The organism is Bacillus sp. FSL E2-8900 (assembly GCF_037966225.1).
Lineage (GTDB): Bacteria > Bacillota > Bacilli > Bacillales > Bacillaceae_G > Bacillus_A > Bacillus_A cereus.
In genome coordinates this window covers 3838341-3895148 of record NZ_CP150193.1, presented here as the reverse complement: position 1 = coordinate 3895148, position 56808 = coordinate 3838341, and the positions used below count along the sequence as shown (strand labels likewise).

The following is a 56808-nucleotide window of genomic DNA, read 5'->3' as shown; positions in this document are numbered from 1 at the left end:
AAAGTGTTGTCAAAATGTGTGAGAATAACGTAGAAAGTTTTCAAAGGTGGAGTTTGATGACAAAGCGAATATGAAGAGCATATCAACGCTTCGTTCGTTAAGAGAGCGGTATGAAAGGGCGGAAACAAATTGAAAAAAAGAATCATTTGTTTCGTGTTTTCTAGTTTTGTACTTAGTTCGTGTTCGTTTCAGCAAACGATGCAAGAAGAAAAACACTTTGTGGGAACAACAGGAGGAGCTATGGATCGTGTTACGGATCCTATTCCGCTAAAGGAACTTCCAAAATATTTTCCGGTGAAGTTTAAAGTTCCAACGTTTTTACCGTACGACATTCCAAGTGATGTGAAGGGTGAAGTAAGAACGCTTGGGAAAAAGAACGCTGTCTTAACGATTAAATATAAACAGAAGGAGCCAGGTAGAAATGAGTATATTGAGTTAAATGTCGCGAACTTTCCTTATAGTTTTCCGGATCTTATGGAAGAGAAGCGATTTCAAGAACAAATGAAACTGAATAATGGAACGTCTGCTTATTTTAAAAATAAAGATGATTATGAACGTGGTGACGAATTTGCTACGCTTATATGGAAAGAGAAAGGAATTGAATATCAGCTGCTGTATCGGAATGTAGAAGAGAACGATGAAAAGGTAATCAAGCAGAATTTATTATACATTGCGAATAAGATGAAATGAAAAAACTAGCTGATTTATTCAGCTAGTTTTTTGTATGTTATTATTTTTTTTTAATTTTGCCTGTCCAAGATTTAAATCCACCTTGTAATTGGTAGAAATCTTTGTAGCCTTGTTTTTTTAAGTATTGCGCTGCACGACCTGTACGGAATCCGCTTTGGCAATATAAGTAAACAGGTTGATCTTGACGAAGTTCTTTATGGCGAAGGCGAATTTGTGATAACGGAATGTTACGTGCACCTAAAATATGCCCTGCGTTATATTCGTCTGCTTCACGAATATCGATAAGCTGTGCTTTACGGTAGCCAGCGCGAAATTCTTCTTCTGTAAGAGTTTTAATTAATTTTTTCTGATAGAAGTACATCCATACAGTGTAGCCGATAAATGCTACGATTACGGCTAATAAAATAATCCAAGTTGTTGACACGATTCTATCGCTCCCTTTTTTCTTATCCTACTTTCAATATTATAATGCCCTTATGTATTTATGCAACAGATTCATTTGCATATAAGAAGAAATTTCGTATTCTTTCACAAATTTTGTCGAATTTGGTAGACTAGAGAATGTGAAAAATAATTGGTTATATGAGGTGCAGGATGGGAAAAGAAAAATGGTGTTATATTAACTCTGGTCAATGTTCACCGGCATTTAATATGGCGTTAGATGAATGTTTATTAAATTGGCAAAGTGAAAAGAAAATGCCACCAACAATTCGTTTTTATGAATGGGAAGTACCAACATTAACAGTTGGGTATTTTCAACGTGTTGAAAAAGATATTAATATGGATGTAGTTAACGAAAAGAAATATGGATTCGTTCGTCGTCAAACAGGCGGCAGGGGTGTACTACATGACAAAGAGTTAACGTATAGTGTTATTGTGTCTGAAGATCATCCGAATATGCCGAAAACAGTTACAGAAGCGTATCGTGTTATTTCGCAAGGTTTATTAGATGGTTTTAAGGCATTAGGGTTAGAAGCCTATTATGCAGTTCCAAAAACAGAAGCAGATCGTGAAAATTTAAAAAATCCACGTTCCGGCGTATGTTTTGATGCACCATCTTGGTATGAAATTGTAGTGGAAGGACGAAAAATTGCTGGTAGTGCTCAAACACGTCAAAAAGGTGTTATTTTACAGCATGGATCGATTCCATTAGAAATTGATTTAGATGAACTATATGATCTATTTTTATTCCCAAATGAACGTGTGAAGGAACGCATGAAGAGTATGTTCTCTTCTAAAGCAGTAGCAATTAATGAATTAACAGACCGTACATTTACGATAGAACAGTTAATTAAAGCGTTTGAAGTTGGCTTTGAAAAAGGATTGGATGTAGAACTTGTTCCATATGAATTAACAGAAGAACAGTTACATGAAGTTCAAACGTTAGCGAAAGAAAAGTATGAAAGTAATGAGTGGAATTATAAAAAATAAGAGATGGCAATTGCCACCTCTTATTTTTTATAGTAAATTAAGTACTTTTTCTACTTTGATTCCTTTATCTTGTAAAGAACGAAGGCGACTTACAACGTCCATAATTTCTTTGTCAAATGTAACGCTAATACCTTGGCTTTGTAGTTCTTCTTTTAAGCTTTCAATAGAATCATCTATGTCGATGCCAAGCTCGTAATCTTGACAAACTTCAATTGTCTTTTTCACGAGTTTAACATAATTTTCTTGTAGTTTTGAATTTGTTTCAGTCAAAGCAGGTTGCTTCGGTTTTGCAGGAGCAACCGGTGCTGTCTCTTGCTTTGTAACTGGAGTAGGGACTGCTTTTTTCACAGGCGCTGGAGTAACTAGTTCTACAGCTGCTTCTACGCTTACTGGCTTCGGTGTCGGTACCGGAGTAGGCTTAGGTGCCATAGCAGGTGTTTCCACACGCGTAACAGGCTTAGGAGCAGGTGTAATTGCTTTTGGAGCTTCTACAACTACTTCTTTTTTCGGTGCTGCTTCTACCTGTGTTTCTTCTTGCTCGGCAGCTTCTTTATTTTCTTTACTCCACATAACGCGTTCAATTTCTAGAGACACATTGTTTTTGTTCATCGCTGTTAATGTAACTTTACCAACTTCAGCGTTTCCAGTGAAATCAACAATTTTATAAATAACACTCTTGTTCCAATCCACGTTTCCGCTCAAAAATAATTCTTCGTTACATTTCGGCGTTAAGCCCTCGATTTTAATTTCTGCGTTTACACCGTTTTCACTATATACCATAATTAGCGAAGCATTTACATCTTCGTCTGCTAACATTAGTTCACGTACCATTTTGCCGGTGCGTACTTGCGTTTTCTTCTTAACTGACATCTAATTTCTCCTCTCAAAAATTCAGTAATAATAAAAAAATCGTATAACGAAAAATAATTGCTCACGAAGATTTATGATACCGATAATAAAAGCATCACGTCAACAATTAACTTTAATTATTTTGCATTTTTCTTATTTTCTTTATGAAATTTTTCAATTTGTAAAATTAGACAGAAGAAAAAACAGCCTTTTGAAGGGCTGTTAAAAATTTGATTTTTTATATAGTAATTTATATAAAATAAAAAATAAGATAGCAATTAAAGCATTTTGCCAAAAGTTTAGATGATAAATGAGGTAAGGTTGCTTTTGGAAATAAATATTTAAGAATACAGCGGAACAAAATGGAGTAGCAAATGCGAATCCAAATAGAATTCTTCTTTTCCAATTCATTTTCTGATTAAAGGAGTAACGCTTTAATAAATATAAAATAAATAGTATACCTAGTATAATTATTGAAACAGACAAAGTAGTTCCAAGGATGCTAAAAGGCGGACTTGATAATGTATTGTTTTTTTCAAAGAAAAACATAAAAAATGAAATAATTGCATTTATGCCAAACTGTATAGCAAGAAGTAAGCTAATAGAAAATCCAATTAAAGAGGCTTTTTCTAACTTTGTTTGAGTTGGTAAAGCTGATATAAGTTCATCGCAATAAGATTGTAAATTATCTCCGAAGATGTCATAAGCGTTTTTATTTTCTGCTTGTGCTTCGATGAGGTGATCTAATATTTCTAGTAACAGTTCTTCCATTTGTTGCTCGGGTACGTTTGATATTCGAAGATATACTAACATATCACCATAAGCAGCCTCGTTTTCGGAAGTTAGAAGCTCACGTTTTTTATTATTCAATTCAATCATGTCTTGTGCATTCATCCCTATCACTCCCTCTGTAATAAGTTATTTACCGTAGTAGAAACCATTCCCCAGCTTTGTTTAAATTCTTTAAGTTGTTCTAATCCTTTATCGGTTATGTGATAATATTTTCGCTTTGGACCGAGTGAGGAAGCTTTTAATGTGCCTTCGATCAATTTTTCTTTTTGCATACGTAATAATAACGGATAGATGCTTCCTTCGCTTACGAATGTAAAGCCATGTTTATTTAATTTTGTGCTCAGTTCATATCCGTACACTTCTTCTTGTGAAATGATGTATAGGATGCAACCTTCTAGTACACCTTTTAACATTTGGCTGTGCATGATTTCACCACCTTTTACTCAGGTAACTTGCGTTGCAAGGTAGCTGTTATCTGGATTATAACATTCAGTAACTTGCAACGCAAGTTACTGAAGTGGAAAACTTTAATGAGTGTTAATTTTTCAATGTTTCCCATACTAACGAGAGGAGGGAAGCGTATGAAACCATTTATGCCAAAACTCGTTTACTTTGAACCGAAGGCACTTGAATATCCACTTGGAAAAGAGCTTTATGAGAAGTTTACGAAGATGGGATTAGAAATTCGTGAAACAACATCCCATAATCAAATTCGGAATTTGCCGGGTGAAAATGATTTGCAAAAGTATCGTAATGCAAAAGCAACGCTTGTCGTTGGGGTGAGGAAGACATTAAAGTTTGATACTTCAAAACCGTCAGCTGAATATGCAATTCCGCTTGCAACAGGATGTATGGGACATTGTCATTATTGTTATTTGCAAACGACACTTGGGAGTAAGCCTTACGTTCGCGTGTATGTGAATCTTGATGAAATATTTGAGAAGGCACAGCAATATATGGATGAAAGAGCACCTGAAATCACAAGGTTTGAAGCTGCTTGTACATCAGATATCGTTGGGATTGATCATTTAACACATGCATTAAAGAGGGCGATTGAATTTATTGGAGAAAGTGAGCATGGGCGTTTGCGTTTCGTTACGAAATATTCGCACGTTGATCATTTGTTAGATGCAAAACATAATGGGAAAACGCGTTTCAGGTTTAGTATTAATTCACGGTATGTAATTAAAAATTTTGAACCAGGGACATCACCGTTTGAAGAAAGAATTGAAGCTGCTCGTAAAGTAGCAGGCGCGGGTTATCCACTTGGTTTTATAGTTGCGCCACTTTATATGCATGAAGGATGGGAAGAAGGATACCGTGAACTATTTGAGCGACTGTACAATGCGCTGAAGGATATGACGATACCAAATTTAACGTTTGAATTAATTCAGCATCGTTTTACAAAACCAGCGAAAAAGGTTATTCAAGAGCGTTATCCAAATACGAAGCTTGAAATGGATGAAGAGAAGCGGAAGTATAAATGGGGACGATATGGCATCGGAAAATATGTATATAAAAAGGATGATGCAGCAGTATTGGAAGAAACGATAAGAGGTTATATAAATGAGTTTTTTCCTAATGCAGAAATACAATATTTTACTTAAGGGGGGTCTGTATGCAAATACAGATTCTTTTTTGTTTTATATATTTAGGCTCGTTTTCAACTTGTCACGTTATTCTTTCTGGTGTATCATTTTATTGATTGCTTCGTACGGAATAAGCAAAATGAACTTGGATGGAGGAAACCGATGCCTACCCCTAGTATGGAAGATTATATTGAACAAATTTATTTGTTGATTGATGAAAAGGGTTACGCCCGCGTATCTGATATTGCTGAAGCGCTTAGTGTACATCCATCCTCTGTAACAAAAATGGTGCAAAAATTAGACAAAGATGAATATCTAATTTATGAAAAATATAGAGGGCTTGTATTAACAACAAAAGGTAAAAAAATCGGAGAACGTCTCGTATATCGTCATGACTTGCTAGAGCAATTTATGCGTATTATCGGTGTGGATGAAAGTAAAATTTACAATGATGTAGAAGGAATTGAACATCATTTAAGTTGGGAAGCGATTGATCGCATTGGTGATTTAGTGCAATACTTTGAACAAGATGTAGTCCGAGTGGAAACGCTTCGCGGTGTTCAAAGAGCAAATGAAGAGAAAAGTAATTAAGGGGAACGTATGGCGTTTCCTTTTTTATTTCAATTCGAAAAGGATGGGAGAATTATGAAAGCAATTATTTTTGATTTTGATGGATTAATTGTGGACACAGAAACGATATGGTTTCACTCTTTCAGAGATGCTGTTCGTGAATACGGCGGGGAACTACCTTTAGAGGAATTTGCGAAATGCATTGGAACAACAGATGAGATACTTTATACATATTTAAATGATCAATTAAAAGAGAAGTTTAACAAAAGTGTATTAAAAGAAAAAGTGGCAACTTTACATAAAGAGAAAATGAGAATACCAGAAGCTCGTGACGGGGTAAAAGAATATTTAGAAGAAGCGAAAGAAATGGGATTAAAAATCGCACTAGCTTCTAGTTCTTCTAGAGAATGGGTTATTCATTTTTTAGAAGAGCTACAAATTCGAGAATATTTTGAAGTAATTAAAACGAGAGAAGATGTTGAGAAGGTAAAACCAGATCCAGCTCTTTATCGAGTTGCAATAGAAGAATTAGGAATTAAGCCATCTGAAGCTGTTGTATTTGAAGACTCATTAAATGGATTGAGAGCAGCAGTTGCAGCGGGATTAACGTGCGTTGTGGTACCTAATGATGTGACACGGAATTTACCGTTTGAAAATCATCATCTTCGAATTGAAAGTATGAGAGAGAAAAGTTTAAAAGAAGTGCTTCAAAGTATAAAAAAAGACCGTATTTCCTAAAAGGAAGCACGGTCTTTCTTTTTGCTTTTTTTGCCTTCAATGACAGTTAAATGAGACTGTTTTCTTTTTCGTTTCAAAGTGGAAGAATTCCCTTTTTTACTTTTGTCATTAGAAGTATTTGACTTAAAGAAAGAATTGCCTAGGGGTGCTACATTTTGTTTCCCATGTTTGCGGTTCGATTGTTTTGCCGCACGCTTATATGAGCTTTGCGAATTTGCGGAACCACTGGAATTTGTAAACATCTTGTATAGCAAGTAAAAGATACCGACAACAAGTAACATGTACCCGATATTTCTTAATACACCCATGGGATTTGTAATAACAGATGAAACAAGGCCGAATATTGCCAATCCGATAATAAGCACAAATATAGCGAAAGTAAACGAACGACCGTTCATAAGGGACACCTCCTAAAAACATATATTGAAATTAGTATATTAACGATGAGGAAAGGAGTTGAACACCATTTTTAAATAATTATTGTTTGTTCTCTAAACGTAATAATTCTTCAAACGATGCAATTGCTACTTCCACTTGATCATCTGTTGGTTCTTTCGTTGTTAATAGTTGTAGCCATAATCCAGGATATCCAAGTACGCGTAATACGGGAATATCTCGTAATCGATTTGTAAATTGCAATACTTCAAAAGAAATACCAAGTACAACTGGAATTAATAAAATTCTGTTTATAACTCGTGCCCAAAGAGGATCTGTAGGGACTAGGAAATAAACGAACATTCCAATAATGACTGTAAATATAATAAAGCTACTGCCGCATCTATAATGGAGACGAGTTTGCTTTTGAACGTTTTCTACAGTCAGAGGAAGGTTATTCTCGTAAGCATTGATTACCTTATGCTCTGCACCGTGATACTGAAATACCCGCTTAATAAGTGGGGTTAAAGAAATAAAGTATATATAGCTCAATAATAGCATGAGCTTAATGACACTTTCGACAATGATTTGCCCAGTATGAGATGGGAAAATCGGTCTCGTTAATTCAGCTAATAGTGCAGGAACTGCTGTGAAAATGACTTTACCGAATATAAAAGATAAAACGCCAACAGCTGCAACTCCTAATACCATCGTTAATTTTGATTGTTCTTCTTTTTTATTTGCAATTTGTTCATCATCTTCTGGGTGGACGTCAAATCGTTCTGAAGCGAAGTTTAAATGCTTTGCTCCATTCGCACTTGCATCCACAATAGCGGCAATCCCTCGTAAAAATGGAATTTTTTTTAGGGTAGATAGTACTTTATTACGAACGCGTGGTAATCGATAAAATTCAATCGATTTATCTTTACGACGAACCGCTGTAACAGTATATTCTCTACCGCCAAACATAACTCCTTCTATGACCGCTTGCCCGCCATATATTTGTTTTGACTCTTCTGCCATGTTAACACCAACCTGTATTTGTTTCTCTCTTATGTAGAAAAAGAGGCAATTGTCATACTGGGTTCTGTCGTTTTGAAATAAGACAATCACCGAGTTTCCTTTATTTTATCGGCAAATACAAGTAGATGACAAGGGAAAATGTTATGAGAGTCGGACATTTCTTATTCTTTTTATAGACAAATTTCGCAGGATTTAAACATGCTTCAAAATAGTTTCGGGCATACTATTGAGCGGAGGTGTCGATGTGAGTCAAGAACAATTAGGAACAAGGAATTTTGTGCAGATTGGTTTGTTTGGTGGAATCTTTTGGGGCGGGATCTGGTATTTCCTTCATATATTTTCATTCACGGAGGCGGGACCGAATTATTTCCTTTTACCATTTGCGTTTGGAAGTTGGAAAGAGGGTGTATGGGGCAATGTGTTCGGAATAGTGTGTATGGGACTTCTTTCAATTTTGATCGCCTTTTTGTATAAAGCATTTTTTGCGAAGTTTGAAGGGATTATAGCGGGAATTATTTATGGGCTATTTTGGTGGGCACTACTGTTTTTGGGGATGGGTTTAATGGCTCCTGTTATTAAAAGTGCGCTCCATTTACCAAAAGAGACAATTGTGACGACAATATGTATTTTTATATTGTATGGTGTGTTTATAGCATATTCTGTTTCTTACGCAGTAAATAGCAATAAAGCAGAACAAGAAGGGCAAGAGAAGACGAACTATTCAAATAAGTAACTCCTATGTTAAAATATTGTATAGATATTTAATATTAAGGAGTTTTAAGAATATGAAAAAGTTACTCCTCGTAAACGGTCCTAACCTAAATCGCCTCGGTGTTCGTGAGGTAAATGTATATGGAAAGGGCACGCTAGCGACACTTGAAGCAGATATGAAGCAAGAAGCAGAAACAATGGGAGTGGAGTTAGAATGTTTCCAATCGAATCATGAAGGTGCCATTATCGACATTATTCATGAAGCGGAAGATATATATGAAGGGATCATTTTAAATCCGGGAGCATTTACGCATTATAGCTATGCGATTCGTGATGCCATTGCGAGCATTTCGATTCCTGTTATTGAAGTACATATTTCTAACATTCATCAGCGTGAATCGTTCCGTCATGAATCTGTGACGGCAGCTGTTTGTGCAGGTCAAATTGTAGGATTTGGTTTTTATGGCTATAAGTTAGCGTTATTTGCATTAATGGAGAAATTGAGGGAGGCATAAAGTAATGGAGAAAATTGAAAGATTACGAAGTGCATTTGATGAGGCTGGCATTGACGGTATTTTGTTAACAAATGAACATAGTCGTAGATATATGGCTAACTTCACAGGAACAGCAGGCGTTGTTCTTATTTCAAAAGATCGTGCTCAATTTATTACAGATTTCCGTTACGTCGAGCAGGCAAGTAAACAAGCGGTTGGATATGAGGTTGTACAGCACGCAGGATTGATCATTGATGAAGTGGCAAAGCAAGTGAAAGAGCTTGGAATTCAAAAACTTGGTTTTGAGCAAGATACTCTTACATATAGTTCTTATTCAGTGCATAAGGAAGCGATTGATGCTGAATTTATCCCGACTTCTGGACTTGTAGAAAAGTTACGCTTGATAAAGACTGATTCAGAGATTAAGATATTAAAGGAAGCTGCACAGATTGCAGATGCTGCCTTTGAGCATATTCTATCATTCATTCGCCCGGGAGTATCTGAAATTGAAGTGTCAAATGAACTTGAATTTTTCATGAGAAAACAAGGAGCAACATCTTCTTCGTTTGATATTATCGTTGCTTCAGGTCTTCGTTCGGCATTACCGCACGGCGTGGCATCTGAAAAAGTGATAGAAACAGGAGATTTCGTTACATTAGACTTCGGCGCTTATTACAAAGGATATTGTTCTGATATTACTCGTACGATTGCAGTCGGTGAACCATCTGATAAATTAAAAGAAATTTATAATATCGTTTTAGAAGCACAATTACGTGGTGTGAACGGTATTAAAGCTGGTTTAACAGGTCGCGAGGCTGATGCGCTAACGCGTGACTACATAACGGAAAAAGGATATGGTGAATACTTTGGACACTCTACTGGTCATGGAATAGGTCTTGAAATCCATGAAGCACCAGGTTTAGCGTTCCGTTCTGATACAGTACTTGAACCAGGTATGGCTGTAACAGTAGAGCCAGGTATTTATATTCCAGGTATTGGCGGCGTACGTATTGAAGATGATATCATTGTGACAAGTGAAGGTAATGAAGTAATTACGAAATCACCAAAAGAACTTATTATTTTGTAATACACAGGAGGATTTTTTTACATGATTTCAGTAAACGATTTTCGTACAGGTTTAACAATTTCAGTGGACAATGCCCTTTGGCAAGTACTTGATTTCCAACACGTAAAGCCAGGTAAAGGTGCTGCATTCGTTCGTTCTAAACTACGTAATCTTCGCACAGGTTCTGTTCAAGAGAAAACATTCCGTGCAGGTGAGAAAGTAGAAAAAGCACACATCGAAAACCGTCGTATGCAATACTTATACGCAAGCGGTGAGGCTCATGTATTTATGGATAACGGAACTTATGAGCAAATCGAACTTGGTGAAAAACAAATCGAGCGCGAGCTTAAATTCCTAAAAGAAAACATGGAAGTAGCAATTATGACTTACCAAGGCGAAGTACTTGGTGTTGAACTTCCAAACACAGTTGAATTACAAGTTACAGAAACAGAGCCTGGTATTAAAGGTGATACTGCTTCTAACGTAACAAAACCAGCTACATTAGAAACTGGTCTTGTTGTACAAGTACCAATCTTCATTAACGAAGGCGAAATGCTTATCATCAACACTGGTGAAGGTAAATACGTTTCTCGTGCATAGTAAAAAAGCACTCGTGATAATTCACGAGTGCTTTTTTTATAGGAAATAGGGTAGATAGTAAATAGCTGTTATTATAAAACTGATTAAAACAAGTGAAAGAGTACCCATAATAGATGGAGTCAAAACAATTTGAAATGGTTTTATTTCGCCAGTCTCAACGCCAGTTAATGTTTTACTTATTGCGTGATCTGTAATGTTATTTCTATGGTTACTCATAATAATTAACCACATAATTGCAAATATTGCTAAACTACCAAGGAAAAAGGTCTCTATAAATGACCAACCGACTAATAATGAAAAAAGATAAATAAGAGCTAATTCTACTACAACGGTTAAACTAATTTTCAATGCCTTCATATTTTTCCTCCTCATTTTGTAATTTCAACCAGTTTAAAAAATTTTTACGTGACACGACATGCAGAGAGCAAGGTGACTTTACTTCTTTCTCTAGTGCAGCGTGTTCGTCTGGAAACTTGTTTTCCACATGCAATGAAATATAAGGTAGTTTTTCTTGTGCTTTTAGTGAGCGGATATTATTCGTTTTAGCACCAGCAAATACGTAGGAAAGTTGTAAGTCTAAAAAGGCGATTTTAAAGATTTCTTTTTTAGCAGCCTCGTTATAGCCTTTTCCCCAGTACGGATAGCCGAGCCAACTACCAATGTGAGATTTCTTTTTTTCATTATTAATATGTTTAAGTGTGGTGAGGCCAATTATTTCATTTTCTTCATTCACAATCATTCTCGATAAGGATTTCTTTTGACGCTCTTCTTCTATTGCGAAAAGAAGAAATGTTTTCGTGTCTTCGATGTTTTCTACCGTTATTCCCAATGCATTTTTTATATGTGGATCACTTGATAGCTCGAAAATCACATTTGTATGGCATAAATCTAGTGGTAATAAAGTGACGTGTTGCATGGTTTAAACCTCTTTTAAACTAAATATACCATAATATACCATTAAATGATATGAATATTCAGATTGTAATTCGGAATTTAGAGAAAAATTATGTTTTTACTTCTGAAATAGACAACCTCTGCATATGGTTGTACAAATATATTCTTTTTTAGAATACGAAGTTAGTAACTGTTACGGGAGAAGGTGGAAGAATGAAACAGTGGCTAGCGGCAATGGAAACATCCGTGCTTGTTATGGGGGCACTTCGATTATTTTCAGGTAGTGCGGAGATATTTGCTGCTTTGCTTATGCTTTATGTGAATGATGCGAAGAAAGCGTTGTTTATAAATGGTATGTTGGCGTTTGTTGGACCTACCGTATTAATTTTAACAATGACAATTGGGATAGCGAGTGTAGCAAGTGAAATTTCTTTCTTGAAGCTCTTTTTTCTAGCGCTTGGAATTTGCTGTATTTTTATCGCATTACTGAAATAGTAAGTCGAGTATAGTGGGGAGAAGCCGATGAAAGAGGTATTAGAAGTTTTACCAAAAACGATGAAGTACTTAATTGAAGAATGTAAGCAATACGATGCTTTAGAGGAAATTCGTGTTCGAATTGGAAGGCCGCTAGAGTGTATTGCACACGGAAAGGTGTTTTTTTATGACTATATCACTACTGCAGAGGATGCTATTTACTTATTGAATAAGTTAAGTCAATTCTCAATTTATACGATGGAAGAGGAATTAAAACGTGGGTATGTGACGCTTCGCGGAGGGCATAGAATCGGGTTAGCAGGAAAAGTCATTACAGAAAAAAGCGCAGTGAAAATGATTCGTGATGTCTCTTCCTTTAATATTCGTATTGCTCGTCAAAAAATAGGGATTGCTGAACCGCTTTTGCCATATTTGTATGAAAAAAGGTGGTTAAACACGATGGTAATTGGCCCTCCTCAAACGGGAAAAACGACACTCTTAAGAGATGTAGCACGTTGCATGAGTCAAGGGGTAAGTGCTTCGGAAATTCCTTCCTGTAAAGTGGGGATCGTTGATGAACGGTCAGAAATTGCTGGTTGTGTGAAAGGGATCCCGCAATATGATTTTGGTACCCGAGTCGATGTGTTAGACGCATGTCCAAAGGCAGAAGGAATGATGATGATGATTCGTTCTATGAGTCCTGATATTTTGATCGTAGATGAAATTGGCCGTAAAGAAGATAGTGAAGCAATTATGGAGGCAGTGCATGCAGGTGTCCAGCTTTTTATAAGCGCACACGGATTTTCCTATGAGGATGTTGTGAGACGTCCATCGCTCAAGGCAGTGCTAGAGCTTGGTATATTTGATAGGTTTGTGGAGTTGTCAAAAGCGAGGGGTCCAGGAACGGTTATGCAGGTGAAAGATAAATATGGAAAACCAGTGTTATCAAATAGAAAGGCTGAGGGCGTATGGTGAAAATATTTGGTGCAGTGTTAATCGTTGCGGTCAGCACCTTTTTCGGGTTTTCGTACGCTAAAAGATACAGTGAGAGACCGAGGCAACTTAGGTTATTAAAATCAGCACTTCAATCATTAGAGGCAGAAATTATGTATGGACACACACCTTTATCTGAGGCTGCCGAGCGATTAGTTAAACAAATGCCAAAGCCATTAAATTGGATATTTCAAAGTTTCGCTAAAAAACTAGAAAGTGGAGAACAAACAGTAAGGGAAGCTTGGATAGATAGTTTGAAAGAGAATTGGAAGTTGACGGCTTTTCAACAAACCGAGTATGAAATACTGCAGCAATTTGGTGAAACGCTAGGGCAACATGATCGTGAATCACAACAAAAACATATTCGCTTATGTATTACACATTTGGAGAGAGAAGAAGAGGAAGCGAAAGCTTTACAACTGCAATACGAAAAAATGATTAAGAGCTTAGGGGTACTAGCAGGGCTACTTATTGTAATTTTACTGCTATAGGGGGGAGAAAGGCGATGTCCATTGATGTTGGATTAATATTTCAAATCGCCGGAATCGGCATTGTTTTAGCTTTCATTCATACTGTACTAAAAGAATTGAAGCGTGAGGATATTGCAAATTGGGTTATCCTTGTCGGTTTTGTCGTCATTTTATTTCATGTTGCATTTTTAATTAATACGCTATTCGACAAGATTAAAAGTGTCTTTCTCTTCCAGTAAAGGAGGCGGTTCGAATCGAAATTATACAAATTGTCGGATTAGGCCTCGTTGCTACGTTTTTAGCTGCTGTTTTGAACCAGCATAAATCTAGTATTACATCTTTATTTATTGTGTTCGTAGGTAGCGTGATGTTTCTTATTTTAATCGATCAAATTCATTCTATTTTACAAATGATTGAGAGAGTTGCGAGTGAAGCGAAAGTTAGTAACGTCTACGTGGAAACGTTACTAAAGATTATTGGAATTGCTTATATTGCCGAGTTTGGAGCTCAAATTACAAAAGATGCTGGTCAAGGTGCCATCGCTTCGAAAATTGAACTTGCTGGGAAAATCTTAATTCTCGTTATGGCAATTCCTATTTTGACGGTTGTAATTGAAACTATTCTCGGATTTTTACCGACGGGATAAGGGGGAGTGGATGTTGAGGAGGTTTGGAGCTAAGCTGCTATTTGCTTGCTTCCTTTTCTTTTCTTTACCAGTTGTTGTACAAGCTTCTCCTGTAGAAACAAACGTCGTTGATCAACAATTGGATAAGCTCGGAATTGAAGATGTGAAGCAATTTTGGGACGGGCTTGTTACAAAATATGGAGGCTATTTGCCAGAGAGTCAAAAAGGGAGTTTTATGGAGTTTGTAAAGGGAGAAAAAGAATTCTCTCTAAAAGAGTGGATGATAGGGTTATTAAAATATTTATTTCATGAGCTTGCAGCTAATGGAAAACTGCTTGGCACACTCATTATGCTCACAATCTTTAGTGCATTGTTGCAATCACTGCAATCCGCTTTTTCAAAAAGTAGTGTAAGTAAAATTGCTGATGCTGTTGTATATATGGTACTTATTATTTTTGCTTTAAATAGTTTTTATGTCGTTATGACATATGCAAGAGAAACGATACAAACAATGGTAGATTTCATATTAGCGCTATTGCCAATTTTATTGGCGCTTATAGCGACTGGTGGCGGGGTTGTATCTGTATCTTTCTTTCATCCGATTATCATTTTCTTAATGAATACAAGCGGGCTTCTTATGAATTATATCGTTCTACCGCTTTTATTACTGGCAACGATATTAAGTATTGTAAGTACAATGAGTGATCAATATAAAGTGACGAAATTGTCCAAGCTTCTGCAAAACGTTAGCGTTGGGATTATCGGTATCTTTTTAACGATTTTTTTAGGGGTATTATCTGTACAAGGAACAGCAACAGCCGTTGCTGATGGAATAGCTGTGAAAACTGCTAAATTTGTAACAGGGAACTTCATTCCAGTAGTCGGAAGGATGTTTACAGAAGCGGCAGATACTGTTATTAGCGCATCAGGATTATTGAAAAACACAGTCGGAATTATTGGGCTCGTCATTTTATGTTTAATTGTTGCTTTTCCAGCGATTCAAATTTTCTGTATCGCATTTATTTATAAATTCGCAGCAGCAGTATTGCAACCGGTTGGCGGCGGAGCAATTATTCAATGCTTAGACATTATTGGACGAAGCATCATTTACGTATTTGCTTGCTTAGCTATCGTATCATTTATGTTCTTTTTAAGTATTACAATTATTATTGCTGCGGGGAATATTACACTTATGATGCGGTAGGAGGTGAAGAGTATGCAATTTGTTACAGAGTGGATCAGAAATATTATCGTTTTTTTGCTCTTAGCGACAATGCTTCATCTTATTCTTCCAAATTCGAATTTGCAAAAATACGTTAAATTCGTTGTAAGTCTTTTATTAGTCGTATTAATTTTAACACCTCTTTTTAAACTATTGCAGACAGATGTAAATGAAGTAATTGCAAATTTTAATGAAGAAAAGTACGTAGCAGAAGGATCTGTAAAAAATTCAATAGATTCGAAGAAAAAAGAAATACAAGCTCTAACACGTGCATATAGTTTAGAAGAGATGGCTACCAAAATGAAAAAAGAAGTAGGAAAAGAGTTTGAGAAACAGTATGGTATGTCAGTCTCTGAAATACAAATAGTCGCAGCGGAAAGCACAGCGGAAGTAAAGTCAGCGAAAGATATTCAATCTGTTGTTGTGACGTTAAAAGAAAAAGAACGTAGTAAAAATGATGCAATCGAAACAGTAAAACCAGTTGAAATTAACACGAAAGAACCACCGAAAAAAGTAGAGGAAACGAATGTAGAAATGAAAGACTTCTTTTCAAGCAGGTGGCAACTAGAGAATAAACAAATCCAAGTTCAAATGGAAGGGAGGACAGGTAGAGTAAATGGACAATAAAGATAAAAATTCGAAGTTCTCATTTTTTCGAAACTTATTGAATGGAGATGAAAAAGAAAGTAATGAGAAGGGAAGAAAGGTAACACCTAAGTTCTTACTTGTCCTACTCATACTTGGAATGTTGCTTATGTTTTCTAGTAGTTTTTTTTCAAGTAAAAAAGAAGAAGTACCTGTATTTAAAGAACAAAAAACTCAAAACCAGGAAAAAGATGTACCAACTTTTGGACAAAAAAATAATGATAATATGTCAAATGTAGAAAAATATGAAAAAGCGTATGAACAAGAATTAAAAACTGCTTTAGAAGAAATAGCAGGAGTAAAAGACGTAACGATTAAAGTGAATTTGGATTCATCTGAAGAAAAAATTTTAGAAAAAAATACAGTGAAACGCTCACAAACAACAGGTGAAACAGATAAAACAGGCGGTAAGAGAGAAGTAGAGGACGAGTCTCTTGATGAAAAGACTGTCATTATACGTGAAGGGGATAAAGAAACTCCTGTTGTTTTACGAACAGAGAAGCCGAAAGTACGTGGTGTTCTTGTCGTAGCAAAGGGAGTGGATAATATACAAGTTAAAGCAATGGTAAAAGAAGCTGTGATAAGGCTGCTAGATGTACCGGCCCATCGCGTTTCAGTTTCACCGAAAAATTGATAGGGAGGAAATAAAGTGTTAAAAAAACAAACAGTTTGGCTATTAACGATGTTAAGTTTAGTTGTTGTACTATCTGTGTATTACGTGACAACTCCTGACAAAATGAATACAGCATCGCCAGCAACAGGTGAAAAGATTGGACAAGAAAAACAAGGTACTGATAAAGCAGTAACAAACGAAGCGCCTAAAGAAACTCCGAAAAAAGAAAATACAAGCAAAGAAACAACAAATAAAGAAACAGACAAAAAAGAAAATGCAAAAAAAGAAACAAGTAAAAAAGAGGGCAATGTATCAGTTCAATCAAGTGATGAGAATTTCACAGCTTTACGTATGCAAATGGAAGATCAGCGTAGTGAAGAGAAAGCAAAATTACAAGAAGTGATGAATTCTTCGAAATCTTCAGCGACAGAAAAGAGTAAAGCGAAAGATAACTTTGATGCAATCACTACAATGGAAACGAAGCAAGAATTACTTGAGACAGTAATTAAATCTCAAGGAGGATATCCAGATGCTCTTGTAAGAGCTGATGGTACTGATATTAGAGTAACGGTTAAAGCGGCAAAACATTCACAGAAAGAAGCAAATAAAATTATTCAACTTGTAAGAAGTGAAGGCGGATCAAAAGATGTAGGTGTGAAATTTGATCCACCAGCGAAATAAGTGAAACTTTAATCCGTAGGGATTTCCCTGCGGATTATTATCTTTTACTAAGCAAAGGGTATGCAAATAGTAAAAAGAGTATGTAAGTACGTGTGAATAGAAAAAAGCTATCATTTTCGATAGCTTTTTTCTATTTCGTCTTTGTAATTATTTTTACTATGTTCAACTCGGAACGGAGAAATACGTTGTGAGTAAAAGATTAGTGGTTCATGGTACTGATGATTACTTTTTCCGGATTTGACGTGGATGAAAAGAACGCATGCCCAAACGATTACAGCAGGTAAAAAGAGAATGAGCCATATCATATTTCCACACCTCGACACAATATATTTTCTACACTTTGAACATACTATTCTTATATGAAGGAATGATGAACGGCGTGTAAACAAAAAAATAATATTTGGTAAAAATATGTTATTGACTATAGGTGTGGTGAAGAGTGGAGAGGGAATGGCATGTTTGCTGTGTAACGTTTTGAAAAAGTAGTGAATGTTTTTTTAGAAGTGGTCTTGCCAATTTCATGTGAAACTTGGTATTATTACTAGGTATTAAATTTTTTATTGGAATAATATTTTTACAGGAATTTCGATTTATTATAAAGAAATATAAATTGGAATGTTTAAAAAATTTATCGTAAGATGGAAATAGTAAATATTTCTATTAGTTAATGAAATATATTTTCTAATAGAGTACATCGTATTTTTACAGTCAATCTAGTTTTCGTGACGAGAATCTGTAAAAACGGGACAAACAAGAGTATGGGAGTGGATTTTACATGTTTAAAATTCAAGAAGTTCGCGAATTAATTAAATTAATTGATAGCTCTAATATTGATGAATTTGAATACAAAAAAGACGGTACAACAATCAAAATGAAAAAGCGTGGTAATGAAGTTGTTGCTGTGCAAGCACCTGCAGCAAAACAAGCTATGCAACCAGTAGCGCCTGTTGAAGTTGAAACGAAAGTAGCAGCAGCACAAGCAGAAGCACCAAAACAAGAAGAGAAGAAGGCTGTTCAAAATGAAAACCTACATAAAATCACATCACCGATGGTAGGTACATTCTATTCTTCTTCTTCGCCTGATACCCCTCCATATGTAAGTGTTGGGGATAGAGTATCGAAAGATTCTATCGTATGTATTGTCGAGGCTATGAAGTTATTTAACGAAATTGATGCTGATGTAGAGGGCGAAATTGTTGAAATTCTTGTTAATAACGGACAACTTGTTGAGTATGGACAACCGCTATTTCTTGTAAAAGCGTAATAAGGGAGTCTTTGTGATGATAAAAAAAGTATTAATAGCCAATCGTGGGGAAATTGCTGTACGAATTATTCGTGCTTGTAAAGAAATGGATATTGAAACAGTTGCAATTTATTCAGAAGCAGATAAAGAGTCACTTCACGTACAGATTGCAGACGAGGCGTATTGTGTAGGACCAACGATTTCGAAAGAAAGCTATTTAAATTTGACAAACATTATTAGCGTTGCGAAGTTAACAGGCTGCGATGCTATTCATCCGGGATACGGATTTTTAGCAGAGAATGCAGATTTCGCAGAGTTATGCCGTGAATGTAACTTGATTTTTATCGGTCCAAGTCCAGAAGCTATTTCAAAGATGGGCACAAAAGACGTTGCTCGTGATACAATGAAAGAAGCAGGGGTTCCGATTGTACCAGGTTCACAAGGGATTATTAAAAATACCGAAGAAGCGATCGAGCTTGCTAATCAAATTGGATATCCAGTTATTATTAAAGCGACTGCAGGTGGCGGCGGAAAAGGTATTCGTGTTGCACGCCATGAAGAAGAGCTTATAAAAGGAATTCAAATTACACAGCAAGAAGCTAGTACCGCTTTTGGGAACCCTGGTGTATACTTAGAAAAGTACGTTGAAGATTTCCGCCATGTTGAGATTCAAATAATGGCAGATACACACGGAAATGCCATTCATTTAGGAGAGCGTGATTGTACAATTCAGCGCCGTTTGCAAAAACTATTAGAAGAAAGTCCATCACCTGCACTTGATGAAGATATTCGCAAGCAGATGGGTGAAGCGGCAGTTAAAGCGGCGGTAGCGGTTGATTATACAGGTGCTGGTACGGTTGAGTTTATTTATGAATATAAAACGAAAACCTTTTATTTCATGGAGATGAATACGAGAATTCAGGTTGAGCATCCGGTTACTGAAATGGTAACGGGAATGGACTTAATTAAAGAGCAAATTCTTGTTGCTTCAGGAGAAAAGTTATCGTTACAGCAAGAAGAAGTACAATTTAATGGTTGGGCAATTGAATGTCGAATTAATGCGGAAAACCCTGCCAAAAAATTTATGCCATCTCCAGGTAAAGTAGAAATGTATTTACCACCAGGAGGATTTGGTATTCGCGTCGATTCAGCTGTATATCCGGGATATTCAATCCCACCTTTCTATGATTCGATGGTTGCTAAATTAATTGTTCACGGAAAAACACGTGAAGAGGCAATTGCAAAAATGAAGCGCGCACTTAGTGAATTTGTCATTGAAGGCGTACATACAACAATCCCGTTCCATTTGCAATTGCTAGATCATCCTGATTTTGTAAAAGGTGAGTTTAATACGAAATTTTTGGAAGAGCATGAACTTGTGACGCAGTGATACATTAAAGGAGGTTTTTTTCATGGCTGAACATATGTTAGATATGGGTCAAGATACAACTCTTGGTAAAGTAGAAATTGCACCAGAAGTAATTGAAGTAATTGCAGGTATTGCAGCTGCAGAAGTAGAAGGTGTAGCGGCAATGCGCGGTAATTTTGCTACAGATGTTGTTGAGAAGTTAGGTAAGAAAAATCATGGTAAAGGTGTAAAGGTTGAATTAGCAAACGAAGATATTATCGTTGACCTTTATGTTGTAATGTATTTTGGTGTAGCAATTCCAGTTGTTGCACAAAAGATTCAAGACAATATTCGCCAAGCACTCTTTACAATGACAGGACTTGAGCCAAAAGAAGTGAATGTTCACATCGTTGGCGTAACATTCGAAACACAAAAAACAGAAATCGAACCAGTGTAAGAATGAAAAGGTGCCTAGTAACATAGGCATCTTTTTTATCGTTTCATTTCTTCACAAATTACAACCCTCTAATTATTATACTATTTCAAAAAATAAGAAATAAACAAGAAAATGTTTCGTTTTTCCAAAAAACGTACATTGTGATAAGATATGGAACTTGAAGTTAATCTTTTTATTATTTTTCAGCCTTGTAACCCGTGTGTGAAACGATAAATTGTGTTATTATCATTGTATTATAAGGTTGGAAAATCAATGAAAACTGTAAGAGTAAGTGAATTGACGGCTTATAAATTATAATAATATAACAAAGTATAAGGAAAGACTTGAAGCATAAAGGAGAGTTACAATGAAACGTAGGACGGCTAGAGAAAGAGCAATGCAAGCATTATACCAAATGGATATTACAGGTGAATTAGAACCGAAAGTAGCAGTGGAAAACACGCTAGATGAAGGCGAAGAAACAAATGAGTTTCTAGAGTCACTTGTAGTAGGTTTTGTAGAAAATAAAGAAGCAATCGATGAAGCGATTCGTCAAAATTTAAAAAAGTGGAAGCTTGAGCGTATTAGTATTGTTGATCGCAGTATTTTACGTGTAGCTGTGTATGAAATGAAATACATGGAAGAAATTCCACACAACGTAACAATTAACGAAGCAATTGAAATTGCTAAAACATTTGGGGATGAGGAATCTCGTCGTTTTATTAACGGCGTTTTATCTAATATAAAAGATACACTGTAAATTCTTTAAGGGGGAATCTTAAAATGGTAGCAGTAATCATTAAAGGAAATGAAGTTGCGGAGAAAAAACGAGCACAATTAACAGAAGAAGTTGTGAAGTTGAAAGAGCAAGGTATTGTACCAGGATTAGCAGTTATTTTAGTTGGAGAAGATCCAGCATCTCGTTCTTATGTGAAAGGAAAAGAAAAAGGCTGTGAACAAGTAGGGATTTACTCAGAGCTAATTGAACTTCCTGAAACAATTACTGAGGAACGTTTGCTTGCTGAAATCGATCGCTTAAATGGCGATGACCGTATTAATGGCATATTAGTGCAATTACCTTTACCAAAACATATTGAAGAAAAAGCTATCATTGAAAGAATTTCACCAGAAAAGGATGTAGACGGATTTCACCCAATCAGCGTGGGACGTATGATGACGGGACAAGATACATTCCTTCCATGTACACCGCATGGTATTGTAGAATTAGTAAAAGAAACAAATCTTGATATTTCTGGAAAACATGTAGTAGTAATTGGAAGAAGTAATATTGTCGGTAAACCAGTGGGGCAATTGTTTTTAAATGAAAATGCCACTGTCACATATTGTCATTCTAAGACGCAAAATATGAAAGAGTTATCGAAGTTAGCTGATATTTTAATCGTAGCTGTTGGACGACCTAAAATGATAACAGCGGATTATATTAAAGAAGGGGCGGTTGTAATTGACGTTGGTGTTAACCGTTTAGAAACAGGAAAACTTTGTGGTGATGTTGACTTTGACAACGTGTTAGATGTTGCGGGTTACATTACACCTGTGCCAAAGGGTGTTGGTCCAATGACAATCACAATGCTTCTTCATAATACTGTTGAATCTGCCAAACGTGCAGGTGTCGTTTGTAAATAATTTGAGTCGGCTATGAGGAGAGAGAAATGGAGAAGCAATATTTAACCGTTACAGCGTTAACACGCTATATAAAAACAAAAATAGAATATGATCCGCATTTGCAGTCTGTTTGGTTAAAAGGTGAAATTTCCAACTTTAAAAATCATAGCCGTGGCCACATGTATTTTACATTGAAAGATGAAAATGCAAGAATCGCAGCGGTTATGTTTGCGGGCCATAATCGTAATATTAAATTCAAACCGGAAAATGGGATGAAGGTACTCGTGAAAGGGAAAATCTCTGTTTACGAGGCGAGTGGTTCTTATCAAATTTATATTCAAGACATGCAGCCTGACGGAGTCGGAAATTTACATTTAGCGTACGAACAGTTAAAAGTTCGTTTAGAAGAAGAAGGACTTTTTTCTCAAGTTTATAAAAAAGCGATTCCTCCTTACGCTAAAACAATAGGTGTGATTACGTCGCCAACAGGAGCAGCGATTCGTGATATTATAACAACGATTAAACGTCGTTATCCAATTGGGAATGTTATTGTATTTCCGGTACTTGTACAAGGGGAGTCAGCGGCTCCCTCGATTGTACAAGCGATTCGTACAGCGAATGAAATGGGAGAGATAGATGTACTAATCGTTGGTCGTGGTGGAGGTTCTATTGAGGAATTATGGGCTTTCAATGAGGAAATGGTTGCAAGAGCAATCTTTAAGAGTGAAATCCCTATTATTTCGGCAGTAGGCCATGAAACGGATTTTACAATCGCAGATTTTGTTGCGGATTTACGCGCGCCAACACCGACCGCAGCAGCTGAGCTGGCAGCACCTAACATTATAGAGTTACAAGAAAAGGTATTACAAAGAACTCTGAGATTGCAAAGAGCAATGAGAGAGTTAGTACATAAAAAAGAAGAAAAACTACAAGTGTTGCAAAAATCGTATGCGTTCCGTTATCCAAGACAAGTATATGAGCAAAAGGAAGAGCAATTAGATAGAGCGCTAGAACAGCTTGTTTTAGCGAAAGAGCGCTATATTGATAAAAAGGTGAATCAGTTAAAGCAACTTTCATTTTATTTAGAGAAGCACCACCCATCTCAAAAAATTATGCAAACGAAGGTAGCTGTGGAAACGTTGCAAAAGCAATTACAACGTGAAATGCAAACGTTACTTCAAACGAAAGAATTTGCCTTTGTAAGAGCTGCTCAAAAACTTGAAGCGTTAAGTCCGCTTAAAGTAATGATGAGAGGGTACGGGCTTGTATATGATGAAGAGAAGCAAGTGTTAAAAAGTGTGAAAGATGTAAGCCTTGGAGATGCTGTTTCAGTTCAATTACAAGATGGAATACTAGATTGTAGCGTATCAGGCATAGAGGAGCGTGAATTGAATGATGGAAAATAAATTAAGCTTTGAAGAGGCAATTTCGCAACTTGAGCATCTTGTTTCTAAGCTAGAACAAGGTGACGTACCTTTAGAAGAAGCGATTTCTTATTTTAAAGAAGGTATGGAATTATCTAAGCTTTGTGATGAGAAGCTGAAGAATGTACAAGAACAAATGGCAGTTATTCTTGGGGAAGATGGAGAGCTTGAACCGTTTACTGCTTTAGGAGATGAAGCATAGTGACGATTGCTTTTGATACTTTTTTGAAAGAAAGTAAAACTTTCGTAGAAGAAAAACTTGTAAGCTATGCAAATGGATTACAATGTCCAAATGTACTTCGTGAAGCGATGGCATATTCTTTGGAAGCGGGTGGAAAACGTCTCCGCCCGTTACTTTTGTTTGCAACATTACAAGCGTTTGGGAAAGAAAGAAATCTTGGAGTAGGTGCAGCTTGTGCTCTTGAAATGATTCATACATATTCGTTAGTTCATGATGATTTACCTTGTATGGATGATGATGATTTAAGAAGAGGAAAGCCCACAAATCACAAGGTATTTGGTGAAGCGATGGCAGTTTTAGCAGGAGATGGCTTATTGACATACGCTTTTCAAGTTATTATGGCATATGAGCAAAAAGAAATTTCTGCTGAAAAAAAAGTAAGACTTGTACTTGAACTCGCAAAAGCAGCAGGACCAGAAGGAATGGTTGGCGGACAAGTGGCAGATATGGAAGCGGAAGGGAAACGCCTTACGATTGATGAATTGGAGTACATCCATAAACATAAGACCGGAAAACTACTTGAATTTGCTGTACTTGCGGGTGCGATACTTTCTGATGCGACAGAAGAGCAAGAAGAAAAGTTGCTTACGTTTGCCAAATATATCGGTCTAGCTTTCCAAATTCGAGATGATATTTTAGATGTCGAAGGAACTGAAGAAGAGATTGGAAAACCGATTGGTAGCGATCTTTCTAATGAAAAGAGCACATATACGACGTTGTTTACTGTAGATAGAGCAAAGGATATTTTAGAAGAAACAATTGCAGAAGCAAAAGGTGCGATTAGCTCCTTGCAATTACAAGATGAATATTTACTCTCTATTTGCGATTTGATTGCAAAACGTAATAACTAATATAACAGCGTTTTCATTTGTTGAGTCATTCATCATTTTATGATATAAATGTAGGAAAAGGTTTTTCTTTTCTTGTTATTGGCAAAAATATATGTAGATTACATTGCCGTTATCACTTCGTGTTAGCGGCTATTTTTTTCATCGCCTGAAGAAATATGGTTTATAATAGGATTAAGGCGCAATAGACTGGTTAATAGCGGGACAAGACGAAAAATAGAAAAGAGAATTTCTTGTTTTGTGTAAATGTTTTTTATAATATTTGACATGTTGACAGATTATGAAATGAAAGTGAGTGATCCATGTGGATCTAACGCAAATTCAAAACCCTAGTTTTTTGAAAGATATGTCTATCAGTGAACTAGAGGGATTGAGTGAGGATATTCGTAAGTTTTTAATTGAAGAGCTCTCTCAAACAGGTGGACATATTGCACCTAATTTAGGTGTAGTAGAACTCACAATTGCTCTGCACAAATTATTTGATAGCCCGCAAGATAAATTTTTATGGGATGTAGGACATCAATCCTATGTACATAAAATTTTAACTGGACGCGCGAAAGAGTTTGGTACATTAAGGCAATATCAAGGTCTATGTGGTTTCCCGAAACGTTGTGAGAGTGAGCACGATGTATGGGAAACTGGTCATAGTTCGACTTCGTTATCGGCTGCAATGGGAATGGCTCTGGCACGTGATTTAAAGAAAACGAAAGAATATGTTATACCAATTATTGGAGATGGTGCTTTAACAGGCGGAATGGCTTTAGAGGCATTGAACCATATTGGACATGAAAAAACAGACATGATTGTTATTTTGAATGATAATGAAATGTCAATTGCACCAAACGTTGGTGCGCTTCATAATGTGCTCGGTCGTTTACGTACCGCAGGAAAATATCACTGGGTAAAAGATGAATTAGAGTATATATTAAAGAAAATCCCAGCAGTTGGCGGGAAAGTGGCTGCGACAGCAGAGAAAATAAAAGATAGTCTTAAATATTTACTAGTATCCGGTGTCTTTTTCGAAGAGTTAGGCTTTACATATTTAGGTCCAGTCGATGGACATGATTATGAAAAGTTATTCGAAACGTTGCAATATGCAAAGAAAACAAAAGGCCCAGTACTCGTTCACGTTATTACGAAAAAAGGAAAAGGTTATAAACCGGCTGAGAGTGACGTTATTGGAACTTGGCATGGAACAGGACCTTATAAAATTGAATCAGGTGACTTCGTTAAGCCGAAAGAAGTTGCACCAGCATGGAGTGCTGTCGTTAGTGAAACAGTACTTAAGCTAGCGAGAGCAGATGAGCGTATCGTAGCAATTACACCTGCAATGCCTGTTGGATCAAAACTTGAGAAATTCCAAAAAGAATTCCCAGATCGTATGATTGATGTAGGTATTGCAGAACAGCATGCTACAACAATGGCAGCAGGTATGGCAACGCAAGGAATGAAGCCATTCTTAGCGATTTATTCAACATTTTTACAAAGAGCATATGACCAAGTTGTTCATGATATATGCCGCCAAAATTTAAATGTTTTCATCGGAATAGATCGTTCGGGATTAGTAGGAGCAGATGGTGAAACGCATCAAGGCGTATTTGATATCTCATTCTTACGTCACTTGCCGAATATGGTGCTTATGATGCCGAAAGATGAAAATGAAGGGCAACATTTAGTTTATACGGCGATGCAATATGAAGATGGACCAATCGCATTGCGTTATGCGCGCGGTAATGGACTTGGCGTTCATATGGATGAAGAATTAAAGGCGATTCCAATCGGTACGTGGGAGACGTTAAAAGAGGGTACACAAGCAGCTATTTTAACGTTTGGTACGACAATACCAATGGCAATGGAAGCAGCTGAGCGTCTTGAAAAAGCTGGGGTTTCAGTGAAAGTAGTGAATGCTCGCTTTATTAAACCAATGGATGAAGCATATTTACATGATCTTCTAGGAAAGAATATACCGATTTTAACGATTGAAGAAGCTTGTTTAATCGGTGGTTTTGGAACAGGAGTAGTTGAATTTGCATCTGAAAATGGTTACCATAGTGCATTAGTTGAACGAATGGGTATTCCAGATCGCTTCATAGAGCACGGGAGTGTAACAAAATTATTAGAAGAAATTGGTTTAACGACAGATGCTGTTGTAGACCGTATTCATACAATGATTCCATCAAAACAAAAAAGGGCGTAACAAATGAGCGTAAAAAAAGAAAGAGTAGATGTACTATTAGTAGAGCGAGGACTTATAGAAACGCGTGAGAAAGCAAAGCGCGCCATTATGGCCGGACTCGTATATGCGAATGAGATGAGACTTGATAAGCCAGGAGAGAAAATCTCGCAAGATACTGAGATTACGGTGAAGGGACAAGTTATGCCGTATGTAAGTCGTGGTGGTTATAAACTTGAAAAGGCATTAGAGACATTTCATCTTGATTTACAAGATAAAGTTATGATAGATATTGGTTCATCAACTGGTGGCTTTACAGATTGCGCGCTTCAAAATGGAGCGAAATTATCTTATGCATTAGATGTAGGATACAATCAACTAGCGTGGAAATTACGTCAAGATGAGCGTGTTGTTGTAATGGAACGAACAAACTTCCGTTACGTGACACCAGCAGACTTAGAACGTGGTTTACCTCAATTTGCAAGTATTGATGTTTCATTTATATCATTAAAGCTTATACTGCCAGTTTTAAAAACAATGCTTATGCCTAACGGAGATGTAGCAGCGTTAATTAAACCGCAGTTTGAAGCTGGAAGAGAGCAAGTTGGGAAAAAAGGTATCGTTCGCGATAGAAAAGTACATGAAGCTGTTGTAGAAATGATTGTCGAGTTTGCTTTAAAAGAAGGCTATGATGTGGAAGGTTTAACATTCTCACCAATTACGGGTGGGGATGGTAATATTGAATTTTTAATTCATCTGAAATGGCATGGTGAACGTGAGAATGGCGAAAATCATTCTCCGATTTCTATAGAGCAAGTTGTTACAGAAGCGCATGAAGTTCTAAAACAAAAAGGGAAAGGGGAATAACATATGTTGTTCCTCTTTTTGCTGTAATTGTATAATGATTGTAAAAACAATTGTGTACAAGAAACGAATTATAAGTTAACATAAATAAGTGAAGTATACCAATGTTTAAACTATGGTAAGAGATAGTGTGAGGTGCAAATGTATGAATAAAGGTCAGCGCCATATTAAAATCAGGGAAATTATTGCAAACAAAGAAATTGAAACACAAGATGAATTAGTTGATATTTTACGTAATGAGGGATTTAATGTAACGCAAGCAACAGTATCGCGCGATATTAAAGAACTGCACTTAGTGAAGGTGCCATTACATGATGGGCGCTATAAATATAGCTTGCCAGCAGATCAACGATTTAACCCGTTACAAAAATTAAAACGAAATCTAGTGGATTCATTTGTAAAATTAGACACGGCAGGACATATGCTTGTGCTAAAAACATTGCCTGGTAACGCTCATTCACTTGGAGCACTTATTGATCATTTAGAGTGGGATGAGATCATCGGAACCATCTGTGGTGATGATACTTGCTTAATTATTTGCCGTACACCTGACGATACAGGTGTTGTCTCTGATCGTTTCTTAAATATGTTGTAACAAAAAATCTTGTTTGCTTTCCATCGTAAAGTGGAAAGTGAACAAGATATTTTTATTGGTTAAAAATATGAATTTTCAATTGTAATATAATATTTTGTTTGCATAAAGTTAGAAAATAGATGGATTGACCCGTAAAACAAATGTTTGGTACAATGAAGCGGGTTAGAAGAGTATATACATACAAATATATAGCATGATTATTTGAATGAAGAACTGAGAAAATCCTTTAGTAAGGGATTATTTTATAACGAGGTGAATGGGGCATTGTTATCGGAATTATCGATTAGAAACTTTGCTATTATTGAAGCATTAAATATTTCTTTTCAAAAAGGTTTAACGGTTTTAAGCGGTGAAACAGGGGCCGGAAAATCGATTATTATTGATGCAATTAGTTTACTTGTAGGTGGCCGTGGGTCAGCAGAATTTGTTCGATATGGAACAGAAAAGGCTGAGATTGAAGGGCTATTTTATGTTGAAGATGAGAAGCATCCATGTATTGAAAAGGCAGAAGAGTTAGATATAGAAATAGAAGATGGCATGATTATTTTAAAGCGTGATATTGCTGCGAACGGGAAGAGTGTATGTCGTGTAAATGGGAAGCTTGTTACACTTAGCATATTAAAAGAAATTGGGAAAACACTTGTTGATATTCATGGACAGCACGAAACGCAAGATTTAATGAATGAAGAACGACATCTGTTTATGCTTGATCACTTTGATGGGGATCGAATCGTTAAACAATTAGACATATATCAAAACGTATACGCTGACTATGAAAAATTAAAAAAACAATTGAAATCGTTAAGTGAAAATGAGCAACAAATGGCACATCGCTTAGATTTAATTCAATTTCAGCATGAAGAAATTCGCAAGGCGGATTTAAAGATGGATGAAGAAAATGAATTAACTGAGGAACGATTGCAAATTTCTAATTTTGAAAAGATTTATAAAGCGTTAGGTGATGCATATCGTTCGTTAAGTGCCGACGGACAAGGGTTAGATAATGTAAGAAGTGCAATGGGGCAAATGGAAAGTATTACACATTTAGATGAAGTGTATCAGGAAAATCATGATTCAATTGCAAATAGCTATTACTTATTAGAAGAGGTTGCCTATCAACTGAGAGAAAAGCTCGATATGATGGAATATGATCCAAATCGTTTAGATGAAATCGAAACACGTTTGAATGAAATTCGTATGCTAAAGAGAAAATATGGAAATACTGTAGAAGAGATTTTAGCGTATGCTGATAAAATTGAACAGGAAATTTTTACGATTGAAAATAAAGACGTTCATATTGAAACGACGAAGAAACAGTTGAAGGAATTAGAAAGTGTTATTCTGAAAGAAGCAACGTTGTTAAGTAATATGCGTCATGAACTTGCAGAACACCTTACAAATGCAATTCATCAGGAATTAAAAGAATTATATATGGAAAAAACGAAATTTGAAGTGAGAATTATGAAGAGAGAAGGAAATGCAGAAGAGCCCCTTGTGGAAGGTGCGCCGGTAAGACTTACGGCGGATGGTTACGATCATGTGGAATTTTATATTTCAACGAACCCAGGAGAGCCGCTAAAACCACTTTCAAAGGTTGCTTCTGGCGGAGAGTTATCTCGTATCATTTTAGCTTTAAAAAGCATTTTTTCTAAGCATCAAGGAGTTGCATCTGTTATTTTTGATGAAGTGGATACGGGTGTAAGTGGCCGGGTCGCGCAGGCTATTGCGGAAAAAATTTATCGAGTATCAGTAAACTCGCAAGTACTTTGTATTACGCACTTACCTCAAGTAGCTTCAATGGCAGATTCACATTTATTTATTCGAAAACAAGTAGCGAATGATCGGACAATTACATCAGTTACTGTTTTAACTATGGAGGATAAAGTAACAGAAATAGCTCGAATGATTTCTGGTGTGGAAATCACAGATTTAACGACGGAGCATGCGAAAGAATTACTTACGCAAGCACATCATTTTAAACAGACAGCAGAGGCTATCCAGTAATGGATAGCTTTTTTTCTCAAATGACGATTTCTTAATTCTTCCGGTTATAAATAAAGCACTGCAAGGAGAGATTAAAAAGTGAAGCCAAGAGGCTGAATGTGGGGTAGGAGCGAGGAGAGTGAACAAGTTGAAATTAGAAAAATTTCGAAAAATAATAGGTCTTTGTCTCCTTGTTTCTTTAGTTTTTATTGGATGTTTTAAACCGCTTCGAACGTTTATTTCATCACCGAAACAACTTGTTGTTTTTGAAGGACAACAATCAGAAATATCATCATTACCAGTTTTCAAAGCTTCATCCACAAATCGTCATGTATTTACAGTGAGTTCGAATGAACAAAAACAAGGACTTATGGTAAATTCTCATCAAAATGGTGAAGCTGATATGGTATTTCAGCTTGCTGGTTTTCCAGTGAAAAAAGTAAATGTGAAAGTGTTAAAAGATTTTAAAGTGATTCCAGGTGGACAATCAATTGGTGTGAAATTAAATACAAAAGGTGTACTTGTTGTAGGCCATCATTTAATTCAAACTGAAAAAGGTAAAATATCTCCTGGTGAAATAGCAGGTGTACAAATTGGAGATATGATTACTGAAATTAATGGTAAAACAATTGAAAGAATGAGTGATGTAGCACCGTTTATTCATAATAGTGGAGAAACAGGTGAACCGCTTAATCTTGTATTGTTAAGAGATGGAAAATATATTCGTACGAAGCTAACTCCACAAAAAGACAACGGTGAATCGTCTTATCGAATTGGCTTGTATATCCGTGATTCGGCAGCTGGAATTGGAACGATGACATTTGTTCATCCAGATTCTATGAAATATGGGGCACTTGGTCATGTTATTTCTGATAATGATACGAAAAAGCCGATTCAAGTCGAAGATGGACAAATTATGCGCTCGACAGTTACATCAATTGAAAGAGGTAGTCATGGGAATCCAGGGGAGAAATTAGCAAGATTCTCACCAGACCGTGAAGTGATTGGCAATATTACAATTAATAGTCCATATGGTATTTTTGGAAAATTAAATACGAATATGAAAAACGGTATAATGGATAAAGCGATGCCTATCGCATTATCTCATCAAGTAAAAGAAGGACCGGCAAAAATATTAACAGTTATTGATCAAGATAAAGTAGAAGCGTTTGATATTGAAGTTGTTAGTACAGTGCAACAAAAATTTCCAGCCACAAAGGGTATGGTAATAAAAGTAACAGATAAACGTCTATTAGCGAAAACGGGCGGTATCGTACAGGGAATGAGTGGAAGTCCAATTGTACAAAATGGAAAAGTAATTGGTGCTGTTACACACGTATTTGTAAATGATCCAACATCAGGATATGGTGTTCATATTGAATGGATGTTACATCAAGCTGGAATTAATATTTATGATCAAGAGAAAAAAGCGAGCTAATATATATTATTAGCTCGCTTTTTCTGTTGAAAAATTCGTTGAAATTTTGTAAAAGCTCCGCAAGAGGTGTTTTTTGTTGTAAAATAAAAGGAAAGGGTTGAACGTTTCGTTGTATTTCTATGATGGAATGTGTTGCGAAAGGGAATAAATGAACGATAAACATATTTTTTTGTGATTTTATCGGAAAGTAAGAAACTTTAAAAGGGAATTTTCACACAATTGTCGAACAATTCATGTAGCCTAGAAGGATACACATGTCGGAGAATCGATTCGGTAAGGGAGGAAAAGCTGTGGAGAAAATTAAAGTATGTCTTGTGGATGATAATAAAGAATTAGTATCAATGTTAGAGAGCTATGTAGCCGCTCAAGATGATATGGAAGTAATCGGTACTGCTTATAATGGTCAAGAGTGTTTAAACTTATTAACAGATAAGCAACCTGATGTACTCGTTTTAGACATTATTATGCCACACTTAGATGGTTTAGCTGTATTGGAAAAAATGCGACATATTGAAAGGTTAAAACAGCCTAGCGTAATTATGTTGACAGCATTCGGGCAAGAAGATGTGACGAAAAAAGCAGTTGACTTAGGTGCCTCATATTTCATATTAAAACCATTTGATATGGAGAATTTAACGAGTCATATTCGTCAAGTGAGTGGTAAAGCAAACGCTATGATTAAGCGTCCACTACCATCATTCCGATCAGCAACAACAGTAGATGGAAAACCGAAAAACTTAGATGCGAGTATTACGAGTATCATTCATGAAATTGGTGTACCCGCTCATATTAAAGGATATATGTATTTACGAGAAGCAATCTCCATGGTATACAATGATATCGAATTATTAGGATCGATTACGAAAGTATTGTATCCAGATATCGCAAAGAAATATAATACCACAGCAAGCCGTGTGGAGCGCGCAATTCGTCACGCAATTGAAGTAGCTTGGAGCCGTGGGAATATTGATTCTATTTCGTCCTTATTCGGTTATACAGTATCCATGTCAAAAGCAAAATCTACGAACTCTGAGTTTATCGCAATGGTTGCGGATAAGCTGAGACTTGAACATAAAGCTAGTTGAGAGTAAAAGTAGTAAGGGATTTAAGCTTTAGTAAAGCTTAATAATTCTTGAAATTGATACTCGATATCAAATTTAAAGCCAATAAACTTTTTAATGAAAGACCAATGAATGTTATAATTCGTTGGTCTTTTTATTTTGTTGAGAAAAAGAGATTATTTGATAGTGTGGAAAATAAAACCTATTTTCAGTAATATTACATGTAAGTGAGTTTTTTATAAGGCAATAAAATAGATATAGATAGGGAGAAGGGGAATGGAAAATAAAATTTCAACTTGGCTAGGAATAGTAGCAGCTATGGGAGTTCTTGCTATTGCAGTTACATTTGGAATGTTAGAACTTGCAGATAATCCAGTAGATAAAGAAGTGAGCGCTCAAATAGATAAAAAAGAAGACCAAACAATAGTAGGTAGAGAGGTGGATGGGGTCTTTGTTGATGTGTATGTTACTGAAAATTCTACTGAAAGCGAAGTCATTACAGCGATGCATCGCATGACTCATCAAAAAGTGGTGGCAGAACGAAAATCGGGCTCTATCCCAATGATTCAAAGTAATGCTAAAAAATTAAAAGAAATTATAAATAAGAGTAGCTTTACGAAGAAAAATGAACTTTTAGCAATTGCTGATAGATGGGCGAAAAAAGATTTTAGTAAAATTGTAGAAGATCACAATTATTTCTCGGATGCTCAAGAAGATAGCGTTTGTAAAGTAACTAGAGCAATGGATGCGTTAGAAGAGCAACATTATATTTTAACTACATTCGGGGAGGAAAAAGCGAAAGAACTATACGAATCAGGGGATGCTCCGCACGTTCAATAAAAAATAATATAAAGGGCTTCTAGTTTTTTTATGATCGTGTTTTTAGAACGCAATGGGGACTTATAAATAAATAGTCTGCTTTCTTTATGACGTGTAACAAAAAAAGAAAAGATGTGATTCATTATTAAATGATGAAGGAACGGCTAAATCACATCGTAGTACATCTGTTAAAGGATTTTAGTAGGAAAGGCATCCGTGATATAATAGAAAATAATAAAAAGTCCTGCAAAACAGGACTGTATTATTCTTCGTCTTTATTTTGTTTTTCTAATTCAACTAGCTTTTGAATTAAAATGTGCTGCGGCATATGCATGAGTTGTTCAAGTGGAACACCTAGTGCTTTTGATAAGCGGACTGCAGTATCTGGAGAGATTTGTAATGGTCTCATAGAAGTACCTCCTTTTTCGTATAGTATAGCATAAGATTGGGGGAGTGAGGATGACTCTTATATTTGCACATCGTGGTGCGGCTGGAACGTACCCAGAAAATACAATGATTTCATTTGAAGCGGCTGAGTCTTTTAGAGCGGATGGAATTGAACTTGATGTTCAATTAACGAAAGATGGAAAAGTTGTCGTCATTCATGATGAAACGGTGGACCGGACAACAAATGGAAAAGGCGCGGTTCGGAATTATGTATATGAGGACTTATGCAAGTTAGATGCAAGTTATAAATTTGGTGATAAAGTAGGTTTTTGTAAAATACCACTTTTAGAAGAGGTATTAGAATGGCTTGAACAAACGAGTTTGCTACTTAATATTGAACTTAAAAATAATAAAATTCCATACAGAGGTTTAGAGGAAGAAGTTATAACGCTTGTGCGGAAATTTAGTCTAGAGGATCGTGTTATATTTTCTTCGTTTAATCACTACAGTATGAAACGGTGCCATATGATGGCTCCTGATATTCAAACAGCAATTTTATATCGCGAAGGTTTGCATAGTCCGTGGGCATACGCGAAAAAAATGGGGGCTACAGCAGTACATCCGAATTATCGTTACCTTCAAGATGCTATTGCCGAACTAACGATGGAAAGTGGTGTAGAGGTTCGCCCTTATACAATTAATGAAGAAACGCTTATGCGTAAATATTTTGATATGAATATATCGGCGATTATTACTGATTACCCTGAAACGGCAAGAACGTTAATGCCAATAAAAAAATGAGACCGCGTGTAACGGTCTCATTTTTTTATTTATAAATAGTGGGGCATTCCTATCTTCTAAAGCGAGCTTGTACTTTATTTCGTTTACGGTCTCGGTGCAAGACGAAGCCACCGAAGATATAAAACCCGAGCCCGAAGCAGAGAGCGCCGATTAAAAATTGTAACCACAGTATAGAGATTGGTGGAAATAGAATCCCGAATACAGTATCTCTCATTAACTTTATACCAAACACAGCTAATGAAATAGGGATGAGTGCTAATAGTAGAGCAACGTAACGCTGCATACATAACGCTCCTTTTCAGATTATTTCGTATATTTTAATGATGTTATAGGGAAAGGGGGTTTGTCAAGAGGGTGCTGAACGAGTAAGATAAAAGTGTGAAAAAATTTGCAGAGTTACTTCGAGAGGAAGTGGGATATATGAAACAAAAAGTATTAATTGTTGGTGCAGGTGAAGGCGGGAGCGCACTGCTGAATCTGTTACAAAGTTCGAATATATTTCAAATTATAGGGATTATTGATATAAATCCGTTGGCAAAAGGACTACAAATTGCTAAGGAATACGGGATTGCAATTGGAGAAAGTGTAACTCCATTTCTTTCTATGCATATTGATGTAATATTTGATATGACAGGTGAAGATGATGTGCATAAGGTTTTATTGGAAAAAAAGAAAAAAGACACTCTTCTTATACCAGGTGATATCGCAAAAATTGTTACAGGATTAGCGCATGAGAAGGAAGGGCTAATTGGGCGATTAGAGGAACAAACGCAACAAGGAGAATTAATTTTAAATTCTACACATGATGGCATGATCGTAATTGATCGAGAGGGACAAGTTCGTCTTTTTAATAAAAGTGCAGAGCGTATTATCGGATATAAAAAAGAAGAGGCGATAGGAAAATATATTTTAGAAGTCATTCCAACTAGTAAATTACTTCGCATTATACGTACGAAACAAATAGAAGTAAATTATGAACTAACATTAGAGAATGGAAAGAAAATTATTACAACGCGTATACCGATATTAAAAGAGGGCGGAGAGGTACAAGGGGCATTTGCAATTTTTAAAGATATAACAGAAGTTGTAGATTTAGCGGAAGAAGTTACAGATTTAAAGGAAATTCAAACACTATTAGAGGCAATTATTAACTCATCTGAAGAAGCAATTTCGGTTGTGGATGAAAAAGGAAGAGGTTTAGTCATTAACCCGGCATATACGAAATTAACGGGTTTAACAGAAGAAGATATTATTGGGAAGCCTGCTACAACTGATATTGTAGAAGGCGAAAGTATGCATATGAAAGTACTTCGAACGCGTCGTGCGGTGCGCGGAATACATATGAAGATTGGGCAAAAAAAGCGCGATGTAATTGTAAACGTGGCACCAGTCATTGTGGATGGAATATTGAAAGGAAGCGTCGGCGTTATCCGTGACGTGTCGGAAATTCAAAAGTTAACAAATGAATTGAATAGAGCAAGGCAAATTATTCGCACATTAGAAGCGAAATATTCATTTGATGATATTGTCGGGAATTCAGATGAAACAACGGCAGCTATCGAACAGGCGAAGCTAGGAGCAAATACACCAGCAACAGTACTGTTACGCGGTGAATCTGGGACTGGTAAAGAATTGTTTGCACATGCAATCCATAATGGAAGTAATCGAAAATACAATAAGTTCGTCCGTGTAAACTGTGCGGCCATTTCGGAGACGTTGTTAGAAAGTGAATTATTTGGTTATGAGGAAGGGGCGTTTTCTGGAGCGAAAAGAGGCGGGAAACGTGGGTTCTTTGAGGAAGCAAATAACGGTAGTATTTTTTTAGATGAAATAGGGGAGTTATCTGCAAATACACAAGCGAAACTCCTTCGTGTACTGCAGGAAAAAGAAATTGTAAAAGTTGGTGGAACGAAAGCGATACCTATTAATGTTCGAGTAATTGCAGCGACGCATGTGAATTTAGAAAAGGCTATTCTAGAAGGGAAGTTTAGGGAGGATTTATATTATCGATTAAATAAAATCCCAATTCAAATTCCATCTCTTCGTCAACGTAAAGGAGATATACCGACAATTGCGGACAGATTGATTCAAAAAATTAATCAAGATTACGGTCGTAATGTAGAAGGGCTCACTGATTCAGCCATTTTATATTTACAATCATACGAATGGCCAGGGAATGTGAGGGAACTTGAAAATATTCTGGGAAGAGCTATTATCTTTATGAATTATAACGAGACCTATATTGATGTACACCATTTACCGCCATTACATAACGAAGAGCAGGTGGAGTCAAAGCAATCTCATTTATTACCTGAATTAGAAGAAAAGCCACTTGAACATTTAGTGACAGAGTTTGAAGGGAATATTATTCATGAATATTTGGAGAGATTTGATGGGAATAAAACGCAAACTGCAAAAGCGTTAGGAATTTCCGTTCGAAATTTATATTACAAGCTAGAAAAGTATGACCATGCAAAAAATAGCATGCAATAAATTGCGTACCGTGCAATTTATTGCATGGTATACAAAAAGTGACAAAATAAGACAGAATCTTTTGTTATTTTCCAAAGTATTGATTTTACTGCATTTTGAATGCGTTTTCATTATTGGTAAGACCACTTTTAAAAGTTGGCACGGTATTTGCTTTATAAATAGACGAGGGACGACGGAAAGGGTTGATTACAAAATATGAAGTTAGAATACTTAATTGATCAAGCAGCAGGGAAGCCTAAAAAAACTGTGGCTGTAGCAGTAGCTGAAGATCATGAAGTAATTGAAGCTGTAGCGAAAGCAATTAAATTACAGCTAGCTCAATTTCGTCTATATGGAAATCAAGAAAAAATAATGGGGATGCTAGAAGAACATGGTTTACAAACTTCAGAACATGTTGAAGTGATTGCAGCAATGTCTAGTGCAGAGGCTGCAGAACTTTCTGTTAAAGCTGTGAGAAATGGTGAAGCAGACGTGCTTATGAAGGGGAACATCCCAACAGCGAATATTTTGAAGGCTGTGTTAAACAAAGAGTGGGGCCTACGTAAAGGTAGCGTACTTTCACATGTAGCAGCATTTGAAGTTCCAAATTACGATCGTCTTATTTTCGTTACAGATGCAGCGATGAACATCGCACCTGATGTAACACAAAAAGCTGCTATTATACAAAATACTGTAGAAGTTGCCCGGGCAATAGGAATCGACTTGCCAAAAGTGGCACCAATTGCAGCAGTAGAAGTTGTGAATCCAGCGATGCAGGCGACAATTGATGCAGCGATGTTAACACAAATGAATCGCCGCGGACAAATTAAAGATTGTATCGTTGATGGACCACTTGCTTTAGATAATGCAGTATCACAAATTGCAGCAGAGCATAAAGGCATAGTAAGTGATGTAGCAGGTAAGGCAGATATTTTACTCGTCCCAACGATTGAAGCTGGAAATGTGCTATATAAATCACTCGTATACTTTGCGGATGCAAAAGTAGGAGCAATGATTGCTGGCGCAAAAGCACCGATTGTTTTAACATCTCGTGCTGATTCAGCAGAAACAAAAGTATATTCATTAGCATTGGCAGTTGCGACTGCTTCAAAATAAACCAAAAAGGGTAAAACATTAGGGGGAAACGACAATGACATTAGAAATCTTCGAATACTTAGAAAAATATGATTATGAGCAAGTAGTATTTTGTCAAGATAAAGAATCTGGTTTAAAAGCAATTATTGCAATTCATGATACAACACTTGGACCGGCTCTTGGTGGAACAAGAATGTGGACATATGATTCTGAAGAAGCGGCGATTGAAGATGCATTGCGTCTTGCAAAAGGGATGACATACAAAAACGCAGCAGCTGGTTTAAACTTAGGTGGTGCGAAAACAGTAATTATCGGTGATCCTCGTAAAGATAAGAGCGAAGCAATGTTCCGTGCACTAGGACGTTATATCCAAGGACTAAACGGACGTTACATTACAGCTGAAGATGTTGGTACAACAGTAGATGATATGGATATTATCCATGAAGAAACTGACTTTGTAACAGGTATCTCACCATCATTCGGTTCTTCTGGTAACCCATCTCCGGTAACTGCATACGGTGTTTACCGTGGTATGAAAGCAGCTGCAAAAGAAGCTTTCGGTACTGACAATTTAGAAGGAAAAGTAATTGCTGTTCAAGGCGTTGGTAACGTAGCATATCACCTATGCAAACATTTACACGCTGAAGGAGCAAAATTAATTGTTACAGATATTAATAAAGAAGCTGTACAACGTGCTGTAGAAGAATTCGGTGCATCAGCAGTTGAACCAAATGAAATTTACGGTGTTGAATGCGATATTTACGCACCATGTGCACTAGGCGCAACAGTTAATGATGAAACTATTCCACAACTTAAAGCAAAAGTAATCGCAGGTTCTGCAAATAACCAATTAAAAGAAGATCGTCATGGTGACATCATTCATGAAATGGGTATTGTATACGCACCAGATTATGTAATTAATGCAGGTGGCGTAATTAACGTAGCAGACGAATTATATGGATACAATAGAGAACGTGCACTAAAACGTGTTGAGTCTATTTATGACACGATTGCAAAAGTAATCGAAATTTCAAAACGCGATGGCATAGCAACTTATGTAGCGGCAGATCGTCTAGCTGAAGAGCGCATTGCAAGCTTGAAGAATTCTCGTAGCACTTACTTACGCAACGGTCACGATATTATTAGCCGTCGCTAATCATTCATATATAACTTTTACAAAAGGTGTGGTTACCTCTTATGAGGTTTCCACTTCCTTTTGAATTTATTAGTGGAGGTAGCAACATTGTCTGTAAATCGAATTCTTGTTATTAACCCAGGTAGTACATCCACAAAAATTGGTGTTTTTGATAATGAAAGACCCGTTCTAGAAGAAACGATTCGTCATGACGTAGAACAGATTGGAAAATATAAGAGAATTATCGACCAATATGAGTTTCGAAAAGAAACGATTTTAGAAGTTCTACATTCTCATGGTATTAACATTTCAAAATTAAACGCTGTTTGTGGGCGTGGTGGATTACTTCGTCCAATCGAAGGCGGTACGTATACAGTAAACGATGCGATGTTAGAAGATTTGAAAAATGGCTTTAGCGGTCATCACGCTTCAAACCTTGGAGGCATTTTAGCATATGAAATTGCTTCTGGATTAAACATTCCTGCATTCATTGTAGATCCTGTCGTTGTAGATGAGATGGAGCCGGTTGCTCGTATAAGTGGCATTGCTGGTATGGAACGCAAAAGTATCTTCCATGCATTAAATCAAAAAGCAGTTGCTCGTAAAGTAGCTGAACAGTTAAATCACAAATACGAGGATTTAAATTTATTAGTTACACATATGGGCGGTGGTATTACAGTTGGTGCTCATAAAAAAGGAAGAGTAATCGATGTGAATAACGGTTTAAACGGAGAAGGACCATTTAGTCCAGAGCGCGCTGGTACAGTACCAGTAGGGCAACTAGTAGAAATGTGTTTCTCTGGTGAGTATTACCGTGATGAAATGATTAAAAAACTTGTCGGACAAGGTGGACTTGTAAGTTTAATCGGTACAAATGATGCGATTAAAGTAGAGCAAATGGTTGAAAAAGGTGATCCTGAAGCAACTCTTATTTATAAAGCAATGGCATATCAAGTTGCAAAAGAGATTGGCGGAGCTAGCGCTGTACTTCACGGGAAAATCGATGCAATCGTATTAACTGGTGGACTGGCATACAGTAAAATTCTTGTCGATGAAATAAAAGAGCGAGTGGACTGGATTGCAGATGTTATCGTACATCCAGGCGAAGATGAGTTAGAAGCGTTAGCAGAAGGAGCACTTCGTGTATTACGTGAAGAAGAAGCTCCAAAAGAATACGTTGTACGTGAAAAAGAAACGGTAGCTAGGGGTTGAGATAATGGCAAAAGAATATGATTTAGTCATCGTTGGCGGCGGTACTGGTGGATATGTTGCTGCAATTCGTGCATCACAACTAGGGTTAAAAACTGCACTAGTCGAAAAAGAAAATCTTGGTGGTACTTGTTTACACAAAGGATGTATTCCTAGTAAAGCTCTTTTACGTAGTGCGGAAGTATATGCAACTGCTAAAAAAAGCGAAGAGTTCGGAGTTATTGCAAGCAATGTAGAACTAAACTTTGCGAAAGTACAAGAGCGTAAAGAGAAGATAGTAACGCAGCTTCATAAAGGCGTTCAACATTTAATGAAACAAGGTAAAATTGATGTGTTTGAAGGTATTGGCCGTATTCTTGGCCCATCTATTTTCTCTCCGATGCCAGGGACAATTTCAGTTGAACTTGCAAGTGGAGAAGAGAATGAAATGTTAATTCCAAAAAATGTACTTATTGCAACAGGTTCTCGTCCAAATTCATTACCAGGTTTAGAATTAGATGGAGAGTACGTAATGTCTTCAGATCATGCTCTAAAAATGGAAACGCTTCCTAGTTCGATTATTATCGTTGGTGGCGGTGTAATCGGTATTGAGTGGGCATCTATGCTTGCTGACTTCGGTGTAGAAGTTACAGTATTAGAGTATGCGAAAACGATATTACCACTAGAAGATCAAGACGTTTCAAAAGAAATGCAACGTCTATTCAAGAAAAAAGGTATTAAAGTGGTAACTGGTGCAAAAGTATTACCAGAAACATTGGTAAAAGATAATGGAGTAACAATCCAAGCTGAACACAACGGTGAAAATAAAGAATTTAAAGCAGAAAAAATGCTTGTATCTGTAGGAAGACAAGCGAATACGCAAAATATTGGCTTAGAGAACACAGATATCGTTGTGGAAAAAGGATACATTCAAACAAATGAGTTTTATCAAACGAAAGAATCGCATATTTACGCAATTGGAGATGTAATCGGTGGCCTGCAACTTGCTCACGTTGCTTCTCATGAAGGAATTGCTGCAGTAGAACATATTGCAGGGAAAGAAGTTACACCAATTGATTACTCTATGGTATCAAAATGCGTATATAGCAGTCCAGAAGTTGCTTCTGTCGGTTTAACAGAACAAGAAGCGAAAGAAAAAGGCTATAAGTTAAAAGTAGGTAAGTTCTCATTCCGCGCAATCGGAAAAGCACTTGTATACGGAGAATCAGATGGTTTCGTAAAACTTGTAGTTGATGAAGAGACAAATGACATTCTTGGTGTTCATATGATTGGACCACATGTAACAGATATGATTTCTGAAGCGGGTCTTGCAAGAGTACTTGATGCAACACCTTGGGAAGTAGCACATACAATTCATCCGCATCCATCATTATCTGAGGCGATTGGTGAAGCAGCACTTGCTGTAGATGGAAGAGCGTTACACGCATAAAAATGTGGATTTAGGAGGTTATGAAAAATGGCAGAAGTAAAAGAAAAGCGCCATGAAGAGCTTGGCTTAAGTGATGAGCAAGTATTAGAAATGTTCCGTACGATGTTACTTGCACGTAAAATTGACGAACGTATGTGGTTATTAAACCGTGCTGGTAAAATTCCATTCGTAATTTCTTGTCAAGGACAAGAGGCTGCACAAGTTGGAGCGGCGTTCGCTCTTGATAGAGAGAAAGATTATGCATTACCATACTACCGTGATATGGGTGTTGTACTAGCATTTGGTATGACAGCTAAAGAGCTTATGTTGTCTGCTTTTGCGAAAGCTGGAGATCCAAACTCTGGTGGTCGTCAAATGCCTGGTCACTTCGGTCAAAAGAAAAATCGTATTGTTACAGGTTCATCTCCAGTAACAACACAAGTACCACATGCAGTTGGTATTGCACTAGCTGGAAAAATGGAGAAGAAAGATTTAGTAACGTTCGTTACATTTGGAGAAGGTTCTTCAAACCAAGGTGACTTCCATGAAGGGGCAAACTTTGCTGGTGTACACAAACTACCTGTTATTTTTATGTGTGAAAATAACAAATATGCAATCTCTATTCCAGTTGAAAAACAATTAGCATGTAAAAACGTATCAGATCGTGCGATTGGTTACGGTATGCCTGGATATACAATAGACGGAAACGATCCACTTGCAGTATATAAAGCTGTAAAAGAAGCAGCAGATCGCGGTCGTCGTGGTGAAGGACCAACTTTAATTGAAACAGTATCATATCGTTTAACAGCACATTCTAGTGACGATGATGATCGTGTTTATCGTGATAAAGAAGAAGTAGAAGAAGCAAAGAAAAAAGATTCAATTATAACATTCGCGGCTTATTTAAAAGAAGCTGGTGTATTAACTGAGGAATCGGAAAAACAAATGTTAGATGAAATTATGCATATCGTAAATGAAGCAACAGAATATGCAGAAAATGCTCCGTATGCAGCACCTGAAGATGCATTGAAGCACGTATACGCAGAATAGGGGGGAACGTTTCATGGCTGTAATGTCTTATATTGATGCTATTACATTAGCAATGCGCGAAGAAATGGAACGCGATGAGAAAGTATTCGTTTTAGGAGAAGATGTTGGTAAAAAAGGTGGCGTGTTTAAAGCGACACACGGTTTGTATGATCAATTTGGTGAAGATCGTGCGCTTGATGCACCGCTTGCAGAATCTGCAATTGCTGGAGTAGCAATTGGTGCGGCAATGTATGGGATGCGTCCAATCGCTGAAATGCAGTTTGCTGATTTCATCATGCCAGCAGTAAACCAAATTGTTTCTGAGGCAGCAAAAATTCGTTATCGTTCTAATAATGATTGGACTTGTCCAGTTACAATCCGTGCACCATTTGGCGGGGGTGTTCACGGTGCATTGTATCATTCGCAATCTGTAGAAGCGATGTTTGCAAACCAACCAGGTTTAAAAATCGTTATCCCTTCTACACCATATGATGCAAAAGGTTTATTAAAAGCAGCCATTCGTGATGAAGATCCAGTATTATTCTTCGAACATAAACGTGCATATCGTTTAATTAAAGGTGAAGTGCCGGAGGATGACTACGTATTACCAATCGGAAAAGCAGATGTAAAACGTGAAGGTGATGATATTACAGTTATCACGTACGGATTATGTGTTCATTTTGCTCTTCAAGCGGCTGAAAAGTTAGCACAAGATGGCATCTCTGCACACATTCTTGATTTACGTACTGTATATCCATTAGATAAAGAAGCAATCATTGAAGCAGCTTCTAAAACAGGTAAAGTTCTTCTTGTAACAGAAGACAATAAAGAAGGAAGCATTATGAGTGAAGTGGCAGCAATTATTGCTGAAAACTGTCTATTTGATTTAGATGCGCCAATCGCACGTCTTGCAGGTCCAGACGTTCCAGCAATGCCATATGCACCAACAATGGAAAAATTCTTTATGGTAAATCCAGATAAAGTTGAAAAAGCAATGCGTGAACTTGCGGAATTTTAATCGGGGGGACTATACATGGCTGTAGAAAATATTACAATGCCTCAGCTCGGGGAGAGCGTTACAGAGGGCACAATTAGTAAATGGCTCGTTAATGTTGGCGATCACGTAAACAAGTATGATCCGCTTGCAGAAGTAATGACTGATAAAGTAAATGCTGAAGTACCATCTTCTTTCACGGGGATTGTGAAAGAGTTAATCGCTGGTGAAGGTGATACGTTAGCTGTAGGTGAAGTAGTTTGTGTGATTCAAGTAGAAGGCGCAGATGAAGTAGCAGCAACAGCTGTTGAGGAAAAAACAAAAGAAGAACCAAAGGCGGAAGTAGCTACGTCTGAAAAAGCACCGAAAGTAAAACAACCAACTGATGGAAAACCACGTTTTTCACCAGCTGTGTTAAAACTTGCGGGTGAGCATAACGTTGATTTAGATCTAGTAGAAGGTACGGGAGCAAACGGCCGTATCACTCGTAAAGATATTTTAAAGCTAGTGGAATCTGGAAATATTCCGCAAGCAGGTGCGGCGAAGAAAGAGGAAGCTGTAGCGGCAGTAGTAGAAGCTCGCCCAGAAGCACCAAAAGCAGCACCAGTAGCGCAAAAAGTAGAAGCTGCGAAACCAGTTTCTGTACCTACAATGCCTGGAGATATCGAAATTCCAGTAACAGGTGTGCGTAAAGCAATCGCAGCAAACATGTTACGTAGTAAACACGAAGCACCACATGCTTGGATGATGATTGAAGTAGATGTGACAAACCTTGTGTCATACCGTAACTCAATTAAAGGTGACTTTAAGAAGCGTGAAGGCTTTAACTTAACGTTCTTTGCTTTCTTCGTAAAAGCAGTAGCACAAGCGTTAAAAGAGTATCCTCAAATTAATTCAATGTGGGCTGGCGATAAAATTGTTCAGAAGAAAGATATTAACCTTTCTATCGCTGTTGCAACAGAGGAAGAACTATTTGTACCAGTAATTAAGCAAGCGGACGAGAAAACAATTAAAGGTATCGCTCGTGAAATTACAGAACTTGCAGGAAAAGTACGTACGAAATCGTTAAAAGCAGACGAAATGCAAGGTGGAACATTTACAATTAATAACACAGGATCATTCGGTTCTGTTCAATCTATGGGTATTATTAATTACCCACAAGCGGCTATTTTACAAGTTGAATCAATTGTAAAACGCCCAGTAATTATGGATAACGGTATGTTCGGTGCTCGTGATATGGTTAACTTATGTTTATCACTTGATCACCGAGTACTTGATGGTTTAATTTGTGGTAAGTTCTTAGGGCGTGTTAAAGAAATTTTAGAAAACATGTCAGAAAATAATACATCTGTATATTAATAAAAAGCTCGCTTATGCGAGCTTTTTATTATCTTATTTCTTCATCTACATCCTACTATATGTATAAATATCTTTCCCAGTAATCTTACAATAAACGATTATGTATTAGGAATTTACGAAAATACATTGCTGATATATGGTATATGGATATAAAATAAGAAAAGAATAATTTTTTTGGCAAATCTTACTGATGAAACTGTAGTATAATATATTGTATTGTATGAAAAAGAGAGTTATTCTATATAAGTGTTTTATAGATAATGTGTAATCAGTCGTCAAAACATGAAGAATGTTGACTCCTGGTTTTTTATTTTTGCCGTAACAATGTTTCAGGAGGATGTCATGAAAAGAAGTACCGAGTTTCTAAAAAGTTTAGATGTAAAATTAATTTTAATTTTGTGTGCACTATGTGTGACGAGTATAGCTGCTATATATAGCAGTCAGCAAACGGGACAGTATGGAGCTGCAAACTTTGCTATGAAACAAGGTGTTAACTACATAATTGGGGTTGTATTGTTACTTCTTGTTGCAAGCATTGATTTAGATCAGTTACAAAAATTATCTTGGCCGCTTTATATTGCTGGGTTTGCTTCACTTATTCTTTTGAAAGTATTACCACCATCAGGTTTTACACCTGAAAAATTAGGTGCAAAAAGATGGTTTGTTTTCCCAGTATTTGGACAAATTCAGCCGTCTGAGTTTTTCAAAATCGCATTGCTACTTGTAGTAGCGAGTATAGCAGTAAAACATAATGCACAGTATATGGCAAGGACATTCCAAACAGATTTAAAGCTAGTAGGTAAAATTATGCTAGTGTCACTTCCACCTATGGCGGTTGTATATAGTCAACCTGATACAGGTATGGTGTTCTTATATGCTGCTGCTATTGCATGTATTTTATTTATGTCAGGTATTCAAAAGAAATTGATAGCATTATGTACAGTTATTCCGTTGACCATATTATCTGCTTTAATATTTATTTTCTTTAAGTATCAAGATTTTTTCTATAATAATTTAGTTACTTTACTAAAACCTCACCAACAGTCGCGTATTGTAGGTTGGTTAAATCCATTTGAAAATGCAGATCAAGGTTATCAAACGCAACAATCGATTTTAGCTGTAGGTAGTGGAGGAATGGAAGGTAAAGGGTTTGGGGGAGGAAGCGTCTATATCCCAGAGAAGCATACTGACTTTATTTTCGCTACAATTGCCGAAGAAGGTGGATTTATCGTAGCAGCCTTAGTTGTCTTCTTGTTCCTATTACTACTATATCGAACAATTATTATTGGTTATTCCGCTGATAATTTATTTGGTACATTATTATGCGCTGGATCGATCGGTATATTAACAGTTCAAATATTCCAAAACATCGGTATGATCGTTGGATTAATGCCTGTAAAAGGTATTGCATTACCTTTCTTATCGTATGGGGGAAGTTCCTTATTCTCGAATATGATTATGATGGGGCTCATACTATCGGTACGGAAAACGTATAAAAAATATATGTTTTCAGTTAAGTAAAAAAAGCTGGTTCGTTTTTAAACGAACCAGCTTTTTTACATATATGCTCATAAACGTTGCAAACTAAAACAGGTTAGCAGTTTGAGACGGGTAAGGAGTGCAAAGTGATGCATATGCATATTTTTGAAGGAGCACGGCATCTTTCTAGTAGTGAATGGGTTATTCGGGCTATTATAGCATACATATTTTTAATATTAGTTGCGAAAGCGATGGGACAAAGGTCTATCGCACAACTTCGTTTTTTAGATGTTGTATTAGTGTTATTGCTTGGTGGGAATATTTCTAACGCATTGTCTGATGAAAAAGTAGGGTTACTGGGCTCGATGATTACAACGTTCATACTCGTTGTACTTCATATTATAAGCTCAGTTTTAATGCTGAAATGGGATAGATGGAGACGTTTTTTAGAGCCAGCACCTATCATTCTTATACATAATGGTTCCATTGATTTTAGCAATTTGAAAAAGGCGAGAATTACCGTGGAATATTTGTTTTCGGAACTTCGTATGCGAAATGTGAGCGATATTCAAACGATTAAATTAGCATTATGGGAAGCAAACGGTGTCGTTTCTATATTTCGGTATCCAGAATATGAAGCAGTTTCGCGGCTTGATCTTAAAGTGGCGGGAAAAAAATCTCCAGTTTCTTTTGTATTAGTAAAGGATGGGAGGATACAGAAAGATGTTCTTGCATTATTAGGAAAAACAGAAGCTTGGGCGAGAGAATTTCTAGAGGAGAGTACAGAAGTGGAATCTATTATGTTAGCTACAGTAGATGAATCACATAAAATAAATATTTTGTTAAAAAAATGAAAAATATACGCATTTTGTCGTTTCGAACATATGATACAATAGTGTGGACAACGAAAAAGGAGGCGATACGGTGGGATATGTAGAAGAATTACGAAAAATAGTTGGTCATCGCCCTTTAATTTTAGTTGGTGCTGTTGTACTCATTATAAATGAAAATGGATATGTTTTATTGCAGCAGCGGACAGAGCCGTACGGAAAATGGGGGCTACCTGGCGGGCTAATGGAGCTTAGTGAATCACCAGAAGAAACAGCTTATCGTGAAGTATATGAAGAGACAGGAATAAAAGTGAAGAACTTGCGACTAATCAATGTATTTTCTGGAGCGAACTACTTTACAAAATTAGCAAACGGTGATGAATTTCAATCTGTAACAACCGCCTATTATACAGATGAATACGAAGGGGATTTTGTTATGAATAAAGAAGAAGCAGTTCAGCTTAAATTCTTTTCAGTAACAGAACTACCTGACTATATTGTAGGATCGCATAAAAAAATGATTGCTGAATATATGAAGATTATGGAAAAAAAGATATAATCATAGTGAAAGAAATACAAAAACACAGTTCTGGTTGGTAGTCCAGACGCATGATTTCATGTCAGTAACCTTCCCCTCCGGGATGTCCTGTATTTCTAATCTTTTAAAGGAGGGGCTGTCAATGGATTTGACAGTATATCACGATGGCCAATTTTTTGTTGGAATCATTACATGTAAAGAACAAGGGAAATTGTATGGGGCGAGGTATATTTTTGGGGCGGAACCGTCAGATGAAGAAGTGCTTATGTTTGTGAATGGTTCACTTTTAGAGCATTTTCAGCACTTTGCAAAATGTGGTGTAGAAGTTAAAGAAAAACAGCGTCCTAAAAACATAAAGCGTATCATACGACAAGCAGCAAAAGAAATAAATATTAAACGTTTTACTAAGGCGCAAGAGGCGATTAGTTTATCTTATGAATTGCATAAACAAGAAAAGAAAGTGCAGTCTAAAGAGAAGCGAGAAGCTGAAAAAGAAAGAAGACGTTTAATGAAAGTACAAAAAGCAAAGCAAAAACATCGTGGTCATTAAAGAAAAGGTGTTAGAGCAAGAGCTCTAACACCTTTTCTATACTTAAATACAAGTAAACTTACTTGTATTTCATAAACATTAACTGGTAAGATACAAATAGGTAGTTTTAGAGGAGGGAAAAGAGTGATTAATTTTAACTTTTTTATGAATGATGTTGTCCGCCAAGCGCGTGAAGAGATTGTCTCTGCTGGATATACAGAATTGACGACGCCAGAAGCGGTAGAAGAAGCGTTTAAAAGAAATGGAACAACACTTGTAATGGTAAACTCTGTATGTGGTTGTGCAGGTGGTATTGCTCGTCCTGCTGCTGCGCATTCCGTACATTATGATAAACGTCCTAACCACCTTGTAACGGTGTTTGCAGGTCAAGATAAAGAAGCGACAGCAAGAGCGCGTGAATATTTCGAAGGGTACCCACCTTCTTCTCCATCATTTGCTTTATTAAAAGATGGAAAAATTGTAACGATGGTAGAGCGTCATGAAATTGAAGGTCATGAACCGATGCAAGTTATTGCGAAACTACAATCATATTTTGAAGAGAATTGTGAAGAACTATAAAAAATAAGAGAAGAGGCGGCACGTCCACAATCAAGTGGATGTGCCGCCTTTTTTATTTATTATTAAAATTTATGGAATATGCATAGTTGTGTTATTTTATGCATCATTTTATACATAAAAAATAGCATTTATATTGTTTTGTTATTTATTTTTATTTTATATATTGCATAAAAATAAAAGTGCTGATACAATACAAACATCGAATAAATATTCTATTAAACTTTTAAATATACATTATTAGGGGGAAGAAAGATGAAGAAGTTAGTATCAATATCGTTTGCACTTATTTTAATTGTAAGTATATTCAGCGCTTGTAGTAATGGGGAATCGAAAGAAACAAAAGGAAATAAAAAAGTACTCGTAATGGGAACTTCAGCAGATTATAAACCTTATGAATATGTAGATGCGTCAAAGAGCGATGAAATTATCGGCTTTGATGTTGATGTTGCTAAATATATCGGAAAAGAACTTGGGTATGAAGTGAAAGTGAAAGATATGGATTTTGGTGGTTTATTAGCATCTCTTAGTTCAGGAAAAGTTGATTTCGTAATGGCAGGCATGACGCCAACTGCAGAGCGTAAAAATAATGTTGATTTTACAGATATTTATTTTGTTGCGAAAAATATGGTCGTTTCTAAAAAGGATTCTAACATTAAATCTGTAGAGGATTTAAAAGGGAAAAAAGTAGGAGTACAAACAGGGTCTATTCAAGAAGAGAAAGCAGCAGAATTTAAAAAACAAGTAGATTTCCAGGTTGAGGGACGTGACCGTATACCAGAAATCGTACAAGAAATTAAAGCTGGTCGTTTTGACGCTGCAATTATAGAAGACACAGTTGCTAAAAATTATTTAGAGAAAATGAAAGATTTACAAGGAGTTGAAATTAAAGAAGCGCCAGAAGAAGTTGGAGCAGCAATTGCCCTTCCGAAAAACAGTGATAAAACAGCTGAATTTAATAAAGTAATTAAAAAAATGCAAGAAAATGGAGAAATGGATAAATTAGTGAAGAAATGGTTTGGCAGCGGAAAATAAGCTGCCTTTCACTTTTCTGTGAGGGGAATGAAAAGAATGAACTTAGATTTTTCGGCGATTACGCCTTCGATACCATATATACTAAAAGGTTTAGAAGTTACTTTGAAAATTGTAGCAGTATCAGCTTTAGCAGGATTTATTTTAGGAACGCTATTAGCACTTTGTAAAATTGCTAGAATACGAGCATTAAATATAGCAGCAGATTTTTATACATCAATTTTTCGTGGTACACCCCTTGTATTGCAATTAATGATTATTTATTTTGGTGTCCCGCAAATAATTGGTTATGAAATACCAGCATTCTTAGCTGCTGTACTTGCATTTAGCTTGAATTCAGGTGCATACATGTCAGAAGTAATTCGTGCTGGTATTCAAGCGGTGGATAAAGGACAAACAGAAGCAGCAATGGCTTTAGGGGTACCATACGGAAAAATGATGAGAAATATTATTTTCCCTCAAGCATTAAAAAATATATTACCAGCGCTTGTGAACGAATTTGCGACACTTACGAAAGAATCGGCTGTAGTAACAGTAATAGGCGCGACTGATTTAATGCGTCGTGCTTACATCGTAGGCGGTGAGACATTTAAATATCTTGAACCATTACTTTTTGTTGGACTGATTTATTATATGTTAGTCATTATTCTTACATTAGTCGGGAAGGCAATTGAAGGGAGAATGAAGAAAAGTGATTAAAATTGAAAACCTTCATAAATCATTTGGTAAAAACGAAGTATTAAAAGGAATTACAACAACGATTGAAAAAGGGGAAGTAGTTGCAATTATAGGACCTTCTGGATCAGGAAAATCAACATTTTTACGTTGTATGAATATGTTAGAAGCACCAACGGATGGTCACATTTGGATTGGAACGGAAGAAGTAACGAATCCGAAAACGAATGTTATGCATGTTCGTGAAAATGTCGGTATGGTATTTCAACATTTTCACTTATTTCCTCATATGACTGTATTAGAAAATATTACGTATGCTCCTACCAATGTAAAAGGGGTAACGAAGCAAGAAGCTGAAAAGAAAGCTGAGAAACTTTTAGAAAAGGTTGGACTAGTAGATAAAAAAGATACGTATCCAAATCGTCTTTCGGGAGGACAAAAGCAACGTGTAGCAATTGCAAGAGCGTTAGCAATGGAACCCGAAGTTATGTTATTTGATGAACCGACATCGGCGCTAGATCCAGAGATGGTGAAAGAAGTGTTAGAAGTTATGAAATCGTTAGTTACGACAGGAATGACGATGGCTATCGTTACACATGAAATGGGCTTTGCAAAAGAAGTGGCAGATCGTGTTCTTTTCTTGGACGGAGGAAAGCTTGTAGAAGATAGTGCGCCAGAAGAATTTTTTGCAGCACCGAAAAGTGAACGTGCGCAACAATTTTTACAAAAAATATTGTAATATGAAAAGGTTATGTGAATAATAAGTAGAAAAGGATGACATTGTGTCATCCTTTTTTTATACTAGCTGTAAATACGTTTATACATATAGGAGTAATGATATGTTTAAAATTGGATACCGTACAGTAAAAACAGCAATAGGGACAGGCGCGGCAGTTTTTATTGCTCAGTTATTAGGGTTGGAATTTTATAGTTCAGCAGGTATTTTAGTTATTTTATGTGTACAAAATACGAAGCGCAAATCGCTTCAAGTGTCGTTACATCGTTTTCTAGCTTGTGTATTATCAATGGTATTCGCGTTTTGTATTTTTGAAACGATCGGCTATACACCACTTGCAATTAGCATATTGTTACTTACATTTATTCCGACTGCAGTAATGCTTAAAATTCAAGAAGGCATTGTCACGAGTTCAGTTATTGTTATGCATCTATATTCATTGAAGCAAATTACATGGCTTATAGTTGGAAATGAAATTGCTATATTAACGATAGGGATTAGCGTGGCGTTATTAGTAAATATGTATATGCCGAGTAGTGAAAATAAGCTAAAAGAGTATCAGGATAAAATAGAGAGCAATTTTAAAACGATTTTGTTTGAAATGGTTGTGTATTTACGAAATCGAGAAAGTAGTTGGAGTGGGGCAGAACTCATTGAAACCGAGAATATGTTAAATGAAGCAAGAGATTTATCGTTTAAAAAACTTGAGAATGCATTTATGCGAGAAGATGATTATTACTATCGTTATTTTAATATGCGTATGCAACAATTCGAAATTTTAGAGCGAATGATACCACTAGCAGCTTCTTTATCATGGACATATGAACAAGCTGATATGATTGCAGATGTTGTTGAAAACATTGGTAATGCTATTAGCCCTGAGAGTACTGGCGTTATTTCCTTAAGGCAGCTTCAAGAAATGAGGGGATTATTTAGAGACATGCCATTACCAGCTACACGCGAAGAATTTGAGATACGTGCGAAACTTGTTCAACTTGTGTATGAAATGGAACAATATTTACTCATTAAAAGTCGCTTTAAGGGAAAGGATAATATAAAAGAACTTATATAGAAGGTAGGAATTATCTATGCCGTATCTTCTCTCTATCATATTATGTCTTTCTTTATCGCCGATTTGGCCTCTTGGGGATAATCCACGTGCCGGAGATCCTTTTATTATTGTAAATAAAGCAACGAATAAATTAGCTTACATTGACGATGGAAAGATTCAAAAGGTTTTTCCAGTAGCGACAGGGAAAACGAATGAATTAACTCCAGAAGGAACTTTTGATGTTGTAATGAAAGCGAAGGATCCGTATTATATTGCGAAGGATATTCCAGGTGGGTCGCCAAAAAATCCACTTGGGTCAAGGTGGATTGGATTTAATGCAAGAGGAACTGATGGAAGTAAATATGGAATACATGGAACAAACCAACCGAGTTCAATTGGAAAGTATATTTCACAAGGGTGTATAAGAATGAAGAAAAACGATGTGGAATATTTGTTTGATCGCATTCCAATTGGAACGAAAGTATGGATTGTGAAATCGAAAAAATCATTTCAGCAATTGGCAAAAGAAAAAGGAGCCGTTGCATATGAAAAAGCCAACGAAAAGGTTGGCTTTTTCTATTATAATAAGTTGTCTTGACATGTGTACATAACCGTGCGTTAATGAGAATATAGAAAGATAAAATTAGATAAAGGGGTTGCTCATATGTACTTGAATCCAAAACTTTCGTATATGCAGTTTTTTATGGGATTTCTATTTGTTATTACATTCATATTGGCAACTTTTAATATATGTTCTTATCTGGTAGCGATTGTATGTATGGCATTACTTAATCTAACTTTTGTTATTGGAGCATTTCAGCAGAAACAATATACAAGTTTTGTAATAGCACTTGTAATGTCATTTTCCTTTAGTATTGTAGCGATTGTGTTTTATATAAAATAAACCATCTCGATGTCGAGATGGTTTATTTTGTCATGTGTAAAAAGTAAAAAAAGGACGAACACATCGCCCTTTTTACCAAAACATACTCGCGCCAGCAAGTAATGTTGTTACAAGCATAGAAATCAGCATCACATAAACCATAACTTTTTGAGCTTTTTTATGCATCGTTATACCTCCTTGCAAATCAGTACAATTTCATTGTAACGAGAAATGAAATTATGGACAAGGGGAGAGTGAGGACAAAATTCGGGAGGGGATTGCAAAATATAACAGGAAATTTGAGTGTGTATAGAGAATATAGTAAAAGGGTATATTGTTAATTTTTAGTTGGGCAAGCTGAAGAATGGAGATACGATGATGAAAATATACGAAACAGATCGTTTATACTTAAGGGAAATTGATGAGTCGTATGCTGAAACAGTTCTTCAATATTACGACAGAAATCGTGAATTTTTAAAAGCTTGGGAAGAGTATAGACCGGATGATTTTTTTACGCTAGATTATCAAAAGAAAAAGTTGCAAAAGGATAGAAAAGAGTTCGAAGAAGGGAAAATCATCAGACTATGGATTTTTAAAAAGGGTGATGATACGAAAATAATTGGGTGTATTTCATTTAATTTAATCGTTCGTGGCATTTATCAATCTTGTGTACTCAGTTATAAATTAGATAAAGCAGAGTTTAAACAAAGGGTATACGACAGAAGCGCTTAGAAAAGCAATTCAAGTTGCTTTTGGGGAATTTCAGTTACATCGTATAGAAGCTCCGATTATGCCTCGTAATTTAGCATCTATACAAGTAGTAACGAAGATAGGTTTTCAATATGAAGGCGTGTCTAGGAAGATGTTAATGGTAAATGGTGTGTGGGAAGATCATATGCGCTGGGTATTGTTAAATGAGTAATAGAAAGCAGATGGTTATCTAGACATGTAAACCATCTGTTTTTTGTCTTGTATTTCGAAACTTTTGCGAAATTCTGTTATAATTAATAGTGTTACATACATAATGGTAGTGCAGGAGGCGCAGTCTTATGATTAATCAAGAACGTTTAGTAAATGAATTTATGGAATTAGTACAAGTAGATTCTGAAACGAAATTTGAAGCAGAAATCTGCAAAGTATTAACGAAGAAATTTACAGATTTAGGTGTAGAAGTATTTGAAGATGACACAATGGCTGTAACTGGTCATGGTGCAGGTAACTTAATTTGTACTTTACCAGCAACAAAAGATGGTGTTGATACAATTTACTTTACTTCTCATATGGATACAGTAGTTCCTGGTAATGGAATTAAGCCTTCTATTAAAGATGGATATATCGTATCAGATGGTACAACAATTTTAGGTGCGGATGATAAAGCTGGATTAGCATCAATGTTCGAAGCAATCCGTGTTTTAAAAGAGAAAAATATCCCTCATGGTAAAATAGAATTTATTATTACAGTCGGAGAAGAATCAGGTCTTGTTGGTGCAAAAGCATTAGACCGTGAGCGTATTACAGCGAAATATGGCTACGCATTAGATAGCGATGGAAAAGTTGGTGAAATCGTTGTTGCAGCTCCAACACAAGCGAAAGTGAACGCAATTATTCGCGGGAAAACAGCTCACGCTGGTGTAGCGCCGGAGAAAGGTGTATCTGCAATTACTATCGCAGCGAAAGCAATTGCGAAGATGCCACTTGGTCGCATTGACTCTGAAACGACTGCAAATATTGGACGTTTTGAAGGTGGTACACAAACGAATATCGTTTGCGATCATGTACAAATCTTTGCAGAAGCTCGTTCTTTAATTAATGAGAAAATGGAAGCACAAGTTGCGAAAATGAAAGAAGCATTTGAAACAACTGCAAAAGAAATGGGCGGTCATGCAGACGTTGAAGTAAACGTTATGTACCCAGGATTTAAATTTGCTGATGGCGATCACGTTGTAGAAGTTGCAAAACGTGCAGCTGAAAAAATTGGTCGTACACCTTCTCTTCACCAAAGTGGTGGCGGAAGTGATGCAAACGTAATTGCAGGACATGGTATCCCAACAGTTAACTTAGCGGTTGGTTATGAAGAAATTCATACAACAAACGAGAAGATTCCTGTTGAAGAATTAGCAAAAACAGCAGAATTAGTTGTTGCAATTATTGAAGAAGTAGCGAAGTAATGGAATAGAAAAAGCGTGTAAATCAATTATGATTTACACGCTTTTTATTTTGATTCGATTGCTTTGACAAGACGTATAAGCGAATATAAGAAAAACTATGGAAGTATATACGTTGTTGCTACATGTACTAGACGAGGGAATAACCCTAACGTATTCATATTGAAAATCGGAAGTAGTAAATAATTAATTGCAATGATTAATATAACTACAAGGAATGTATAGTTGAGTTTATCCCGCTATTTGCCGGACAGTAAGACCCCCACCTCAAAATTCAGCGAAAGTAAAGAAGTTAGGTGGGGGCCCTGCTGCCCGTAAAAGTCCGATTAGTGAGAGTTGATTAAAGTTTCGATTTATATCGATTATAAAAAAGAACAAGTAATTATTATAACTATTGTGCAAAATTTGATATAATAAAAGAACGAACGTTCTGATTAGGGAGTGAGTACTATGCGAGAAATGTATCCGAAAAATGGTCGTGTTATTTTACATGTAGATATGAATTGCTTTTTCGCATCTGTTGAAATTGCTCATGATCCATCATTACAAGGAAAGCCATTAGCGGTTGCTGGAAATGAAAAAGAGAGAAAAGGAATTATTATAACATGTAGTTATGAGGCGAGGGAATACGGAATACGTACGACGATGCCCCTTTGGGAAGCGAAAAGGTTATGCCCGCAATTAGTTGTAAGGCGTCCTAATTTCACATTATATCGCGAAGCTTCATTTCAAATGTTTCAAGTCCTTTCTCGTTTTACAGAAAAGATACAACCAGTCTCAATAG

Annotated in this window: 67 protein-coding genes and 1 pseudogene (1 of these 68 cut by a window edge); 56 read left to right on the top strand and 12 right to left on the bottom strand. The window is 36.4% G+C overall.

Annotated elements, in window-relative coordinates; all coding sequences use genetic code 11:
- Positions 1–153 precede the first annotated feature (153 nt).
- Entirely contained in the window at positions 154–690 is a 537-nt protein-coding gene (locus NST90_RS19880) for a DNA polymerase III subunit delta (protein WP_283748089.1), read from the top strand.
- A 40-nt stretch (positions 691–730) separates the two neighbouring features.
- Here NST90_RS19880 and NST90_RS19875 read toward each other — a convergent pair whose 3' ends face one another.
- Complete coding sequence (locus NST90_RS19875) at positions 731–1114, bottom strand: rhodanese-like domain-containing protein (protein WP_000108653.1); 384 nt, start codon at positions 1112–1114, stop codon at positions 731–733.
- A gap of 170 nt (positions 1115–1284) precedes the next feature.
- On the opposite strand from NST90_RS19875, the gene NST90_RS19870 reads away from it, so the two are divergent.
- The gene (locus NST90_RS19870; protein ID WP_000514081.1) at positions 1285–2121 is read left to right on the top strand and encodes a biotin/lipoate A/B protein ligase family protein; all 837 of its coding nucleotides are present in this window, start codon (positions 1285–1287) and stop codon (positions 2119–2121) included.
- A gap of 27 nt (positions 2122–2148) precedes the next feature.
- On the opposite strand, the gene NST90_RS19865 is transcribed toward NST90_RS19870, so the two are convergent.
- The 3 genes from NST90_RS19865 to NST90_RS19855 form a co-directional block, all read right to left on the bottom strand.
- Complete coding sequence (locus NST90_RS19865; protein WP_000111900.1) at positions 2149–2991, bottom strand: hypothetical protein; 843 nt, start codon at positions 2989–2991, stop codon at positions 2149–2151.
- 201 nt (positions 2992–3192) lie between these two features.
- Positions 3193–3864, bottom strand: a complete 672-nt coding sequence (locus NST90_RS19860; RefSeq protein WP_000993584.1) for a DUF1129 family protein — start codon at positions 3862–3864, stop codon at positions 3193–3195.
- 5 nt (positions 3865–3869) lie between these two features.
- Positions 3870–4187 (bottom strand): PadR family transcriptional regulator, encoded by a 318-nt coding sequence (locus NST90_RS19855; RefSeq protein WP_000556079.1) that lies wholly within the window; start codon positions 4185–4187, stop codon positions 3870–3872.
- Between the two features lie 156 nt (positions 4188–4343).
- Here NST90_RS19855 and splB point away from each other — a divergent pair, with 156 nt between their 5' ends.
- The 3 genes from splB (at position 4344) to NST90_RS19840 (ending at position 6659) form a co-directional block, all read left to right on the top strand.
- Positions 4344–5369: a spore photoproduct lyase gene (gene splB, locus NST90_RS19850; protein WP_000802121.1), complete on the top strand. Its 1026-nt coding sequence runs from the start codon at positions 4344–4346 to the stop codon at positions 5367–5369.
- A gap of 144 nt (positions 5370–5513) precedes the next feature.
- Positions 5514–5942, top strand: a complete 429-nt coding sequence (mntR, locus tag NST90_RS19845) for a transcriptional regulator MntR (protein WP_061113481.1) — start codon at positions 5514–5516, stop codon at positions 5940–5942.
- Between the two features lie 54 nt (positions 5943–5996).
- Positions 5997–6659: an HAD family hydrolase gene (locus tag NST90_RS19840; RefSeq protein WP_283748088.1), complete on the top strand. Its 663-nt coding sequence runs from the start codon at positions 5997–5999 to the stop codon at positions 6657–6659.
- Here NST90_RS19840 and NST90_RS19835 read toward each other — a convergent pair.
- Both NST90_RS19835 and NST90_RS19830 read right to left on the bottom strand, forming a co-directional pair.
- Entirely contained in the window at positions 6656–7057 is a 402-nt protein-coding gene (locus tag NST90_RS19835; protein WP_001014463.1) for an SA1362 family protein, read from the bottom strand. The two genes, NST90_RS19840 and NST90_RS19835, sit on opposite strands and share 4 nt — an antisense overlap.
- A 79-nt stretch (positions 7058–7136) precedes the next feature.
- Positions 7137–8057, bottom strand: a complete 921-nt coding sequence (locus tag NST90_RS19830; protein ID WP_000807121.1) for a DUF1385 domain-containing protein — start codon at positions 8055–8057, stop codon at positions 7137–7139.
- Positions 8058–8301: 244 nt separating this feature from the next.
- On the opposite strand from NST90_RS19830, the gene NST90_RS19825 reads away from it, so the two are divergent.
- From NST90_RS19825 to efp, 4 genes are read left to right on the top strand one after another with little or no spacing between them, the layout of a single operon-like run.
- Positions 8302–8790 carry a YqhR family membrane protein gene (locus tag NST90_RS19825; RefSeq protein ID WP_000076881.1) on the top strand — a complete coding sequence of 163 codons (489 nt, stop codon included), beginning with the start codon at positions 8302–8304 and terminating at the stop codon, positions 8788–8790.
- Between the two features lie 52 nt (positions 8791–8842).
- The gene (gene aroQ / locus NST90_RS19820) at positions 8843–9283 is read left to right on the top strand and encodes a type II 3-dehydroquinate dehydratase (protein WP_000735140.1); all 441 of its coding nucleotides are present in this window, start codon (positions 8843–8845) and stop codon (positions 9281–9283) included.
- 4 nt (positions 9284–9287) lie between these two features.
- Positions 9288–10349: a Xaa-Pro dipeptidase gene (gene pepQ, locus NST90_RS19815; protein WP_000411040.1), complete on the top strand. Its 1062-nt coding sequence runs from the start codon at positions 9288–9290 to the stop codon at positions 10347–10349.
- Between the two features lie 21 nt (positions 10350–10370).
- Positions 10371–10928: an elongation factor P gene (efp, locus tag NST90_RS19810; protein ID WP_000626516.1), complete on the top strand. Its 558-nt coding sequence runs from the start codon at positions 10371–10373 to the stop codon at positions 10926–10928.
- A gap of 36 nt (positions 10929–10964) precedes the next feature.
- Here efp and NST90_RS19805 read toward each other — a convergent pair whose 3' ends face one another.
- Positions 10965–11285 (bottom strand): hypothetical protein, encoded by a 321-nt coding sequence (locus NST90_RS19805; protein WP_000645570.1) that lies wholly within the window; start codon positions 11283–11285, stop codon positions 10965–10967.
- The gene (locus NST90_RS19800; RefSeq protein WP_001164980.1) at positions 11266–11844 is read right to left on the bottom strand and encodes a GNAT family N-acetyltransferase; all 579 of its coding nucleotides are present in this window, start codon (positions 11842–11844) and stop codon (positions 11266–11268) included. The genes NST90_RS19805 and NST90_RS19800 overlap by 20 nt, the downstream gene beginning before the upstream one ends.
- 191 nt (positions 11845–12035) lie before the next feature.
- Here NST90_RS19800 and NST90_RS19795 point away from each other — a divergent pair, with 191 nt between their 5' ends.
- From NST90_RS19795 to NST90_RS19755, 9 genes are read left to right on the top strand one after another with little or no spacing between them, the layout of a single operon-like run.
- A complete protein-coding gene (locus NST90_RS19795; protein ID WP_000816050.1) occupies positions 12036–12317 on the top strand; it encodes a YqhV family protein in 282 nt (93 codons plus the stop codon).
- 27 nt (positions 12318–12344) lie between these two features.
- Positions 12345–13271, top strand: a complete 927-nt coding sequence (spoIIIAA, locus tag NST90_RS19790; RefSeq protein ID WP_000665905.1) for a stage III sporulation protein AA — start codon at positions 12345–12347, stop codon at positions 13269–13271.
- Positions 13265–13780 (top strand): stage III sporulation protein SpoIIIAB, encoded by a 516-nt coding sequence (spoIIIAB, locus tag NST90_RS19785; protein ID WP_000238702.1) that lies wholly within the window; start codon positions 13265–13267, stop codon positions 13778–13780. Before spoIIIAA ends, spoIIIAB begins: the two co-directional genes overlap by 7 nt.
- Before the next feature lie 14 nt (positions 13781–13794).
- Positions 13795–13998, top strand: a complete 204-nt coding sequence (gene spoIIIAC, locus NST90_RS19780; protein WP_000020914.1) for a stage III sporulation protein AC — start codon at positions 13795–13797, stop codon at positions 13996–13998.
- Positions 13999–14021: 23 nt separating this feature from the next.
- Positions 14022–14405, top strand: a complete 384-nt coding sequence (spoIIIAD, locus tag NST90_RS19775) for a stage III sporulation protein AD (protein ID WP_077393170.1) — start codon at positions 14022–14024, stop codon at positions 14403–14405.
- Between the two features lie 10 nt (positions 14406–14415).
- Positions 14416–15588, top strand: coding sequence for a stage III sporulation protein AE (gene spoIIIAE, locus NST90_RS19770; RefSeq protein ID WP_000946110.1), 1173 nt, complete (start codon positions 14416–14418; stop codon positions 15586–15588).
- Between the two features lie 12 nt (positions 15589–15600).
- On the top strand, positions 15601–16233 hold the full coding sequence (gene spoIIIAF, locus NST90_RS19765; RefSeq protein WP_001161052.1) for a stage III sporulation protein AF: 633 nt from the start codon (positions 15601–15603) through the stop codon (positions 16231–16233).
- A complete protein-coding gene (spoIIIAG, locus tag NST90_RS19760) occupies positions 16223–16885 on the top strand; it encodes a stage III sporulation protein AG (protein ID WP_000368881.1) in 663 nt (220 codons plus the stop codon). Before spoIIIAF ends, spoIIIAG begins: the two co-directional genes overlap by 11 nt.
- 15 nt (positions 16886–16900) lie before the next feature.
- On the top strand, positions 16901–17545 hold the full coding sequence (locus tag NST90_RS19755) for a SpoIIIAH-like family protein (protein WP_000914709.1): 645 nt from the start codon (positions 16901–16903) through the stop codon (positions 17543–17545).
- Positions 17546–17655: 110 nt separating this feature from the next.
- On the opposite strand, the gene NST90_RS19750 is transcribed toward NST90_RS19755, so the two are convergent.
- The gene (locus tag NST90_RS19750) at positions 17656–17850 is read right to left on the bottom strand and encodes a hypothetical protein (RefSeq protein WP_000638000.1); all 195 of its coding nucleotides are present in this window, start codon (positions 17848–17850) and stop codon (positions 17656–17658) included.
- Positions 17851–18320: 470 nt separating this feature from the next.
- On the opposite strand from NST90_RS19750, the gene accB reads away from it, so the two are divergent.
- The 15 genes from accB to NST90_RS19675 all read left to right on the top strand — a co-directional run bounded on the left by accB (position 18321) and on the right by NST90_RS19675 (position 33662).
- A complete protein-coding gene (gene accB, locus NST90_RS19745) occupies positions 18321–18809 on the top strand; it encodes an acetyl-CoA carboxylase biotin carboxyl carrier protein (protein WP_000472859.1) in 489 nt (162 codons plus the stop codon).
- Between the two features lie 16 nt (positions 18810–18825).
- Positions 18826–20178, top strand: coding sequence for an acetyl-CoA carboxylase biotin carboxylase subunit (gene accC / locus NST90_RS19740; RefSeq protein ID WP_000592870.1), 1353 nt, complete (start codon positions 18826–18828; stop codon positions 20176–20178).
- A 22-nt stretch (positions 20179–20200) separates the two neighbouring features.
- Positions 20201–20593, top strand: coding sequence for an Asp23/Gls24 family envelope stress response protein (locus NST90_RS19735; RefSeq protein ID WP_000807630.1), 393 nt, complete (start codon positions 20201–20203; stop codon positions 20591–20593).
- 346 nt (positions 20594–20939) lie between these two features.
- Positions 20940–21332 (top strand): N utilization substance protein NusB, encoded by a 393-nt coding sequence (gene nusB / locus NST90_RS19730; protein WP_000830247.1) that lies wholly within the window; start codon positions 20940–20942, stop codon positions 21330–21332.
- A gap of 23 nt (positions 21333–21355) precedes the next feature.
- Positions 21356–22216 (top strand): bifunctional methylenetetrahydrofolate dehydrogenase/methenyltetrahydrofolate cyclohydrolase FolD, encoded by an 861-nt coding sequence (gene folD / locus NST90_RS19725; protein WP_000226732.1) that lies wholly within the window; start codon positions 21356–21358, stop codon positions 22214–22216.
- A 26-nt stretch (positions 22217–22242) separates the two neighbouring features.
- Positions 22243–23601, top strand: a complete 1359-nt coding sequence (gene xseA / locus NST90_RS19720; protein ID WP_000415248.1) for an exodeoxyribonuclease VII large subunit — start codon at positions 22243–22245, stop codon at positions 23599–23601.
- Positions 23591–23821: an exodeoxyribonuclease VII small subunit gene (xseB, locus tag NST90_RS19715; RefSeq protein WP_000428423.1), complete on the top strand. Its 231-nt coding sequence runs from the start codon at positions 23591–23593 to the stop codon at positions 23819–23821. The genes xseA and xseB overlap by 11 nt, the downstream gene beginning before the upstream one ends.
- A complete protein-coding gene (ispA, locus tag NST90_RS19710) occupies positions 23821–24711 on the top strand; it encodes a (2E,6E)-farnesyl diphosphate synthase (RefSeq protein ID WP_000150380.1) in 891 nt (296 codons plus the stop codon). The genes xseB and ispA overlap by 1 nt, the downstream gene beginning before the upstream one ends.
- A 301-nt stretch (positions 24712–25012) precedes the next feature.
- Positions 25013–26905, top strand: a complete 1893-nt coding sequence (gene dxs, locus NST90_RS19705) for a 1-deoxy-D-xylulose-5-phosphate synthase (RefSeq protein WP_000366452.1) — start codon at positions 25013–25015, stop codon at positions 26903–26905.
- Between the two features lie 3 nt (positions 26906–26908).
- A complete protein-coding gene (locus tag NST90_RS19700; protein ID WP_000111875.1) occupies positions 26909–27748 on the top strand; it encodes a TlyA family rRNA (cytidine-2'-O)-methyltransferase in 840 nt (279 codons plus the stop codon).
- 142 nt (positions 27749–27890) lie between these two features.
- The gene (argR, locus tag NST90_RS19695; RefSeq protein ID WP_001032580.1) at positions 27891–28340 is read left to right on the top strand and encodes an arginine repressor ArgR; all 450 of its coding nucleotides are present in this window, start codon (positions 27891–27893) and stop codon (positions 28338–28340) included.
- Positions 28341–28604: 264 nt separating this feature from the next.
- Entirely contained in the window at positions 28605–30344 is a 1740-nt protein-coding gene (recN, locus tag NST90_RS19690) for a DNA repair protein RecN (RefSeq protein ID WP_000947767.1), read from the top strand.
- A 118-nt stretch (positions 30345–30462) separates the two neighbouring features.
- Positions 30463–31761 carry a SpoIVB peptidase gene (gene spoIVB, locus NST90_RS19685; protein ID WP_002024767.1) on the top strand — a complete coding sequence of 433 codons (1299 nt, stop codon included), beginning with the start codon at positions 30463–30465 and terminating at the stop codon, positions 31759–31761.
- Between the two features lie 290 nt (positions 31762–32051).
- Positions 32052–32846, top strand: coding sequence for a sporulation transcription factor Spo0A (gene spo0A / locus NST90_RS19680; RefSeq protein WP_283748087.1), 795 nt, complete (start codon positions 32052–32054; stop codon positions 32844–32846).
- Between the two features lie 252 nt (positions 32847–33098).
- A complete protein-coding gene (locus NST90_RS19675) occupies positions 33099–33662 on the top strand; it encodes a PRK06770 family protein (RefSeq protein WP_000428229.1) in 564 nt (187 codons plus the stop codon).
- 241 nt (positions 33663–33903) lie between these two features.
- Here the strand turns inward: NST90_RS19675 and NST90_RS19670 are convergent, their stop codons facing one another.
- The gene (locus NST90_RS19670) at positions 33904–34050 is read right to left on the bottom strand and encodes a YycC family protein (protein WP_001247671.1); all 147 of its coding nucleotides are present in this window, start codon (positions 34048–34050) and stop codon (positions 33904–33906) included.
- 50 nt (positions 34051–34100) lie between these two features.
- Between NST90_RS19670 and NST90_RS19665 the strand changes: the two genes are divergently transcribed.
- Positions 34101–34829, top strand: a complete 729-nt coding sequence (locus NST90_RS19665; RefSeq protein ID WP_000172583.1) for a glycerophosphodiester phosphodiesterase — start codon at positions 34101–34103, stop codon at positions 34827–34829.
- 49 nt (positions 34830–34878) lie between these two features.
- Here NST90_RS19665 and NST90_RS19660 read toward each other — a convergent pair whose 3' ends face one another.
- Positions 34879–35112: a DUF2627 domain-containing protein gene (locus NST90_RS19660; protein WP_001190211.1), complete on the bottom strand. Its 234-nt coding sequence runs from the start codon at positions 35110–35112 to the stop codon at positions 34879–34881.
- Between the two features lie 137 nt (positions 35113–35249).
- Between NST90_RS19660 and NST90_RS19655 the strand changes: the two genes are divergently transcribed.
- The 19 genes from NST90_RS19655 (at position 35250) to NST90_RS19565 (ending at position 53880) form a co-directional block, all read left to right on the top strand.
- Positions 35250–37322, top strand: a complete 2073-nt coding sequence (locus NST90_RS19655) for a sigma-54-dependent Fis family transcriptional regulator (RefSeq protein WP_033666632.1) — start codon at positions 35250–35252, stop codon at positions 37320–37322.
- 195 nt (positions 37323–37517) lie between these two features.
- Complete coding sequence (yqiS, locus tag NST90_RS19650; protein ID WP_000764668.1) at positions 37518–38417, top strand: phosphate butyryltransferase; 900 nt, start codon at positions 37518–37520, stop codon at positions 38415–38417.
- A gap of 34 nt (positions 38418–38451) precedes the next feature.
- Positions 38452–39552 carry a leucine dehydrogenase gene (locus NST90_RS19645; protein WP_000171355.1) on the top strand — a complete coding sequence of 367 codons (1101 nt, stop codon included), beginning with the start codon at positions 38452–38454 and terminating at the stop codon, positions 39550–39552.
- Between the two features lie 87 nt (positions 39553–39639).
- A complete protein-coding gene (gene buk, locus NST90_RS19640; RefSeq protein ID WP_000115781.1) occupies positions 39640–40743 on the top strand; it encodes a butyrate kinase in 1104 nt (367 codons plus the stop codon).
- A 4-nt stretch (positions 40744–40747) separates the two neighbouring features.
- Positions 40748–42169 carry a dihydrolipoyl dehydrogenase gene (gene lpdA, locus NST90_RS19635; RefSeq protein ID WP_001051289.1) on the top strand — a complete coding sequence of 474 codons (1422 nt, stop codon included), beginning with the start codon at positions 40748–40750 and terminating at the stop codon, positions 42167–42169.
- Positions 42170–42196: 27 nt separating this feature from the next.
- On the top strand, positions 42197–43198 hold the full coding sequence (gene bfmBAA / locus NST90_RS19630; protein ID WP_000852551.1) for a 3-methyl-2-oxobutanoate dehydrogenase subunit alpha: 1002 nt from the start codon (positions 42197–42199) through the stop codon (positions 43196–43198).
- A gap of 13 nt (positions 43199–43211) precedes the next feature.
- Positions 43212–44195 carry a 3-methyl-2-oxobutanoate dehydrogenase subunit beta gene (gene bfmBAB, locus NST90_RS19625; protein WP_000290071.1) on the top strand — a complete coding sequence of 328 codons (984 nt, stop codon included), beginning with the start codon at positions 43212–43214 and terminating at the stop codon, positions 44193–44195.
- Between the two features lie 15 nt (positions 44196–44210).
- Positions 44211–45530, top strand: coding sequence for a dihydrolipoamide acetyltransferase family protein (locus tag NST90_RS19620; RefSeq protein ID WP_000257660.1), 1320 nt, complete (start codon positions 44211–44213; stop codon positions 45528–45530).
- A 342-nt stretch (positions 45531–45872) separates the two neighbouring features.
- Positions 45873–47051, top strand: coding sequence for an FtsW/RodA/SpoVE family cell cycle protein (locus NST90_RS19615; protein WP_000831181.1), 1179 nt, complete (start codon positions 45873–45875; stop codon positions 47049–47051).
- A 107-nt stretch (positions 47052–47158) separates the two neighbouring features.
- Positions 47159–47863: a YetF domain-containing protein gene (locus NST90_RS19610; protein ID WP_000550974.1), complete on the top strand. Its 705-nt coding sequence runs from the start codon at positions 47159–47161 to the stop codon at positions 47861–47863.
- Between the two features lie 70 nt (positions 47864–47933).
- Positions 47934–48398 carry an NUDIX hydrolase gene (locus tag NST90_RS19605; RefSeq protein WP_000542536.1) on the top strand — a complete coding sequence of 155 codons (465 nt, stop codon included), beginning with the start codon at positions 47934–47936 and terminating at the stop codon, positions 48396–48398.
- Between the two features lie 121 nt (positions 48399–48519).
- Positions 48520–48927, top strand: a complete 408-nt coding sequence (locus NST90_RS19600) for a YjdF family protein (RefSeq protein ID WP_000366599.1) — start codon at positions 48520–48522, stop codon at positions 48925–48927.
- Between the two features lie 144 nt (positions 48928–49071).
- Positions 49072–49485, top strand: coding sequence for a BrxA/BrxB family bacilliredoxin (locus tag NST90_RS19595; protein ID WP_001979317.1), 414 nt, complete (start codon positions 49072–49074; stop codon positions 49483–49485).
- Between the two features lie 252 nt (positions 49486–49737).
- A complete protein-coding gene (locus NST90_RS19590) occupies positions 49738–50517 on the top strand; it encodes a transporter substrate-binding domain-containing protein (protein ID WP_000737675.1) in 780 nt (259 codons plus the stop codon).
- A 36-nt stretch (positions 50518–50553) separates the two neighbouring features.
- A complete protein-coding gene (locus tag NST90_RS19585) occupies positions 50554–51213 on the top strand; it encodes an amino acid ABC transporter permease (protein WP_001046916.1) in 660 nt (219 codons plus the stop codon).
- Positions 51206–51928, top strand: coding sequence for an amino acid ABC transporter ATP-binding protein (locus NST90_RS19580; RefSeq protein ID WP_000590206.1), 723 nt, complete (start codon positions 51206–51208; stop codon positions 51926–51928). Before NST90_RS19585 ends, NST90_RS19580 begins: the two co-directional genes overlap by 8 nt.
- Positions 51929–52028: 100 nt before the next feature.
- Positions 52029–52997, top strand: coding sequence for an aromatic acid exporter family protein (locus NST90_RS19575; RefSeq protein ID WP_000472673.1), 969 nt, complete (start codon positions 52029–52031; stop codon positions 52995–52997).
- A gap of 16 nt (positions 52998–53013) precedes the next feature.
- Positions 53014–53574: a L,D-transpeptidase gene (locus NST90_RS19570; RefSeq protein ID WP_001146566.1), complete on the top strand. Its 561-nt coding sequence runs from the start codon at positions 53014–53016 to the stop codon at positions 53572–53574.
- A 66-nt stretch (positions 53575–53640) separates the two neighbouring features.
- Positions 53641–53880: a DUF3894 domain-containing protein gene (locus tag NST90_RS19565; protein ID WP_000281167.1), complete on the top strand. Its 240-nt coding sequence runs from the start codon at positions 53641–53643 to the stop codon at positions 53878–53880.
- Positions 53881–53952: 72 nt separating this feature from the next.
- Here NST90_RS19565 and prli42 read toward each other — a convergent pair whose 3' ends face one another.
- Complete coding sequence (gene prli42 / locus NST90_RS19560) at positions 53953–54045, bottom strand: stressosome-associated protein Prli42 (RefSeq protein ID WP_000549040.1); 93 nt, start codon at positions 54043–54045, stop codon at positions 53953–53955.
- Between the two features lie 189 nt (positions 54046–54234).
- Here prli42 and NST90_RS19555 point away from each other — a divergent pair.
- The 3 genes and pseudogenes from NST90_RS19555 to NST90_RS19545 all read left to right on the top strand — a co-directional run.
- A pseudogene (locus NST90_RS19555) lies at positions 54235–54781 on the top strand (GNAT family protein).
- Between the two features lie 127 nt (positions 54782–54908).
- On the top strand, positions 54909–56027 hold the full coding sequence (locus NST90_RS19550; RefSeq protein WP_000609803.1) for a tripeptidase T: 1119 nt from the start codon (positions 54909–54911) through the stop codon (positions 56025–56027).
- Between the two features lie 447 nt (positions 56028–56474).
- On the top strand, positions 56475–56808 hold the 5' portion of the coding sequence (locus NST90_RS19545; protein WP_001208858.1) for a DNA polymerase IV. 905 nt of this gene lie beyond the right edge of the window; 334 of the gene's 1239 nt are visible here — the first part of the coding sequence; it begins with the start codon at positions 56475–56477; its stop codon lies off the right edge, out of view.

Bases quoted from the DNA above. Each gene is read 5' to 3' on its own strand.
- NST90_RS19610 (WP_000550974.1), top strand. From the start codon at position 47,159: ATGCATATGCATATTTTTGAAGGAGCACGGCATCTTTCTAGTAGTGAA.
- xseB (WP_000428423.1), top strand. From the start codon at position 23,591: ATGGAAAATAAATTAAGCTTTGAAGAGGCAATTTCGCAACTTGAGCAT.
- NST90_RS19855 (WP_000556079.1), bottom strand. From the start codon at position 4,187: ATGCACAGCCAAATGTTAAAAGGTGTACTAGAAGGTTGCATCCTATAC.
- lpdA (WP_001051289.1), top strand. From the start codon at position 40,748: ATGGCAAAAGAATATGATTTAGTCATCGTTGGCGGCGGTACTGGTGGA.
- NST90_RS19840 (WP_283748088.1), top strand. From the start codon at position 5,997: ATGAAAGCAATTATTTTTGATTTTGATGGATTAATTGTGGACACAGAA.
- NST90_RS19735 (WP_000807630.1), top strand. From the start codon at position 20,201: ATGGCTGAACATATGTTAGATATGGGTCAAGATACAACTCTTGGTAAA.
- spoIIIAA (WP_000665905.1), top strand. From the start codon at position 12,345: ATGAAAGAGGTATTAGAAGTTTTACCAAAAACGATGAAGTACTTAATT.
- spoIIIAE (WP_000946110.1), top strand. From the start codon at position 14,416: ATGTTGAGGAGGTTTGGAGCTAAGCTGCTATTTGCTTGCTTCCTTTTC.
- NST90_RS19615 (WP_000831181.1), top strand. From the start codon at position 45,873: ATGAAAAGAAGTACCGAGTTTCTAAAAAGTTTAGATGTAAAATTAATT.
- NST90_RS19595 (WP_001979317.1), top strand. From the start codon at position 49,072: ATGAATGATGTTGTCCGCCAAGCGCGTGAAGAGATTGTCTCTGCTGGA.
- NST90_RS19830 (WP_000807121.1), bottom strand. From the start codon at position 8,057: ATGGCAGAAGAGTCAAAACAAATATATGGCGGGCAAGCGGTCATAGAA.
- NST90_RS19585 (WP_001046916.1), top strand. From the start codon at position 50,554: ATGAACTTAGATTTTTCGGCGATTACGCCTTCGATACCATATATACTA.
- NST90_RS19665 (WP_000172583.1), top strand. From the start codon at position 34,101: ATGACTCTTATATTTGCACATCGTGGTGCGGCTGGAACGTACCCAGAA.
- NST90_RS19550 (WP_000609803.1), top strand. From the start codon at position 54,909: ATGATTAATCAAGAACGTTTAGTAAATGAATTTATGGAATTAGTACAA.
- NST90_RS19590 (WP_000737675.1), top strand. From the start codon at position 49,738: ATGAAGAAGTTAGTATCAATATCGTTTGCACTTATTTTAATTGTAAGT.
- NST90_RS19805 (WP_000645570.1), bottom strand. From the start codon at position 11,285: ATGAAGGCATTGAAAATTAGTTTAACCGTTGTAGTAGAATTAGCTCTT.
- prli42 (WP_000549040.1), bottom strand. From the start codon at position 54,045: ATGCATAAAAAAGCTCAAAAAGTTATGGTTTATGTGATGCTGATTTCT.
- folD (WP_000226732.1), top strand. From the start codon at position 21,356: ATGGTAGCAGTAATCATTAAAGGAAATGAAGTTGCGGAGAAAAAACGA.
- NST90_RS19660 (WP_001190211.1), bottom strand. From the start codon at position 35,112: ATGCAGCGTTACGTTGCTCTACTATTAGCACTCATCCCTATTTCATTA.
- NST90_RS19675 (WP_000428229.1), top strand. From the start codon at position 33,099: ATGGAAAATAAAATTTCAACTTGGCTAGGAATAGTAGCAGCTATGGGA.
- NST90_RS19565 (WP_000281167.1), top strand. From the start codon at position 53,641: ATGTACTTGAATCCAAAACTTTCGTATATGCAGTTTTTTATGGGATTT.
- NST90_RS19800 (WP_001164980.1), bottom strand. From the start codon at position 11,844: ATGCAACACGTCACTTTATTACCACTAGATTTATGCCATACAAATGTG.
- nusB (WP_000830247.1), top strand. From the start codon at position 20,940: ATGAAACGTAGGACGGCTAGAGAAAGAGCAATGCAAGCATTATACCAA.
- NST90_RS19575 (WP_000472673.1), top strand. From the start codon at position 52,029: ATGTTTAAAATTGGATACCGTACAGTAAAAACAGCAATAGGGACAGGC.
- xseA (WP_000415248.1), top strand. From the start codon at position 22,243: ATGGAGAAGCAATATTTAACCGTTACAGCGTTAACACGCTATATAAAA.
- spoIIIAG (WP_000368881.1), top strand. From the start codon at position 16,223: ATGGACAATAAAGATAAAAATTCGAAGTTCTCATTTTTTCGAAACTTA.
- accC (WP_000592870.1), top strand. From the start codon at position 18,826: ATGATAAAAAAAGTATTAATAGCCAATCGTGGGGAAATTGCTGTACGA.
- bfmBAB (WP_000290071.1), top strand. From the start codon at position 43,212: ATGGCTGTAATGTCTTATATTGATGCTATTACATTAGCAATGCGCGAA.
- spoIIIAB (WP_000238702.1), top strand. From the start codon at position 13,265: ATGGTGAAAATATTTGGTGCAGTGTTAATCGTTGCGGTCAGCACCTTT.
- splB (WP_000802121.1), top strand. From the start codon at position 4,344: ATGAAACCATTTATGCCAAAACTCGTTTACTTTGAACCGAAGGCACTT.
- NST90_RS19620 (WP_000257660.1), top strand. From the start codon at position 44,211: ATGGCTGTAGAAAATATTACAATGCCTCAGCTCGGGGAGAGCGTTACA.
- yqiS (WP_000764668.1), top strand. From the start codon at position 37,518: ATGAAGTTAGAATACTTAATTGATCAAGCAGCAGGGAAGCCTAAAAAA.
- accB (WP_000472859.1), top strand. From the start codon at position 18,321: ATGTTTAAAATTCAAGAAGTTCGCGAATTAATTAAATTAATTGATAGC.
- mntR (WP_061113481.1), top strand. From the start codon at position 5,514: ATGCCTACCCCTAGTATGGAAGATTATATTGAACAAATTTATTTGTTG.
- bfmBAA (WP_000852551.1), top strand. From the start codon at position 42,197: ATGGCAGAAGTAAAAGAAAAGCGCCATGAAGAGCTTGGCTTAAGTGAT.
- NST90_RS19655 (WP_033666632.1), top strand. From the start codon at position 35,250: ATGAAACAAAAAGTATTAATTGTTGGTGCAGGTGAAGGCGGGAGCGCA.
- NST90_RS19750 (WP_000638000.1), bottom strand. From the start codon at position 17,850: ATGATATGGCTCATTCTCTTTTTACCTGCTGTAATCGTTTGGGCATGC.
- efp (WP_000626516.1), top strand. From the start codon at position 10,371: ATGATTTCAGTAAACGATTTTCGTACAGGTTTAACAATTTCAGTGGAC.
- NST90_RS19865 (WP_000111900.1), bottom strand. From the start codon at position 2,991: ATGTCAGTTAAGAAGAAAACGCAAGTACGCACCGGCAAAATGGTACGT.
- NST90_RS19570 (WP_001146566.1), top strand. From the start codon at position 53,014: ATGCCGTATCTTCTCTCTATCATATTATGTCTTTCTTTATCGCCGATT.
- spoIIIAF (WP_001161052.1), top strand. From the start codon at position 15,601: ATGCAATTTGTTACAGAGTGGATCAGAAATATTATCGTTTTTTTGCTC.
- NST90_RS19835 (WP_001014463.1), bottom strand. From the start codon at position 7,057: ATGAACGGTCGTTCGTTTACTTTCGCTATATTTGTGCTTATTATCGGA.
- spoIIIAC (WP_000020914.1), top strand. From the start codon at position 13,795: ATGTCCATTGATGTTGGATTAATATTTCAAATCGCCGGAATCGGCATT.
- NST90_RS19645 (WP_000171355.1), top strand. From the start codon at position 38,452: ATGACATTAGAAATCTTCGAATACTTAGAAAAATATGATTATGAGCAA.
- aroQ (WP_000735140.1), top strand. From the start codon at position 8,843: ATGAAAAAGTTACTCCTCGTAAACGGTCCTAACCTAAATCGCCTCGGT.
- NST90_RS19700 (WP_000111875.1), top strand. From the start codon at position 26,909: ATGAGCGTAAAAAAAGAAAGAGTAGATGTACTATTAGTAGAGCGAGGA.
- NST90_RS19870 (WP_000514081.1), top strand. From the start codon at position 1,285: ATGGGAAAAGAAAAATGGTGTTATATTAACTCTGGTCAATGTTCACCG.
- NST90_RS19600 (WP_000366599.1), top strand. From the start codon at position 48,520: ATGGATTTGACAGTATATCACGATGGCCAATTTTTTGTTGGAATCATT.
- NST90_RS19670 (WP_001247671.1), bottom strand. From the start codon at position 34,050: ATGAGACCATTACAAATCTCTCCAGATACTGCAGTCCGCTTATCAAAA.
- pepQ (WP_000411040.1), top strand. From the start codon at position 9,288: ATGGAGAAAATTGAAAGATTACGAAGTGCATTTGATGAGGCTGGCATT.
- NST90_RS19860 (WP_000993584.1), bottom strand. From the start codon at position 3,864: ATGAATGCACAAGACATGATTGAATTGAATAATAAAAAACGTGAGCTT.
- NST90_RS19795 (WP_000816050.1), top strand. From the start codon at position 12,036: ATGAAACAGTGGCTAGCGGCAATGGAAACATCCGTGCTTGTTATGGGG.
- argR (WP_001032580.1), top strand. From the start codon at position 27,891: ATGAATAAAGGTCAGCGCCATATTAAAATCAGGGAAATTATTGCAAAC.